Origin of the sequence: Pseudoalteromonas sp. MMG013 (assembly GCF_018100885.1) — a bacterium.
GTDB lineage: Bacteria > Pseudomonadota > Gammaproteobacteria > Enterobacterales > Alteromonadaceae > Pseudoalteromonas > Pseudoalteromonas aurantia.
The window spans coordinates 1-57671 of sequence record NZ_JAGJEE010000029.1 but is presented as its reverse complement, the minus strand read 5'-3'; the positions used below and the strand labels follow the sequence as shown (position 1 = coordinate 57671).

At 41.0% G+C, this 57671-nt stretch carries 44 protein-coding genes (1 of these 44 running past the window's edge); 28 read left to right on the top strand and 16 right to left on the bottom strand.

Annotated elements, in window-relative coordinates:
* From J8L98_RS19670 to J8L98_RS19635, 8 genes are all read left to right on the top strand, one after another.
* Position 1: a 1-nt sliver of a glycosyl hydrolase family 18 protein gene (locus J8L98_RS19670; RefSeq protein ID WP_210997829.1), read on the top strand. The gene continues 842 nt to the left of window position 1, outside the view; just 1 of its 843 coding nucleotides falls inside the window; its start codon lies off the left edge, out of view; the stop codon is cut by the window's left edge — 1 of its three bases falls inside, at position 1.
* Between the two features lie 217 nt (positions 2 to 218).
* Positions 219 to 926, top strand: coding sequence for a hypothetical protein (locus J8L98_RS19665; protein ID WP_210997828.1), 708 nt, complete (start codon positions 219 to 221; stop codon positions 924 to 926).
* 64 nt (positions 927 to 990) lie between these two features.
* Positions 991 to 1383: a LysM domain-containing protein gene (locus tag J8L98_RS19660; protein WP_210997827.1), complete on the top strand. Its 393-nt coding sequence runs from the start codon at positions 991 to 993 to the stop codon at positions 1381 to 1383.
* A gap of 95 nt (positions 1384 to 1478) precedes the next feature.
* Complete coding sequence (locus tag J8L98_RS19655) at positions 1479 to 2864, top strand: ATP-binding protein (RefSeq protein ID WP_210997826.1); 1386 nt, start codon at positions 1479 to 1481, stop codon at positions 2862 to 2864.
* 526 nt (positions 2865 to 3390) lie between these two features.
* Positions 3391 to 3663: a RebB family R body protein gene (locus J8L98_RS19650; RefSeq protein ID WP_010366567.1), complete on the top strand. Its 273-nt coding sequence runs from the start codon at positions 3391 to 3393 to the stop codon at positions 3661 to 3663.
* A 105-nt stretch (positions 3664 to 3768) separates the two neighbouring features.
* Positions 3769 to 4749 carry a hypothetical protein gene (locus J8L98_RS19645; RefSeq protein ID WP_210997825.1) on the top strand — a complete coding sequence of 327 codons (981 nt, stop codon included), beginning with the start codon at positions 3769 to 3771 and terminating at the stop codon, positions 4747 to 4749.
* Between the two features lie 25 nt (positions 4750 to 4774).
* Positions 4775 to 5590, top strand: a complete 816-nt coding sequence (locus J8L98_RS19640; protein WP_210997824.1) for a hypothetical protein — start codon at positions 4775 to 4777, stop codon at positions 5588 to 5590.
* Between the two features lie 9 nt (positions 5591 to 5599).
* On the top strand, positions 5600 to 6514 hold the full coding sequence (locus J8L98_RS19635) for a hypothetical protein (protein WP_210997823.1): 915 nt from the start codon (positions 5600 to 5602) through the stop codon (positions 6512 to 6514).
* Positions 6515 to 6652: 138 nt separating this feature from the next.
* Here J8L98_RS19635 and J8L98_RS19630 read toward each other — a convergent pair whose 3' ends face one another.
* Positions 6653 to 9787 (bottom strand): M43 family zinc metalloprotease, encoded by a 3135-nt coding sequence (locus J8L98_RS19630; protein WP_247682629.1) that lies wholly within the window; start codon positions 9785 to 9787, stop codon positions 6653 to 6655.
* Positions 9788 to 10664: 877 nt separating this feature from the next.
* Here J8L98_RS19630 and J8L98_RS19625 point away from each other — a divergent pair.
* Positions 10665 to 11588: a bile acid:sodium symporter family protein gene (locus J8L98_RS19625; protein ID WP_210997821.1), complete on the top strand. Its 924-nt coding sequence runs from the start codon at positions 10665 to 10667 to the stop codon at positions 11586 to 11588.
* Positions 11589 to 11766: 178 nt separating this feature from the next.
* On the opposite strand, the gene J8L98_RS19620 is transcribed toward J8L98_RS19625, so the two are convergent.
* The 9 genes from J8L98_RS19620 to J8L98_RS19580 all read right to left on the bottom strand — a co-directional run bounded on the left by J8L98_RS19620 (position 11767) and on the right by J8L98_RS19580 (position 21170).
* A complete protein-coding gene (locus J8L98_RS19620) occupies positions 11767 to 13197 on the bottom strand; it encodes an EAL domain-containing protein (protein WP_210997820.1) in 1431 nt (476 codons plus the stop codon).
* Positions 13198 to 13396: 199 nt separating this feature from the next.
* The gene (locus J8L98_RS19615) at positions 13397 to 14440 is read right to left on the bottom strand and encodes a PLP-dependent cysteine synthase family protein (RefSeq protein WP_192509607.1); all 1044 of its coding nucleotides are present in this window, start codon (positions 14438 to 14440) and stop codon (positions 13397 to 13399) included.
* A 98-nt stretch (positions 14441 to 14538) separates the two neighbouring features.
* Positions 14539 to 14730 carry a BBE domain-containing protein gene (locus J8L98_RS19610; RefSeq protein WP_210997819.1) on the bottom strand — a complete coding sequence of 64 codons (192 nt, stop codon included), beginning with the start codon at positions 14728 to 14730 and terminating at the stop codon, positions 14539 to 14541.
* A complete protein-coding gene (locus J8L98_RS19605) occupies positions 14715 to 15401 on the bottom strand; it encodes a hypothetical protein (RefSeq protein ID WP_210997818.1) in 687 nt (228 codons plus the stop codon). Before J8L98_RS19605 ends, J8L98_RS19610 begins: the two co-directional genes overlap by 16 nt.
* A 115-nt stretch (positions 15402 to 15516) precedes the next feature.
* On the bottom strand, positions 15517 to 15969 hold the full coding sequence (locus J8L98_RS19600) for a GNAT family N-acetyltransferase (RefSeq protein ID WP_210997817.1): 453 nt from the start codon (positions 15967 to 15969) through the stop codon (positions 15517 to 15519).
* A 109-nt stretch (positions 15970 to 16078) separates the two neighbouring features.
* Positions 16079 to 16483 (bottom strand): phosphate ABC transporter substrate-binding protein, encoded by a 405-nt coding sequence (locus tag J8L98_RS19595; RefSeq protein ID WP_192509603.1) that lies wholly within the window; start codon positions 16481 to 16483, stop codon positions 16079 to 16081.
* A gap of 10 nt (positions 16484 to 16493) precedes the next feature.
* Positions 16494 to 17684 (bottom strand): porin, encoded by a 1191-nt coding sequence (locus J8L98_RS19590; protein ID WP_210997816.1) that lies wholly within the window; start codon positions 17682 to 17684, stop codon positions 16494 to 16496.
* Positions 17685 to 17965: 281 nt separating this feature from the next.
* Positions 17966 to 20467: an FtsX-like permease family protein gene (locus tag J8L98_RS19585; protein WP_210997815.1), complete on the bottom strand. Its 2502-nt coding sequence runs from the start codon at positions 20465 to 20467 to the stop codon at positions 17966 to 17968.
* Complete coding sequence (locus J8L98_RS19580; RefSeq protein ID WP_192509600.1) at positions 20457 to 21170, bottom strand: ATP-binding cassette domain-containing protein; 714 nt, start codon at positions 21168 to 21170, stop codon at positions 20457 to 20459. The genes J8L98_RS19585 and J8L98_RS19580 overlap by 11 nt, the downstream gene beginning before the upstream one ends.
* Between J8L98_RS19580 and J8L98_RS19575 the strand changes: the two genes are divergently transcribed.
* The 3 genes from J8L98_RS19575 (at position 21169) to J8L98_RS19565 (ending at position 23491) form a co-directional block, all read left to right on the top strand.
* Positions 21169 to 21795, top strand: a complete 627-nt coding sequence (locus J8L98_RS19575) for an arylesterase (protein WP_210997814.1) — start codon at positions 21169 to 21171, stop codon at positions 21793 to 21795. The genes J8L98_RS19580 and J8L98_RS19575 overlap by 2 nt on opposite strands.
* 795 nt (positions 21796 to 22590) lie before the next feature.
* Complete coding sequence (locus J8L98_RS19570; RefSeq protein ID WP_192509597.1) at positions 22591 to 22866, top strand: SelT/SelW/SelH family protein; 276 nt, start codon at positions 22591 to 22593, stop codon at positions 22864 to 22866.
* A gap of 184 nt (positions 22867 to 23050) precedes the next feature.
* Entirely contained in the window at positions 23051 to 23491 is a 441-nt protein-coding gene (locus J8L98_RS19565; protein ID WP_247682628.1) for a winged helix-turn-helix domain-containing protein, read from the top strand.
* A 99-nt stretch (positions 23492 to 23590) separates the two neighbouring features.
* Here J8L98_RS19565 and J8L98_RS19560 read toward each other — a convergent pair whose 3' ends face one another.
* Together J8L98_RS19560 and J8L98_RS19555 are read right to left on the bottom strand one after the other, a co-directional pair.
* A complete protein-coding gene (locus J8L98_RS19560; protein ID WP_210997812.1) occupies positions 23591 to 24394 on the bottom strand; it encodes a transporter substrate-binding domain-containing protein in 804 nt (267 codons plus the stop codon).
* Complete coding sequence (locus J8L98_RS19555; RefSeq protein WP_210997811.1) at positions 24394 to 25575, bottom strand: porin; 1182 nt, start codon at positions 25573 to 25575, stop codon at positions 24394 to 24396. The genes J8L98_RS19560 and J8L98_RS19555 overlap by 1 nt, the downstream gene beginning before the upstream one ends.
* A gap of 88 nt (positions 25576 to 25663) precedes the next feature.
* On the opposite strand from J8L98_RS19555, the gene J8L98_RS19550 reads away from it, so the two are divergent.
* Positions 25664 to 27547, top strand: coding sequence for a methyl-accepting chemotaxis protein (locus J8L98_RS19550; protein ID WP_210997810.1), 1884 nt, complete (start codon positions 25664 to 25666; stop codon positions 27545 to 27547).
* Positions 27548 to 27683: 136 nt separating this feature from the next.
* Here J8L98_RS19550 and J8L98_RS19545 read toward each other — a convergent pair whose 3' ends face one another.
* From J8L98_RS19545 to J8L98_RS19535, 3 genes are all read right to left on the bottom strand, one after another.
* The gene (locus J8L98_RS19545; protein WP_192510154.1) at positions 27684 to 27893 is read right to left on the bottom strand and encodes a DUF1289 domain-containing protein; all 210 of its coding nucleotides are present in this window, start codon (positions 27891 to 27893) and stop codon (positions 27684 to 27686) included.
* 291 nt (positions 27894 to 28184) lie between these two features.
* A complete protein-coding gene (locus tag J8L98_RS19540) occupies positions 28185 to 29429 on the bottom strand; it encodes a HAMP domain-containing sensor histidine kinase (protein ID WP_210997809.1) in 1245 nt (414 codons plus the stop codon).
* Positions 29430 to 29454: 25 nt separating this feature from the next.
* A complete protein-coding gene (locus J8L98_RS19535; protein ID WP_210997832.1) occupies positions 29455 to 30144 on the bottom strand; it encodes a response regulator transcription factor in 690 nt (229 codons plus the stop codon).
* Between the two features lie 285 nt (positions 30145 to 30429).
* Between J8L98_RS19535 and J8L98_RS19530 the strand changes: the two genes are divergently transcribed.
* Complete coding sequence (locus J8L98_RS19530; protein ID WP_210997808.1) at positions 30430 to 30849, top strand: hypothetical protein; 420 nt, start codon at positions 30430 to 30432, stop codon at positions 30847 to 30849.
* A gap of 72 nt (positions 30850 to 30921) precedes the next feature.
* Here J8L98_RS19530 and J8L98_RS19525 read toward each other — a convergent pair whose 3' ends face one another.
* The gene (locus J8L98_RS19525; RefSeq protein WP_210997807.1) at positions 30922 to 33201 is read right to left on the bottom strand and encodes an aminotransferase class V-fold PLP-dependent enzyme; all 2280 of its coding nucleotides are present in this window, start codon (positions 33199 to 33201) and stop codon (positions 30922 to 30924) included.
* Between the two features lie 319 nt (positions 33202 to 33520).
* Between J8L98_RS19525 and J8L98_RS19520 the strand changes: the two genes are divergently transcribed.
* From J8L98_RS19520 to J8L98_RS19455, 14 genes are all read left to right on the top strand, one after another.
* The gene (locus J8L98_RS19520; protein WP_210997806.1) at positions 33521 to 35377 is read left to right on the top strand and encodes a S8 family peptidase; all 1857 of its coding nucleotides are present in this window, start codon (positions 33521 to 33523) and stop codon (positions 35375 to 35377) included.
* 323 nt (positions 35378 to 35700) lie between these two features.
* Entirely contained in the window at positions 35701 to 36360 is a 660-nt protein-coding gene (locus J8L98_RS19515; protein WP_210997805.1) for a hypothetical protein, read from the top strand.
* Between the two features lie 579 nt (positions 36361 to 36939).
* The gene (locus tag J8L98_RS19510; protein WP_192509587.1) at positions 36940 to 38553 is read left to right on the top strand and encodes an aromatic amino acid ammonia-lyase; all 1614 of its coding nucleotides are present in this window, start codon (positions 36940 to 36942) and stop codon (positions 38551 to 38553) included.
* A gap of 28 nt (positions 38554 to 38581) precedes the next feature.
* Entirely contained in the window at positions 38582 to 38857 is a 276-nt protein-coding gene (locus J8L98_RS19505) for a phosphopantetheine-binding protein (protein ID WP_192509586.1), read from the top strand.
* A gap of 35 nt (positions 38858 to 38892) precedes the next feature.
* A complete protein-coding gene (locus J8L98_RS19500) occupies positions 38893 to 40416 on the top strand; it encodes an AMP-binding protein (RefSeq protein WP_192509585.1) in 1524 nt (507 codons plus the stop codon).
* Positions 40409 to 42580, top strand: coding sequence for a beta-ketoacyl-[acyl-carrier-protein] synthase family protein (locus J8L98_RS19495; protein ID WP_210997804.1), 2172 nt, complete (start codon positions 40409 to 40411; stop codon positions 42578 to 42580). Before J8L98_RS19500 ends, J8L98_RS19495 begins: the two co-directional genes overlap by 8 nt.
* A gap of 9 nt (positions 42581 to 42589) precedes the next feature.
* The gene (locus tag J8L98_RS19490) at positions 42590 to 43357 is read left to right on the top strand and encodes an ABC transporter ATP-binding protein (RefSeq protein ID WP_192509583.1); all 768 of its coding nucleotides are present in this window, start codon (positions 42590 to 42592) and stop codon (positions 43355 to 43357) included.
* A complete protein-coding gene (locus tag J8L98_RS19485; protein WP_192509582.1) occupies positions 43350 to 44465 on the top strand; it encodes an ABC transporter permease in 1116 nt (371 codons plus the stop codon). Before J8L98_RS19490 ends, J8L98_RS19485 begins: the two co-directional genes overlap by 8 nt.
* A complete protein-coding gene (gene fabZ, locus J8L98_RS19480) occupies positions 44462 to 44860 on the top strand; it encodes a 3-hydroxyacyl-ACP dehydratase FabZ (protein WP_192509581.1) in 399 nt (132 codons plus the stop codon). The genes J8L98_RS19485 and fabZ overlap by 4 nt, the downstream gene beginning before the upstream one ends.
* Before the next feature lie 13 nt (positions 44861 to 44873).
* Entirely contained in the window at positions 44874 to 45593 is a 720-nt protein-coding gene (locus tag J8L98_RS19475) for an SDR family oxidoreductase (RefSeq protein ID WP_210997803.1), read from the top strand.
* The gene (locus tag J8L98_RS19470; protein ID WP_210997802.1) at positions 45590 to 46297 is read left to right on the top strand and encodes a hypothetical protein; all 708 of its coding nucleotides are present in this window, start codon (positions 45590 to 45592) and stop codon (positions 46295 to 46297) included. Before J8L98_RS19475 ends, J8L98_RS19470 begins: the two co-directional genes overlap by 4 nt.
* Positions 46294 to 47046: an alpha/beta fold hydrolase gene (locus tag J8L98_RS19465; RefSeq protein WP_210997801.1), complete on the top strand. Its 753-nt coding sequence runs from the start codon at positions 46294 to 46296 to the stop codon at positions 47044 to 47046. Before J8L98_RS19470 ends, J8L98_RS19465 begins: the two co-directional genes overlap by 4 nt.
* A 23-nt stretch (positions 47047 to 47069) precedes the next feature.
* Entirely contained in the window at positions 47070 to 51602 is a 4533-nt protein-coding gene (locus J8L98_RS19460; protein WP_210997800.1) for a non-ribosomal peptide synthetase, read from the top strand.
* A 3-nt stretch (positions 51603 to 51605) separates the two neighbouring features.
* Positions 51606 to 57671 (top strand): non-ribosomal peptide synthetase (locus J8L98_RS19455; RefSeq protein ID WP_210997799.1); only part of this gene is annotated, 6066 nt, incomplete at its 3' end.

Here is a 57671-nt window from a genome sequence, read left to right as displayed (position 1 = left end):
AACCAACACATGATTTGTTGAATATAGGCCGCTTTTAGTGGCCTATGTTGCGACAGAGCTCAAATAAGAGTTAAAGAATTCTCCATTAAAGTAGAATATACCAATTTAAACCCCACTTTTACCAAGTTGGTAAAACCCCCCTCTTTTATAGTTAATTCAACCAATTTATTTGGTTTTTCACCTTCAGATCAACAACATTCAAGAAAATAGGATTTTTTATGAGCAGCTCAACCACTGGTGATAATAAAGGTACGACGGAAAACCCCACCTTAGTCAAAATAGTTAATCCACCCGTTCCACAGTTAACTTATGCTGAGGTTGCACACCCTCACGCAAAAGGGATTATATACAATGGTACGATGAAGCCGAGCATTGCAGATAAGTATAAAAGTGAAGGTTATAACTTTTGTATACGCAGTCTTAACGCACCAACGACTCAATCTCCCCCAACTGCCAAAGGTTCTGGGCCAAGCACAATACCGCTGACGGCGCAAGAAACCAATCGAATCACCGGTGCAAATGACAAACATGGTTACGGGCTTGCTTTAATGCCTGTATATCATCAAGACGCAAGCAAAATTGGTGCTGGCACTGGACAAACAGCTCCATCTGATATCGCTACCAGTGTACTTAATCTACTCAGTGAAGCGGCGATCCCAATCGGCACGACTGTTTGGTTACAATTGACAAGCACGGAGAGTAGTTCAGGTTCAGGCCAAATTCAGGCTGTAGAACAGCAGATTTTTCAATCTGGTTACTCCGTGGGAATATTAGGCAACGAAGTGCAGCAACAACAGCAAACAAATGGCCGAGTACTGGAGTCTACTTATACACCATTTGAGCAATCTAGCAGCAACCCCCAAATACGCACTATTACCATTGGTGACAATGCTGGCTCATACCCGATTTATTGGGCTATTCAATAATACTCCCTTTCATATACGAGCAGGCAAGCCATACCAAACCTGCTCTTAACTTAGAGTATTCTTTATGCATACTGTACTCAAATATACCGTTCAACCAGGTGACACGCTTGCACTGATCACGATTTCAATTAGAGCCAGTGCGGGGGTTAAAGCCAAAGAGGTTATCAAAGCTAATCCACAAGTGAACGTCGCGTTTTTATCAGAGCGCACTTTACTCAAAATACCCTATTGTTGCGCGGGTGGGCACTTTATATACCAAACTCGTATCGGCGATTCAGTCACCTCAATTTGCGAGGGGTTAGCCAATGCAGCATCACTCACGGTACTCGACTTAATTGATCACAATTACGCCATAAGTAAACACAAAGCGTTATTAGATCTGAGTAAGTTAAAGATCGACCAAGTTTTATCAATCCCCTACTCACCGGCATTACATGATGTAACAGCCATACCATGATATACCAATAAACACCGCTTCTTTGCCAAGAGAACCCTCTCGTTTTTTTATACGCTATGTCCATCGTCTGTGATATGACTTATAAGGACACACCTATGTGGCAAACCCATAAAAACCGTTTAAGGTCTGAGGCCTGTCAAAAGACAAGCGCGCTTTCACATAATGCACGTGATTTAACGCAAGAATGTAGCTGGTTAAAACAGCTACTCCACACGCGCATAACGCACTATTTTGAGCAAAGTGAGCACGCAACTGAATGGCACATTATTGAACCTGCAGAATTCACGTCTGCGCTGTCTTCCTATGGTCACTTCATTGAATCTAATAAACTTAGTACCTTAGAGCGGCTCCTGATCATTTTGGCATTAACCCCTGTGATCAACCCCTCCCTCTTTGATGTGCTATTAAGTATAAATGAACAAACAAACCGCCCTTTTACTGAGTTTGGTATGGTTGAGCGTGACGCAACCCTATACGCCAGCGCTGCCACAGCCGCATTTATTCTGGGTGGAAATGACGTGATGACTCAATGCCAAGTATTAAAAACGTTACACACAAGCCCGTTGTTAAAGCGGGTTTTATCACACTATGACGATGGGCATGCCCCCAGCCTATTAAGTGCACCATTAGCCTTAACCGCTGAGTATGTGCAAACACTGACCACCGCCACGGCATATACCCCTGAGTCAGACAGCACCTTTGCTGCATCACCTGTCAAATCAAATATGACGTGGCAAGACCTTGTTTTACCTACGTCAATTCAAACCCAACTAGACGACATCATTCAATGGGTAAAGCATGGAGAAACGCTCATCACAGAATGGCAAATAGGCAAACAACTGCGCCCTGGATATCGCGCTTTATTTTATGGCCCACCCGGCACTGGAAAAACGCTCACAGCCAGCGTGCTGGGGCAAGCGGTCGACATGGCTGTTTATAAAATCGATTTATCGATGGTGACTTCAAAGTACATTGGTGAAACAGAAAAAAACTTAGAAAAGGTGTTTAGTTTGGCTGAGCATCGCCGTTGGATATTATTTTTTGATGAAGCCGATGCGTTATTTGGTAAGCGGCAAGCATCAAACTCTGCCAATGATCAATTTGCCAACCAAAATGTGGCGTATTTACTACAACGTATCGAGCGCTTTAATGGCATTGTCATTTTGGCGTCTAACTTTAAAGACAATATTGATAATGCCTTTTTTAGACGCTTTGAATCAATTGTGCATTTTGAATCCCCCAAGCCCGCACAGCGCTTAAGTATGTGGCAAAATGGATTTTGCGAAAAAACCCGACTTTCTCCAGACATTAACTTTCAGCAACTCGCAGATCAATACCCATTAAGTGGCGCTGATATTGTTAATATCATTCGATGTGTGTCGTTGAAGTTACTATCACAAGGCCGATCTGAAGTGCACCCTCGTGACATACACGATGCCATCGCTCGGACCCAAGCTCATCATACCCAACCTCGATGGTAAGACTAAATGCGCTTAATCGTAACTTTTACCAAGTTGGTAAAACCCATCAGTTCTATAATGACTAAGTCCTACTGAGGTTGGAAATGCCAACACTAAGTAACCTCGATTGGCATAGCTCGTTATATCGGTTTGAGACTATACCCACGGCATGAAAGACAAGGTCAGAAAATGCAACAAGTAATTGGCATGATAACACGGCAAAACTCGCTATGTAGTTATTTAACATACATAATTTTTAGCGCCGTTTACGCGTCAATTAGCTCACTCGCATGACCTAGGTGTGAATGAAATGGGTTGACTTATTACTGGTGAATCGGACATTAATCAAATGAATAGCAGAGGTAACATGGCTAATTTTGGCATGTTACCTCTTTTGAGTCACCAAGTTTAGCTGTGAAAAATAACGATTTAAAAAACACGTTATTTACCATCTAATCGGTAAGTTCATCCAAAACTTAGCATCATAATCTCTCTACAATTACTCCTGAATTTTAACGTAACCACATATTATAATTAAGGAACAACTATGGCATTTCCAACCTCAGTTAATGATCAGATCACCGACGCTGTTACACAAGCCAATGTGAAAGTACTAGGTGATGCACCCGCTATGTCAATGGGCAACCTATTTCAAGCCACATCTCAAGCACTGGCGAATGCAGCGCATAATGCGACCACCGCACAACAACAAATGGCCATTACCGGGCAAGCTGCCACCACAATGGGTGTAACGACGTTATATTCAATCGACACAGCCAGTACCGGTGAAGCCACAAAGACCATATTAGGTGCGGGTTGATTTTTAACAATTCAATATACCCCCCCTGACATTTTAAATAGCAATAGCACAAGCAAAATGCACTGGCCTAGGCCGGTGCTTTGGCTCAATTAATAAGGTGAAAAAATGAGTGATAAAGATGCCGATGAAGCCACTGAAAGCCACATCGAACAAAACGACACAACCCTTGACTTAAATACTGACAAGATAAACGCAAAAACGAACGATGCGATGGCTATAACTGCGCAAGCAACGCCAATTGTCGAAACGCCTGAGACTGACAATAAACTGCTTGAAAGTCTTGACCCCATAATTCAACGCCAGCACTCAGATCTTATCTACGCACTTGGTGTAATAAAAGTACGTTTTCCGAATAAAGGCATAAAGCAACAATTTTTAAGCGCTGCCCGCACCCTTGGCGTTAATGAACAAGACTATTATGGGGTATTTACTAATAATAATGCCAACACAGATCGTGACAAATATTTATATCTTGCCGAACAAGTGCAATGGGTACTCTCTATAAAAGCGCATTATCAGTATTTACTCATGCCTGCAACGCAGCAGGTACTAGCTTCATTTATCGCATCACTTAAAGCACCCAGCGACACACTAGAGACTGTTTATAGCAGTGTGATTGGTACCAGTTATATAAGTGACAATAGTCTGAACCTGCCTGAAGTTGTTTGTGAACAAATTTACTCTCAGACCTTGGATGAATTGCACCGTACCATTAAGGAAGTATCATCGGCGCAAACCACAGCGATCCAAGGTGTCATTAAAGAGTTAGAGGTTACACCAAATATGGGGGTGACCCCCTTCGATAGAGCGCGTAATTTTGTGGCATTTCGCTACCCTGATATGTATGAACATACCCATAAAATGCAAACCGGATCAAACACGACACAAAGCGCATCATTGTTACGTATTGATATGACTATGTTTGATTCTGTGTCAAGCCACTCTATTGTCGATATGACATTCGTCTATCAAGAGAACAGTTCAGACAAGCAGCATTATTATTATTGTCGGATAGATGTGACTGGTTTGTACCCCTTTATTAATACTGCTATCCAAGCTTTCACCCCAGTACAGCCTTTGATATGAATACTGTTCTTTGAGGATCGAAAAAATGAATTTATCAGATGAGACGCACAATGCAGCTCAACCAGATGTGGTCAACACAACTAGCCAAACTCAAGAAACGCTGCAATGTAACCATGAACACCCCCATGGACACGTGTATGCAATAGGCTATGTTAAGCCGTATTTCGCAACAATAGATTTAGAAAAACAGTACGAGGCCGCCGCAGAATTTACCAAGCAATCTACTACCAGTTTTGATCAGATTTTTAACTATGTAACGTCGCCTAATGAGCAGCCGAATCTTCGTATTCGCCCTTTTTTGTACCTCGCACAACAAGCAACTTGGGTATTTACCATTAATAATGTTGATACATATACGTTATACCCAAGAACACTCACACAATTAAATGCGCTGATCCAAGCGTCAACTAAAAACGAGGTTATTTTAGTCGGGTTAGTCGAGCGTATTTCTGTGGCTGGCAGCCATGGTTCAGAAGCGCTCCCTAGCGTTCTGGTCGAGCATTTAATTGATACTGTAGACGGTACAAAAAGTCCACCAAAAAAAACCAGAGAAGGTGCGTTAGCACAATTAAAACCCAATATAGGCCGATCAAACTTGGAGCGCGCTAGCAATTATTTAGTCACGCATTTTGATCAAATCAATACTAGTCAAACGCAAAATGAGATCATCGATAACGTCAACGCCGTGCATTTTCAACATGTGTCATTGCATGATGACCGCTCCATTATAGAGGTTATTCTTTCTAATCCGAATGACACCCGATTTGCGTGTAATATTGATGTGACAAACGCGTACCCTTTTGTGTCATCTAAGCTCGCCCCCTTTGCTAAAAGCAGCTAGGAGTTACTTATGTATCACAAGAATGAATCAATATATCAACACCTTAAAAAACCAATGGTGTTACAACGTGCACTCACCGAAAAAATTGAATTTGAGACGCAACCAATGAGTAATCAATATGTGTATTGCGTGGGTAATATCAATGCTAAATTTCCTACGTTAAATTTAGAAAAAGAACTAAACCAAAACAGCATCATGTCATCTAACCCATTACCCATGCTTGAAAACGTGAATGATAATATTGCATTAGCACGCTTAAACCGGAATACGCAATTGTATCAAGCCCTCTTTAAAGGCCTCAGTCAACCGCAAAATAACTACATTGCACGGGCGATGGATTGGGTGCTAGATAACCGCTTTAATGAACAGCAATATAAACTTATTCTGACTAACGATGAATTGCTTACGCAGTGTATTTCAGCACTGGGCCGTAACGAGTCATCTACTGATGGGCAAGTTGTCGTGATTGGCGTAGCCTCTGGTGCATACGAGATGCACGTCACTGCGATTATGCCAACAGCGGTAATGCCCTATGGCCAAGTGTGTCATGGTGAAAAAAGCACAAATACACATTTCACGCAACTTGTTGGGGAAATTACTGCCCTCGATAGTTCTGCTGGCAACACAGATAACACGCGAGCGCTTAACTTTGTGTTGTATAACAATGTTGATGTGTATAATCATTCTTATAAGTTATACTATAACTCAAGTTCAGATGGACCCAATCCCAGTGGTTATCAGTTGCTCAGTGTAGACACTGACATGTTAAACAGTGGAGACCGTATTGTCGTCAATGTGATTTTTAAATACCAGGGGATCAATACGGGTGCACTACAATATTGGTATTGTCGCGTTGATGTGACTGGTGAATATCCTTTTATCGTGCAGCCTTGGCAACAGTATTTACTGAGTGATAACTTGTAGTGTTTCTCAATAGCGCAACAAGCATAAAATCACCATTTAATATAAAAATCAATCATTTAAACCAAATTATTCACTGCAAAAAAATAAAAAAAGCAGCGCATTACGCGCTGCTTTAGTCGGGGGGAAATAAAACTCGGGTTACTTACGACAAGCTGCCGTATCAAAATCAACAATAATGCTGGTATTGCTCGCATCACCGTTAATTTTTAAATATGACCAATGCTGAGTCCCTGCCGGAATATAAATACACTCCGTTTGCGTACCACTGTTTGATGTCGCATCATTATCAGTGTCACTTGGCCAGCCACCATTTTTGTATAAGATCTCTAAGTTACTTTGGCCATGCGCTGTGGTAATTGCTACACTTTGTGCTGCAGACACATCAGCAATACTTAACCAAAGCGTACCATTGCCTCCTAAGCAACTGGCTGTGCCTGCTTCTAAACGACCACCCGTGATAGGCGATTGTGTCAAACAGGCATTTGGTACTTGTGAAACTGGTGGAGTTGTACCTCCAGCTTTAACCAATACGGTATAATCTTCTACTTCACCATCACCAATATTGCCGCATGCGGTGTTTGCTGCGCTACTATATTTCATAGCAAGGCGCATTCTTAAAGATTGGCCAACTAAGCCTGCTGGAACGCTCAGCTCACCACTGACAGCGCCTTTACCAGACACACCAGTGAGTACTTTTTCATTGTCACTGAACGTGCCATCATTATTACTATCTAACCATGCAGTCCAATGTTCAGTGTAAGTACCACCTGGCGTTAATGTCAGCGTATTCTTACCTTCAGTCAACTCAATTACTTTACTGGTAAAGTCTTGGTAACCAACACCTTGAGACGGGTTCGTAAAACTGCCTGATTGCACATTCGCAATCCACTCATAGCGCGTATTACCTGACGCTTCACAATAGCTTGACTCACTCACTGTAACTTGTGCAGTTGACGTGTTTGTCAGTCCTAAGTTGTCAGTCACTTTAAGCGTAGCGCTATAGTTGCCAGCCGCTGCGTAAGTGTGAGTTGGAGTAGCACTGGTGCTTGTTTGTCCATCACCAAACTCCCATGCATAAGCGGAAATGGAACCATCAGGGTCAGATGAACCAGCACTGCTGAACGTAATGGCTTTGCCAAGCTCAACCGAGTAAGGCCCATTGGCATTCGCCACCGGAGCTTGATTGCTCGCAGTAATTGTGACATTAGCCGCATCCGTTGCGGTGTTACCATCATTATCTGTCACCTGTAACGAGGCACTATAGTTACCCGCTGATTGGTAGCTATGTGTTGGATTCGCAAGCGTAGAAGTGGCACCATCACCAAAAGCCCATAAATATGACGTGATTGAGCCATCACTGTCATTCGAGCCTGTGCTGCTAAATGTAATATCTTGACCTATCAGTGCTGAATAATCCCCATTCGCCTCAGCGATTGGCAGTCCAGATGCCGCACCTCGTTCATAATAAACGACCAGTGAAGCACCGCTATATTCTAAAAATGGGTCAATCATAATATTGAGTGTACCGCCACCAGCACCAAACTCACAGTACTCACTTAGACGCGGCGCGCTGAAAGGCCCACAATCATACGTGGTTTTATCGGGTGTCGCATTCATACTCATATAAGCATCGGGATCACCTTCATAACCACCAGGCATAACCGCAACGGTGCGTACTGCATCTGCCGGTATTTGATATTGATACGTTTTTACCGGTGCTCCTTTGGCTGACGCCAAGTCTTTCACTTCGGTTAAAAATACTCGCTCACAGCCATTACACAATGTACTGTCTTGGGCGGTAATGACGCTTAATGTGGCATTAGAATAAGCGGAAAATGCATCGACTGCTGCATGATAAGTTTCTGTACTTGAAGGAGAAGAAACCGTCACGAGTTCAGGGGAGCCTGCACTTCTAAACGAGATGAAATCAGCATCCCAGTTATCACCAGTTTTGGTTGGGGCTGCGCCTTTAGACACATACATGTCAGGATCTTCATCGTACCCGTCAAGATAAAATGCAACTGCTTCAGTGCCCGCTGGCACCGACATTTCAAAGTTATCAACTTCGCCTTTTTGTGCTGATATATTATTAAATGTTTGAACCGTAGTACCTTGTGGTTTTGGGTTGCCACCTAGTCCATCCCAAGGGTGATCGGCGTTACTGGTTAAGTCGTCTAAGCCAACTGCGATCAAATTACTATTAGACCAAAGCGTCGCTCGTGCTGAACCGTGTAATGCTGCTGTCATGCGTTCAACTTGATCTTGAGTATACATCGCGTAGTTGTCTGAATAATGCATGAAGTTTTCGGTATTCGTTGGCTCACCTAAGCAGTTTGTCGCATTATCTTGCAACACGCTGCTGCTCATTTGCGGTGTATCACACGAACCATCCCCCGTAGCACTACAAAATGGCTGTGAATGTACTGTACATTCACCATCAAAAGTATGAGGAAGGTTTAAAAAGTGACCAAATTCATGTGTTAATACTGAGCGGAAATTTTCATTGGTGTTTGCACCAACATAGTCCCCATTGTATACCACCCGTGCTAAGCCAGCTTCCGACATACTGACCTGAGGGTACCATGCCACCCCTGAGTTATTGGTTTTGCCATCCGCATATAAGTCATGCTGAATGTAAATGTTCATGTATTTAAAGTTGTCCCATGCATCCGCTGCAATTTGCGCGTCGGCTTTCTCACCATCCCCATATCCAGCTTTCTCTGCATGGCGCACGATGCCATTGGTGGCATTGCCACTGGGATCTTTCTTGGCTAAAACAAATTCAATATCTAGATTTTCTCGGATTGCCTGAAACTGAGCTGCAATAGGGCCATCATCCGTGATCAACCCTCTAAAGTCTTCATTGGTTTTATTTAAACCATCAATGATTTTTTGCTCAGTTAAACAATATGTGCCGGTCTCACAGTTGTATCTATCGCCGTATACATGTACAACAACGGGAATATAGTAACGTCCAGCCACGCCATTACCGTTGGCTGCTGCTTCATCTGATGCTTGTGCCATACGTTGTTGTATTTGGCTTGTCAAACTACTAGGGAGTAATGCTTGACGTGCATTCTCTTTTTGTAATACGTTCCAGTCTTGCAAGTTCGTATCTGTACCACAAATCTGCCCTGAGCTCGCTTTATGAAACGCACTAGACTCAAGTGACACACTGCTTTGCGACTGCGCCGTCAGATTTTGAAATGACTTAGACTCTACTATTTCACCGGCAAAGGCTGAAGTCGACGACATACCTGCTAGTAACATCATAAGGTAGCTTTTTTTATAATTATGCCCGTGTATATTTTGCCTACTTAGGCTGCATAAACCCCTAAAATTAAATAGCATGATTCTCTCCTGTGAGTATCTTTACATGTTGTTGTGTCGCCATATAGTTGACGACTTTATTTTTATATTCGCTGCGCATTTTGACATTTCAAACTCAATACTTTGAAAAGTAAAAATACATTTTTTGAATCTGTAAACAGAAAAACAACACAAGCAAATACGACTTCAAACTGTCAGCTTGTTTATTAAAACTACAATACAAAACCACCTTTGTATACAATATAATTTATATTTTTGCATTTAAATTTACTTAACATGAACATTTGATGAAGAATTAATTTACAAAGAAGAATCTGAAAAACGGAATAATCTATGGGTGAAAGGCCGAAATAAAGTGAAAGTAATGCATAAGCTATTGGTTCTAGAACTTATATTCAGTACAGTACGGAGCATGGAAACCTATAACAAGTAGACCTATCACTCACACGACCTTAGATGTAACATCAGCTCAGCCATAACTTTGTACTCACACTCAAAGGGGAGTGAGACACATTTATGTGGCATCGTACGCTCATGTCGTTACTTAACCTCAGCTCTGGATAAGCGAATTTGCCCAATAAAGCTATTTTTCTCACTCTCGGCGTTGCTTTCATTTGCAATAGCCCGCTATTACTGCATAAAAGCTCCTTGATATTGAACAAGATATCATCATTGGATTGTACGTAAGTTTACTTACAAAACATTTTCTATTCCAAAACCCTTATCCAAACCTGAGGTTACTTACTAAAAGCCATGTAACTCGTAAAGGTTAAAAATTCAGGATAGTATCTGATCACACTTAATTTAAATCTTAAAATCAATGGCTATCACCGTACAATTATTCCCGCTATGGGCAATCTTATTTTCAGCGTTCGCATTTGTATTTCCTATCTACTTTGTTGATCTGAAAAGTATGATTATTCCTCTACTCATGGTGATCATGCTCACCATGGGGCTCACACTGACACCCAAAGATTTTTTGCGTGCCACAGAGAATAAAAAAGCAATTTTTATCGGCATCTTACTGCAATTTTCCGTCATGCCTATTTTGGCATTCTTACTGGCAAAGGGCATGAATTTCGACACCCAATCATTGATAGGGCTCGTATTAGTTGGCACCGTAGCGGGTGGTACCGCAAGCAACGTGTTGTGTTATCTCGCTAAAGGTGATGTTGCTTTATCAATCACCATGACAGCCATCAGCACCTTGATAGGTGTCATACTTACGCCGGTACTAACCACGCTCCTTATTGGCGAACTGGTCAATATTCCAATCATAAATATGCTCGTTAGCTTATTCAAAATTGTGTTGCTCCCCGTCACATTGGGGGTAATATTAAACCTATACTGCAATAAGCTCATCACGAAGAGCTTACCGGCATTACCAATGCTATCGATGGGCGCAATTGTCTTCATCATTGCCATTGTGGTGGCACTGAATCAAGCCAAATTAGAAAGTACGGGTCTGGTCATTATGCTTGCGGTGATCTTACATAATGGGATTGGACTACTGCTCGGATATTTTGTACCTAAGCGCCTTGGGTGTGATGAACAAGTTTGCCGAACCATCGCCTTTGAAGTCGGAATGCAAAACTCTGGCTTAGCGGTTGCTTTGGCAATGAAGTTCTTTACTCCCAGCGCAGCTGTCGCCGGTTCTTTATTTTCAATATGGCATAATGTCAGTGGGTCATTGCTTGCGAGCATATGGCAAAAGTCAGCAGTGCCTAATATAACGAAGAAATAGCGGCAGTCGCATAGGCCACCTAGGTAAGACTGAGTTATATTGCACCGTCTTACCTTTATAACAAGTTAGTTCAACGTAAAGCATGATAATTAAACACGACTTTAAACAGCAGATACAGTAACTTAAGTCTGTCCTCTCGGTTAGATTGAATAATAAGCGATACGTTAAAAGTCCTTTATCAACTTAATGTAACTGACTGTTTACTTTCCACTGATAGATAGTCATGTGCACTCAAAGGGGCGCTAATGTAATAACCCTGCAACATGGCATTTTCAAAACTTTTTATATAATCTAACTGATATCGATTTTCAACGCCCTCTACAATGACGGTCAGTTTAGAGCGCTTCGCCGTCGACATGATCTGTTCAAGCGATTTAGAGGTGGCGTGCCTGTCACGTACTTCGCCTATATAAGACTTGTCTACTTTTATTGTTTTGTAGTAACCATTACTGAGAAGTTGATAACTCTTTCTATCATTGCCAAAATTGTCGATTGAAAATCGACACCCTAAATTGATAATTTTGCGCATATTGCTTTTAATCAATTCGCTTTCTGTCAAAGTATCATTTTGCTCAACCTCAAAAACAATAAAGCTCGCAATTGATGGGGCACCTTTTAGTAATTGTTTAAGATGACCAAATAAGTGCTCAGTGTTTAGCTCTTGCTTAGTAATATTGACATGAATGGGCGTCAGATCCTTTTTGCTATCTAGCTGGACTTTGAGCAAAGAAAACACTTGGTTAAGCACAATCTCCGTCATTCCCTCTTGTAAACCGGGTTGACTCTTAAGCATCGGGATAAAAGTTTTTGGTCCAAGGTTTTTATGATTTTTCCAGCGGATCAACGCTTCATAGCGTTTGGGTTTGTCCAGATCACTCGGAATGTACATTGGCTGAAACACCAAGTAAAAATCATCTGGATTAAACGAGATGCTGCTCGTGAGCTTTCTAAGCACATGCTTTTTATACATTTCAGCTTTATACAATTGCTCATTATGAAAAAAAGTGCCATCTTCACTCTCCAATGCGTGATCCATCGAATAAGTTAACCTACGTTGCACTTTGTCCATACCGTAAATCGCCGAATATCCCGTCAAACTTAACGATGATATCGCATAGTCAATAGGTACCTTGGTACCACTGATTAACACCTGTTCGGGTAGTTTATGTAATATGTCTTTTTGCTTTTCTATGGCTTCTTGCGTATTTGCCCCTGTACCTTGAGTGACAAATGCCATCAACATATATTCAGAATCGTATAAGGCTAATGCAAAAGGCTCACAAGACTTACTAATCGTATTAAACAACTCAGAGAAAGACGCTAACTGTTCATCTATGTCATCAAAAACAGGTTGTTTACCTAACTTAATCAAAGATATGTGGTACCGAGTAAACTTTCGCTCAACTTTGAGCAGCTTTTGCATAAATTGACGGTAGTTTGGAATATCACTATCACCGTGATAGAAAATCTTTTTGCTCAGCGCCGATTTTGCTTTTTTAATTTCTCGTAATGCTTTTTGATCTTTTTTCCGTAAAGTACTCATCCGTACTAAAGCCACACTACTGACCACAGCCACACCAACTGCCAGTAATAAAAATAGATTATTCATGGTGTATCCTTTAATGCGAAAAATTTTCTCGCATTAAACAATACAAAAGTGAAGAAAGTATGTGTTTATTATAGAAACTTGTCAGAATAATTACTTCATCGGCGCGGCACTTTGTTAGCCGGTCGGTTAAGCACCCTACTTGTTAAATATTGTTGAGTCATCTGATGTATATTCAACAATTTCCGCAGAGGCTAAATGACTAAAAAAACTGTGCTAAATAATCATTATGATGATGTCCGTTTCCAATATTCTCCGTAACCCACTGGTCATTGTAGTAGGTATTTAGGTAGCGCTCACCACTGTCGCAAATCAATGACACAATGGCTCCCGTTTCTCCTTGACGTTTCATCCTATCAGCAAGATGCAATACGCCCCATATGTTCGTCCCTGATGAAGGCCCCACCTTACGCCCTAGCTGTGCACTCAGCCAATGCATCGCTGCAATACTTGCTTGATCCGGTACTTTGAGCATTTCATCGACTACACCAGGTATAAAAGAAGGCTCAACTCTGGGACGACCTATCCCTTCTATTTTACTGCCACAATGATGCGTCAAGGTCACATCTTGTGTCTGATAATAATCATAAAAAACAGAATGCTCAGGATCAACAACCATGAGTTCTGTCTCGTATTGCTGAAAACGTATATATCGACCTAGCGTCGCGGAAGTCCCCCCTGTACCTGGGCTCATCACTATCCAGCTCGGTATACTAAAAGGCTCATCTGCCATTTGCTTAAAAATACTTTGCGCAATGTTATTATTTCCCCGCCAATCAGTAGCCCGCTCCGCGAACGTGAATTGGTCCATATAAAACCCTCCCATTTGCTCAGCAAGCTCCCTTGAGACGGCGTAGATCTGATCGGTTTGTTCAACTAAATGACATTGTCCATTATAAAACTCAATTTGCTTTATTTTTTCCCGCGCCGTGGACTTAGGTACGACAGCAATAAACGGTAAACCCAATAGCTTAGCAAAATAAGCTTCTGATACTGCTGTACTCCCTGAGGATGACTCTATGATGGGGGTATCCTCATTTATTTTCCCATTACATAACGCATATAAAAATAATGAACGTGCTAGACGGTGCTTTAAAGAACCCGTTGGGTGCGTGCTCTCATCTTTTAAGTAAATAAGTATATTAGGATGGCTTTTTAAGTCTAATCTAATCAGGTGGGTGTCTGCAGAGCGAGTGTAGTCTGCTTCAATTGTTTTAATCGCCCAATTTATCCACTGTCGATTCATAATTTACTCCCGAACTCATTCACATCAATAGTGCTCTAAGACTGGCATCTTTTTGATGCCAGTGCAAAAGTTCACGCTGAATATTAAGCCTCTTTGAATTAAACGTGTCCTTCAATTGACTGAGTATGATGTAATCTATTTTTTGGGTCTAGCTGAGCTTTGATCCGCTGTAGGCGAGGATAATTATCCTTGTAATAGAGCACTTGCCAATTATCTAAATCAACGTCAGGGTAATTCACATAACACCCATCCATCACTCCATCTGAGACAGGCCCTAATGCACCGTACATTCGAGTGTAAAGCTTACGCATCCAGTCAATATTATAGTCATCATGAAAAGTGAAAACCAGTACGCTTGATATTGTAATTTTAAAATAGAATCACGGTGCGATACGGCCGTATCATATTTCCCAATAGTATTTATTTTCCCACCATAAGACGATATTTGTACCGCCGCTGCAGGGTTTATAAAACCATCAGCAGTGAGCATTTCCCAAAGAGTGTCTATTTGATGTTCAGGAAAAACATCATTCATATACGCGGATTTGTACTTGGCCCTTGCGCCACCAGCTCCACCACCACCGACAGTTACTGCCATCCACCATGGAATCGTTAAATAACTCCCTAAAGGCTGTGGCGCATTTAGAGAGTTTGGCACTAAGCTGCGAGAAGCTTCTCGGTGTGGCGCGAAACTCACTTCTGCAGCTCGTAGTTGTGGCTCATCAAAAATAGCGATAATAAAATCGTCAATTAATGCTGGCGTATCACCGCTATAAGTGATCATTAAATCCAGCGAGCTGGCTGGACCTACTTTTTTATTCAATGTAAATGACGTATGTAGTCCATTGTACTTATTATTTTCACCGCGGTTTATCGCGAAAAAATGCGCATAACGTTGTAACAATGCAGCAATACATGCCACGTAAAGGGCTTTAAACAGCTCGGCTTCTGCACCCTGCATATACATTCAATCTTCAATATTTACATGGTATTAACTATATATCGGTTCACGATTAGAACAAATGCCACTTTAGTACGCATTAACAAGTGCACGCATAAAAACCCTTTTATTGCCTTTATAAATGCAATTTCATTTCCACCAGTGAACTCCTTAGACCAAGCTTTTCATATGCCTTAATCGCTGAGACATTCTCGCTATACACATCCAAATAAAAATCACATATCCCTTTTGATTTTGACCAATCAATCAAATGTTCAATAACCGCTTTATTTAACCCCTTTCCACGATGCTCTGGTACAACATACATAAACCCTAAATAACCATACTTTTCATGTAAAACCGATTGCTTTGAAGTGCGAATTTGAACATAACCGGTCGCGATGATAGTTGCTTGGTGTTCTACGACCAGTAAATAAGTTTGGCTATCGGCGATAAGAAAAGGTAAGTCATAATAGCGTGCTTGTTGCGCTTTCAAGGCGTCATTGAATGGTCTTTCAGCTTCAACTACCGCTTGTTCAAACTGCTCCAATCGAAATAAGTCTTCTAATGTTGCAACCCGAAAAATCATGTTAATACCCATTATTTAATTCACTTTGAATATTAAAATACGTTTTTTATGCCCGATAAACATAAAAAGCACCTTAGTGGTGCCTTTTATATTTAAAAATATAGTTGAGCTAAAATTTACCAACCACTTTTACTTTATCTGTCACTTTAGCGCTATCTATATAGCCAATACCTTCTGGATTATTCATAACAAAATCAATGACGGCTTGGTCATTACTTAATGGGTTTGGTGGCGTGCCTTTGCCCGTAAAAATCAACTTAGACCAATAAGCCTTAAACTGACTATTCGACTTGCCAACCACATTTTGCGTAAATGCTTTTGCAACAGATGTACCCGTTTGAGCTACAGCTTTCACTTTAGTCCCATCAGCATAAGATTTCGATTTTCCTAAATATATTTTTGATATCGCACTTTTATCTAAACTATTGCCATTACTGGCGTTCACGATTACAGCAACCTCAGCATTGACATAAAAGGCACTCATAAATAAACATAAAGCAATTTGGCTTTTCATTGTTCACTCCTTAAAATACTAAATCTATCGCCACTGCCAACACATCTATATCTTGATCAGTGATATCATCATTATAACGGCTTAAATCAACTTTAAGCGCAGCTGAAGGGTGAAAATCATAGCGAGCACCTACGCTCACAGTACTGCTCTCCTGCTTAGCTCCCAACAAAACTTGGTTAGTGACATCTCGTAATAATGGTGAATTTGCATTCGTTGGATCTAGTGACACGGGAATAACTGTTCCATTCGGCCCAGAAATGGAAGCCGGTACTGTATTTAACCGATTAGAATCATGCTCATCATCGTTATTTTCGTAAGTTAAATGCACGGTCCAGTCATCTATTCGATACCCAACGGATGCATAATACTGTGTTTGATCTGGCAATAAGCTATTCTCAACTTCTATTTCGGTATACTCTGCATCAAACAGAAAATTATCGTAATCGATAGAAAACCCTAAACCAAAAAACGCGCCATCATCTTCACTGATTAGCAAACTATTTGCTTGATTATTCAAGCCATATCCATTTAGAGCCGCGGTTAAGCCGACAACACTAGAGGCACTGATTGTCGTTTCAGCAACGATGTAAGCAGCTCTTGCACTAAACCAGTCATAGGATATAGTCCAATTTATACCCGCTAAGTCATTCAACTCAACTTGTTCTGGAGTCGCCCCCGCTGCAGAGGGGACCCTACCCGAGAATGAACCGTATATAAGCTGAGTTGTCGAGTCCCAATCGCCCAATGTGGTCGAGTGTAATAGGTTTAAGCCTTCATATGTTGAAAAAGCAAAGTTATAAACAGATTGAGGAGGCCTCACCCAGCGATAAGCATATCCAACATCTAGAAAATCGGAATAGCGATAGAATGGGATCCGCATTTTTCCACCACTCACTTTTAAGTCATCATTGATTTGATAACTCACATAAGCCCATTCAAATTCGGCGTCAAAATCTTCGTTACCTCGAGCAACAATTTGTGCTGTGGCACTCAGTCTATCTTGTAAGTCAGACGACAGTTGTAATGCAAACATACTCTCATTTTTATAAGAAATATCATCGTCATAACCATACAATGTCGTATTGTCATCTAACGTTTGACCAGCAACAATGGATGCAAAACCATTAATCCTAATTTCAGCTTGTACATTTAGACTAATACAAGCCAAACTAACAACAGCAGCGAGTAGTCGTTTCTTCATAGCATCATTCCATACTTAATAAATTTTACGTTGATTTCAATGTGAGTATAGACGCTAGAATCCACTTTATTGATTTATTTGATGGTTATAAAAAACTTAACTGAAGAATATAAGCATATGATTAATAACTTAAATAGGTACTTAACTTAACAGCCACTGAGTACGGATGCCGATGCTCACTCCTTATTCGCAAGGGCCCAAGCGTGAGAGGTAATGATTATTCATGCAATAAAAAGGCCACTTAAATGTGGCCTTAATATAAATAAAATACTTGCCTCAATTTAAGATAAATTCCTCAATAATCCTTGCGTATTTTGCCGCATTGTATTTGCCACCATAAAATATCCGATTGTCGCAACAAACGCGGCACCACTGATTGGCCCTAAAAGCCATATATACCAATGTAACCGCCCAGCAACATCAAAAAGCTGCTGCTGAATAAGCAATAACGCCACATCACTCACAAGGGCAGCAACAAATCCAGCAATAGCTCCCAGCAATACAAATTCATACAGTGTCGCCAGCTTAATTAAGCGCCCTCTAGCCCCTAAGGTTCTTAGAATCACCACTTCTTGCATACGTTCAGCTAAACTGGCCTGAACTTGAGAGATCAAGACCAGTGCACCACTGACTAATACAATCGACAATACAAACCCTATCGCAAGCGACACCTGCGCGATGATTGATTGTGCTTGCTCCAAGCGACTCTTAATATCTATCATACTCATCGTTGGATGACGCTGCAGCAATTGACTCACACCTTTATTATGCTGTGCTTCCAATTTAGCGGCACTGAAATAAGTTACCGGCGTTTTACCTGCCATATTTGGGCTTAATATCATGACAAAGTTAGGCTTCAACGTACCCCAATCGACACTTCTAAAACTGGTCACTTTCGCATCAAAACGCCGTTCATTAGCCAAAAATGAGATCGTATCACCCAATTCTAGATCGAGTACTTCTTTCCAGCCTTCAAATACCGACACTTCAATGTCATCACCATTACTAAACCACTCACCTTCAATCACTTCATTGCCTTCAGGGATTTCTGACAGCCATGTTAAATTTGGTTCTCGGCTAACGCCCTCTCGAGCATCTTCATCGCGCTCTTCTCCCTCTTGCTTTGATACTCGACGTGCAAGCTCTTCGCCATTAATGGCATTAACCCGTGCATTAAATACGGGGTAAAATGCTTCATGGGTTATATTATTGTCATTGAAAAAAGTGGTAATTGGTTCAATATCCTGCTCAGCAATATTGATGAAAAATGCGTTTGGTGCGTCAGCTGGCACTTGCATTTCCCAATCTGAAATCATGTCATTTTTTAGAACCACTAAAAATAACATCAGCTTAATCGCCAAAGCGAAACTAATGAGCTGCACCGCATTGGCGTTCGCCCGCTTTTGTAAGGTTGCAATTGCCAGTGACCAACTTGACCCTGGGCTTAAACCTAACTTTCTCCCAAATGAGAAAAGCGCCCTAGAAATACCAAATAATACTCCAATTACCAATAAGCTAGATCCAAACAAAATAAGTGTAATTACTATTTCACCGCTGAATAGCCACATTAATAAAAAAATAGTGAACAAAGATGATGCCATATGAATACGGCTTATCGCTAAGCGGTCGCCTAAATTTCGGCGCAAGACCCTCAGAGGTGGAATATCGAACAAATCAAGCAAAGGTTTTAATGAAAACATTAAAGCGCAAGTCATACCTATAAATGCCGACAATAACCATGGCTTTATGCCTGCACTAGGTAACTCCGCCCCCATAAACTGTGCTAGGTAATTTGCACCGAAGTACTGCAATACAAAGCCGATGCTCAACCCGATAATAATTGAAACACTCGTCACTAATGCGAGATGCGTTAAAAATATTTTGCGTATTACAACTCGGCCTCCTCCGAGTGTTTTCATCATTGCTACAGGGTCATATTGCCTTTCACAATAACGTTTTGCAGAGACAGCCATTGCCACTGCCGCGAGCATAATACCGAACAAGCCAGCCAATAATAAAAATCGCTCCGCACGCGCCAAGTTTTCACCTAATGGTGATTGGCGATCTTTTACCCCTTCCCAATTTTGATTTTCTTTCAATTGTGGCTTTAGCCATAAATAATAGTCAGACAACTGTGCGTCAGTACCCGCAAACAACAAACGGTGAAATACCCTACTGCCAACTTGAACGGCTTTTGTACTGGCAATGTCGGCATAGTTTAACAATACGCGTTTATTACCAGCGAGTGAAAAAAACGGCGCATCAGGTTCACTGACCAAGACTTTGCTAATGGTAAATTGACCAGCTCCAAGCTCAACTGTGTCACCAACATTCACGTTCAAGGTATAAAACAGCCCTTCACTGAGCCAAATATTACCACTTTTAGGCCCACCACGAATTTCATAACCCACACTCTCTAACGTGTCTTTTATTTCCACCATGCCTCGTAATGGATACTGCTCAGTGACCGCTTTCACTGATCCCAAAACTAGCTCATCATTTGCAAATAGCATTGAGTCAAAAAATAACAGTGACGCCGTTTCTAACCCTTGTTGATTGGCTTCATTAATATAATTGTCAGTAAAAGCATGGTTACTAGATAGTCTGCGATCTGCAGCAATGAAGTCACTGGTTTTTTTCTCAATATTTAAACCTATTCGTTCAGTGACTGAGGACAAACTAAATACGGTTAAAACCGCCAAAGCAATTGCCGCAAATATAATCGTCAACTCACCACGACGAAGCTCTCGAGCAAACAATTTAAATGCTAATTTAACCCACATTAACCGCTCCCCCTTCACTGATCTGCTCTAACTTGCCTCCTTCAATATGAATCACACGTTGGCAACTCTGCGCAAGGTGTTCATCATGCGTCACTAAAATTAATGTGGTTCCATTTTGTTTATTCAAATCAAACAATAGTTTTTCAATTAGCTGGCCATTTTTGCTATCTAAATTTGCAGAGGGTTCATCCGCAAATAGAATCTTTGGTTCACCAATAAAAGCACGAGCTATGGCCACCCTTTGTTGCTCTCCCCCCGAAAGTTGAGAGGGGTAATGTGCCAATCTATGAGACAACCCCACCTTCTCAAGTAACGCAATCGCTTGCTCCTTGGCATTAACATCACCAGCGAGCTCTGCCGGAAGCATCACATTTTCTAATGCGGTAAGACTTTGCACCAACATAAACGATTGAAACACAAATCCTACCTTTTGCGCCCTAACTTGAGCCCGTGCTTCTTCATCTAATGTACTTAAAGCATCACCATCAAGGTGTATGTCGCCGTCAGTCGCAATATCCAACCCAGCTAATAAACTCAGTAGCGTTGACTTACCTGAGCCTGATGCTCCTACAATAGCAACTGACTCCCCAGACTTGACAGAAAAATTAATTTCGCTAAGGATAGTAAGGTCCCCTTCGAGGGTACTCACTCGTTTGGTTAACCCTGCGACTTGAATTATATTTAATTGAGAAAGTACTGACATGACTCGTTTTTTCCTAAAGTTTACGGTGTTATTTATCTTAACGCTGCTTCCATTTACTAGCGTCGCAAAAGACAAAATAATGCTCATTGGTGACAGCTTAAGCGCAGGCTACGGCTTGAAACAAGCCCAAGCATGGGTTTATTTGTTACAAAATAAATACGCAGCAGAAAAAAAACCGATCGAAATAATCAATACGGCCATTAGTGGACAGACAACAGACAATGCCTTACTCAAAATTGACGCCTGGCTACAAACACATAAACCAAGTCACGTTTTAATTGAACTCGGTGGTAATGATGGGATTCGGGGCTTTCCAATTAAGATACTAAAAAAGCATCTCACGCAATTAGTCGAAAAGAGTCATCTATCAGGTGCCAAAGTAGCGCTAATGGAGATTCAAATTCCGCCGAATTTGGGGCCGCGATATACCCGTATGTTTACCGAAAGCTATCAGTCTGTGGCAGAGCAAACAAATACATATTTAATGCCGTACTTTATGACTTCAATCGCTGTCGATAACTCTCTGATGCAAAATGATAATTTACATCCAAATGCCAAGGCACAACCCATTATTCGTGATTTTATGTACACAGAAATAGATAAATGGCTAGCAAGTTCGAAGTAAACCTTTACAGGAAAGGCGAGAAATCGCAAAGATAAGAAGGTTTAGTAAACACAAAGCCCTTTCTTAATTAAAAAAGACAAGCACTTTGTGAATACTGAGCATACATGGCTTAATGCTTTGCAGTAAGCCATTTAATAAAACTTCGGGCATCACCTGTTGTGGCGAACCGAGTATTTTTCATTCCTGTCCTGTCCGCATAAATTACGGTACTTTTATTTACAGAAATAGATTGCACTGGATGTGCGATTTGGATCATAGATCCGTTATATTCATATGACATAGAAAACTCACAATAATTTGTATCCAGACTCTATACTGGATTAATTTAATATAAGCTTCACTACAGTTTTGACGATATTCCAACATGTAAACATGTTCAAGAGGACTTTACTTTAGCAACGAGATTTCGAGTCTTGCTTTTGGTCGCCGTACAATAATTCAGCTTTCGTTTTTTAATGCTGGCTTACTGGATCAGGGTAAGAAAGGACATTACAACAATGATTATTAAAATCAAGAGGAGGAATATACCAAATAAAAATCAACTACACAACAAAAAAATTAATGGAATTCCAAATCCTTGTTTCCCTAAACTCAATGTTCACTATTTCCATAAGCTTAAAACATTACTGTGGGTGATTTATTTGTTTTCAAGAGCAATGTACAAAAAAATACTTTTGCTAGAGATTTAATCTAAACTTGACCTGTCTCCTGCTCATAAACTGCGATAAAACTTTTCATTTACCTACGCATCAGGTAATTTCCCCTCTATGCATCGTAAGAATAAGGCTGAACTCATTGCACAAACCTAAAATAACAATTCAATATTGTGTGTTATGCCAGTGGCTACTTCGTAGCGGTTGGCTGGCTCAAGAGCTTCTTTCTACATTCTCTGATGATTTAGCTGAAGTATCACTGTCACCCGCGAGCAAAGGAACCTTTAAAATATATTACAATAACACACTGATTTGGTGCAGGGAGTTAGATGAAGGATTTCCTGAGGCGAAAATACTCAAGCGCCGTGTGCGTGATCAATTAGACCCATCGAGGTCTCTGGGGCACATAGATACGTAACAACCATAAAGTGCTTAAAAAGCAACAGCATATCTGCCTTTAGTAGTAATTCAATGCACTTAATATGATTTATCTTCAGTTATATAAATAACTTTTAACGATTACATCCCGATTTTGTAATGAATATGTTATGCTTGCAAAAAAATAAAAACAGGTACGTCCCAATTGGGGTATGAAAAATATCATGAAATTCAGATTTAATGATTTTGAGTTTGATTGCGATACGCTCACGCTTTTTAATGCTGGTAAAAAGTTTTCCATTAAAGAAAAGCATGCGCAAATGCTCGCGATATTACTACTCGATACAGACAAAGTGCACAGTAAAGCCGAATTACTAAAAAAGGTGTGGCCAGAGAAAACCGTCTCTGATCAAATGGTATTCCAAAGTATTGGACACCTCAGAGCCCTGTTTGGGGATGACGCAGTAAAGACTTTTTCTCGCAAAGGCTATCAATGGCAATTACCATTAGAGTCGGTAAATCAACAAGCAAACAGTGACAAACCGAACCATACGCCTGAAGCAACATCTTCACATGTTACTAGTGAGCCTACATCAAACAACGCTGATAATTTACCTTGGTTCAAACGTGCATTAGGTAAAATACAACAAAAGTTCGGCTACTAGTTTTGTAGCCAAACATTTTAGCCTTTACAACACATGGTGACGCAACGTGCAAGCTTCATTGTTTATGTAAATCGTACCATTAGAATAATACAAATCGGCTTATTGGAGCTTAACACCATCTTCTTGGCGTTCTAATACTATTTTTAGCGCATCATCCATTTTATTGATGAAATCATATTTAAATGGGTATTTTTTACTTTTCTCCCTTAAGTAACCAATATGTGCTGTACGCCGTAATATCACTTTGTCTTCAATAAACTGTTCTAGTCGAATACTCGGATCTGAATGCCTGATATTATTCAAACCAATGAGCGTAGATAACCTATCATTGATATAACAATCGATACGCTGTTTACGCATCTTCATTATATTTGAACGTATATTCCTATTTTCCCATACCTTGATCTTGCCACGCTTTTGCGCCTCCATTAGGGCAGCGTCTAAAATCATAAAACCAGCGTTAAGCCCAACATTAATTGGCTCAGCTGAATCAGGCCGTGATAACACATTGACAAGGGTCTTACCTTGATTACAAAAAGCAACCACCGCTTCTTCTTGTAATGCGATGGAATAAGGCCAAATAAAAGGCCTTTTTTTCATATGAATATACGGGGGCATCAACGCAAATGCAGCCCCTTGCTCCAGCGCGGCAACACCCCGCTTCCAAGGCACAGGTTGTAACTCTATCTCGTATTCATCTTTTAGTAAACGTGCAGCTTGGCGCACTAAATCAACATAAATCCCATACAAGTAGCCATTACTTTCATAGGTATATGGAGGGTAACTATCATCCACTAAAATAGTTACTTTTTGCACTTTAGATTCTAATGTTGTTTGTGCCAATAGCGTTGAACTCACTAATACGGCCACACAATAAATCACTAAAAGTACTTTATATCCCATTATTCATACTGCCACTTTGTACTGAAATCATATCTAAAACCAACAGAAATCGAGTCAAATTCATTTTTATTATCAAACGATTTCGTTAGGTACTCCAAATGTAAGCGCAGCGAATCAACAGGCAGCCATTCTAACGTTAGATTGTATCCGTCAAAGCTCTGGTTATTTGGGTCTAGGCTTATATGCCCATCATCAAAATCAAAAAAGCCTGCTTTAAGCTTATAATGTTTAGTAAGCTGATAAGCCATCGACATGTCAAAAGTATGCCCATCTCGGTTTCCCGTATAATAATCATACTCCTTCGCTTGATAAGCAAGCGCTGCATAAAAATCATCGGTGAACTGGTAAGCCAATGCCCCTGACCACAACGTGCTGTCTCCCAGTTTTTGCTCTTGCTCATAGGCAGTATTATGTTGATATGTTACAGCAGCATGAATGCCATTTTTATCGTAGCTCAAACCGATATTAATTAAGTCAGCTTGGTTATCCCCCTCCTTACCGTCAAATTGCCCCACGGCAATAAACGTAACAGGACCCGTTTCATAACGGTACGTCACCAAATTATCGACGAAGAAAATACTTTCTGGGTCATAGGCAAAAGGGCTCGCACCATGGTTAAAAATATCCACATACTCAGCTATAAATAAGTACTGAGCGGGTCTTTGTTTGCCAATACCAAAACGCCCATAAGGCGTAGATAAAGCAGTATAAGCGCGTCTAGAGCGACCAAAGTTGCCTTCATTCGCCAAATCAATGCTCCATTCACCGTGCAATTCAGCACGCCAACCGGGTTGAAACTCATGAACCGCCTTAATACCGGCATGAGATAACGCATCTCGCACATCTAAATTACTTTCATCTTGCTCATCAATTAACCCAAATGTTGGCCTTACCGTTGCGTATACTCGTACCTCTTTCTCACGCTTAGGCTCTACTTGTGTTGTCGAATGTAACGCCGATACCGCTCTCGTTTTGTCTTTTGCTTTTGGCCTTTTCACCGCTTGAATTGACTGAGAGTCAGAACTTTGTGCTATTAGGCGAGCTTTTAGTTCGGCAAGCTGTGCTTCAAGTGCTTGAATATCAGCCATTGTTACCGGTCTTTGTGCTGCATATGCAGGTATCGTTGCGCAACTGATCAATACACAAAACATCCCGATATTTGAGTAAGTTACATTTTCCATTTTGTTCACATTTAAGGGTTGCGAATAATCGAATTATAGTCAACACTTTGCATACATGAGTGTTTTTTAATCAGCGGTAGAAATTATAATGAAAATCCGTACTAAGTTTTCCGTCGCCTCAGCGCTCGTTATTCTGACTATCATTTGCGTTACAACATTATCGACATACTGGTTCGTCAATGACTCGATGAAAAATAAGACACGCGCATATGTGACGGATAATGCCGCCTTACTTTCCATCAGTATCGACAACTGGCTGGCATCCAAAGCACATCAAATAGAAGTTGTAAAAAGTCAGTTAGAGCAAGATTTTAGCCCAAGTGAATTTCAACGAGTACTGGACACTCCGTACTTTCGTACCGCATTTTTACTCAGTTTTGGGACACTAGAAACAGAGACCGGCTTACGCTCTAATGACCCAAATAGACGAAACCCTCCGAATGTGGATTTTAAACAACGACCTTGGTACCAGCTCGCGCGATCAAAACAAAGTACGGTTTTTACTAGCCCATATACCGACGCTGCCACAGGTGACTTGTTACTGTCTGTTGTGTCTCCGATAAACACCGCGAATGGCTTTGCCGGTGTTATTGGGGGAGATTTAAGCCTAGATACCATCGCTAAAACAGTGAACGCAGTGAACTTTGATAATACCGGATACGCCTTTCTCGTTGACCAAAGTGGGGTCATTATTTCTCACCAAGAAAGCGATTATAATGGTAAAAACGTCAATAGCTTGTACCCTGGTTTAAATACCAACCAATCTGATCAACTCATTGAAATAGCAACCAGAGATGGTCAAAAAATATTTTATTTACACCAGCTGAAAAATGAGTTTGGGACTGACTGGTACCTGGCAGTGCTCATGGACAAAGGCTTAGTTTATAGTACATTAACTGATATCACGGTGAACTCACTTGTGATCGCTATCCTGGCTATTTTGTTCGGATCAGTCATCATGAGAAGTTTAGCGATTAAGCTGCTTCAGCCACTACGAGATTTAGAGCAAACCATTACAACAATGGCCAGTGGTGGAGGGGATTTAACCAGACGATTAGAGATCATAAACAAAGATGAATGTGGAACGGTTGCTCGACAATTTAACCGCTTTTTGGAATCACTACAGCTGTTAGTAAAAAGCGTTAAAGAGCGCGCCGATCTTGTTGTTAATAGTAGTGATGAAGCCCGAGAGTTGTCGACTCAGTCAACACAACGATTGGATCAGCAGGTAAGCTTAATTGAAAGCTTAGCAACTGCGATGCATCAAATGAGTACCACGTCGTCGGAAATTGCAAGTAGTGCACAGCAAGCTGCAACCTCTATCACTCAAGTGAATGAAAAAACCGAGCAAGGACAAGAGGTATTCAGTTTGGCTCGCTCCCATATCACGGATTTATCTGACGAAATATCTAAGTCACATGAATTAAGCACGCAATTAGCCGAGTATAGTAAAAGCATTGAGAACATTTTATCAGTGATAAATGGCATTGCCGAACAAACTAACTTACTTGCCCTTAATGCAGCAATAGAAGCGGCACGCGCTGGTGAACAAGGGCGAGGGTTTGCAGTCGTGGCTGATGAGGTTCGCTCGCTTGCGTCTAAAACACAAGAGTCAACCACTGAAATAAAATCCATGATTGGTCAAATACAGGTTTCTTCAAACCAAGTACAAAGCGCAATGGGCTCAAGTCGAGAGAAAACACAGTCGTGCGTCGAACAAACAGAGCAGGCCACCGTGATGCTCAGCGACATTTCTGAATCTGTTAAAGAGATTATGGATCGCAATATTCAAATTGCCACTGCGATAGAAGAACAAAGTGTCGTTATTGAAGAGATCAATAAGAATACCAGTTATATCAATGACATTAGTGTAGAAGTCGGAAGCTTTGCTGATAAGCAATTTTCGGCGAGTGGGAAATTAGCAGGCCATGCGCACGAACAAGAATCACTGCTTTCTAAGTTCACATTGTAAGCGCTGTACAATCAACAATCGCAAAAAATTAGCGATGAGCTATTGCGGCATATATCGATGCCCAACGCGTACTTGATAGGTTTTATTCCACAGTATGCCTAGTAAAATGCTCTGCTGAAAAATAGCATAGCCAACTCTAGCGCTCACGGCTCAACTTTCGCTGGTTGCACTGTTGTATTACCGAGTGCTTTTGTTCCGTCGACAATTCATGCCAGTCTAAAATTTCTTGGAGTGTTCTATAACAGCCAATACATACATCGTTATTATCCAAACAGCAGCGTCTTACACACGGTATATCAATTGATTGAGTAAGCGTTATAGAGTGAGTATATTTAACCGAGACCATCACACTCTCCATTACTAAGAAGCACTATAAATTTAATCATGGGCTAAAATACAGTGCAACACAATAAAACATACCTAACCTCAGGTTTGGATAAGGGTTTTGGAATAGAAAATGTTTTGAAAACAAACTTACGTACAATCCAATGATGCTATTTTGTTCAATATCAAGGCGCTTTTATGCAGTAATAGCGGGCTATTACAAATGAAAGCAACGCCGAGAGTGAGAAAAATAGCTTTATTGGGCAAATTCGCTTATCCAGAGCTGAGGTTACCTAATAACGGGAGTTCGGTGTTAAAACGTTAAACTGATCTGAGTGCCACCTCTGGTTGAATCTAGCACAAAGCCAATATCAAGTTGTTCACAGAGCCTTTTAACAATATTTAGTCCTCGTCCTAGCCCTTCACTATCACTCCCTTTAGTGCCAGCCTCAAGTACATGAGGATGTAACTCTGAACTTATTCCTTTACCAGTATCGGTAATGGTTAATACTGGCGCACAATAGCGGATACTAACGCAACCTTGTTCTGTGTACTTGAATGCATTTCCGATTAAATTATTCAGTAAAATCAACAAGCTCATTGGCTCTATAGGTACTTCACATTCTCTATTGATTACCACATCGATATCAATTTCTGGGTTCTTCAAGTATTGATATTGTTGTAAAATACTTTGCTCTACTAGCTTTAATAATTTACTCGTCCCTTTGCTTTCATGATCTTCTCTTGCCAACGCAAGCAGTGCTTGCAAACTTTGCTCTATTTGATGTTGTGCATTTTCTATACGACACATCAACTTTAACTGCTGCTCATCTAAATTTGTTTGCTTAAGCAAGGTAATCGCACCTTGGCTAATCGTTACTGGAGTGCGTAACTCATGCGACACGTCTCTGGTAAAGTTTTGCTCACGGGTAACAAATGAGCGAATTCGCTTCAACGCAGCTTCCAATGTCATTGCAAAAGTGCCGATTTCATCATTTTTAAACTTATGAGCAAAACCTGAAGGAAGCCTCTCAACTGGCGCAGTTTCAATTATTGCCATTAAGCTATCAAGTGGCTTGAGTAACCTTTTAGCCACACTGTATGATGCTAGCGCCATAACAACCGCAATTGATATTGCAATCGCCAACATAACGAATAAAAAATACAACATACCTTCTCTGAACTTTCTAACAATCAAATGATCACTGACTTCAGCCACCAAAAACCCAGGGGTCAAAGATAAAAAATGATAATGTAACCCGTTACTATCAGACACTTCTACACTTGTTGGGTCATTTAACCAAGATAGACGGACGGTGCGGGGCAACGTATCCTCGTTAGGGTAAAACCTAATAAACTCAAGTCTCGGAACGGGTAAGTTCCCTTGAGCTAGCTGCTTTTCCACTACCACCTGTTCATCTTTCAATAGCGCATAGAAAAAGTTGTCCTCTACATTATATGCAAATAGAAAACTCGTTATGCTATACAAAATACTAATTACGACGGTAGTACAAACGAAGTACCCTATTACCCGGTTTCTCAGTTGATCCGTTTTCATTCTTTAATCACCCATATCAGCTTCGTTATAAACTATCTAACGCAAATCCAACACCATGGAGCGTTTTTATTACAGGTTTATCAAATGGCCTATCTAGTACTTTGCGTAATTGATAAACATGCGATCGCAACGCATCTGAATCAGTATGTTCATCCCCCCAAATTTTATCGCATAACTCACTGCGACTCACTGCCCGAGGGTATGCTTCTAATAAAATTGTCAAAATTTGTAGTGGTATCGGTTGCAACATAATAGCTTGCCCATCACGGACAACCTGTTGAGTTTGCTTATTTAAAGACACTGGGCCAACTTGTAATGTATGTGTACAATTTAATAAATGACGTTGTGATAGTGCGTTACAACGCGCCCATAACTCTTCTAACGCAAAAGGTTTTGTTAAATAATCATCAGCGCCCATATTAAAGCCAATCAACTTATCTTCGAGCGTGTCTCTGGCCGTCAGCATAATGATCGGTATATGTCGTGTCGCGTTTGCCCTTATAGCAGAGCAGACCTCTAACCCATTACTTTTTGGCAGCATAATATCTAACACGATACAGTCATAATATTCACCAAGTGCCAGCTCAATTGCTTGTTCACCATTAATGGCAAAGTCAGTCACTGCACCATGCAACTGAAAATAATCGGCAATGTTATGACTAATATCGCTATGGTCTTCAACTATCAAGATTTTTAATGAATTGGCCAATGTAATATGTCCTTGTGCATTAATGCTAAGTGCTGGCGAAAAATGATGGCATAGCCTTCGTGAAAATTATGTGAAACGCGCGCTATCGCTTCTCAGCGAGAATAGACTTTATTCTCCTTTACTTTCGTGGTGTAAATGATGAAGTGGTACCTGAGAAAGTAAGGGCGTCCGAGTTCATCTATACCATACGAGGCATCACGCCTCAGTTTCTTTTTAAGGTATAAATTAGATATAAATTAGGTATACTATTGCCGTATGGATAAAAAATAACAATATCAACAAGGAATTACAATGAAGCTTAAAGCATTATTTCTATCTTTGATGACACTAACAACCTTTGCTGCCACAGCGACGAATGATTTAACTGGCACAGTCAGCGAAATGAACATACGCTCTGATAAGTTAAATAATGATCACATTATTTATTTTCGTTTAAATGCCCATAGCACCCATTCAACTTTCGCAAAATGTGTGGCCAAGGGTGCCAGCATAGTTTGGGAATTAGATCTCAAGTCCCCTGTATTTCAACAACAGTATGACTTACTCATGAGGTCATATAGTGAACAATTACCAGTGCGGGTAATCGGACAAGATAACGTCTGTAACACACACGATACCTCATCAGATCAAGTATTTGAATTAAGCCCTATAAATTGGAATGACTTGCTGGCTAAACCAGAAAATAGCATAGAGAATGACATGACAAACTGAGTATAGTCATATACTCAGTTTGCAGAGTTAAAGCCACATCCACAGTGGCTTTAACGACCCTTATTGAGGTCATTAATGACTTAGTGCGTAGCCGCCCTTTAAATGACCTACATGCTCAAAGCCCAACCTAGTCAATGCATTCGCCGCCACCTGTGAACGGCTACCACTGCGGCAAACCAAAATAATTTCCTCGCCCTTTTTGTAACTTTGTTGTGCAATAAAATTCGCTAACCGCGTCAATGGCACGTTATTATTAAATGATTGGTCGTGACTTAATGCATACTCATGTGGTTCACGAATATCAATCAGTTTAATATTGTGGTGACTTTGCATTCTGACCGCAAGAGAATCACTATCGTACTCGCTCACCTTAACGCGAGAGCATGGCTCTATAAACGCCCCACACATAATTTCACTGCCCTGCTCATCATCAATGTGCTTATCTAACGCAGTCTTTGCACTAATAAACTCATCTGCTGAAATTTGCGCGTCAATCACACTTTGCAGCAGGGCATTGCGATTAAGCTCTACATCAAAGGTGGTTACAAACTCATTATGATAATCATGACTTGGACATAATAGCCCTTGCTTAGCCGTTAACTTAGCTAAAGACCTTAAACTGTCATACATCGCCGACGCGTTGCTAGATTCAAAATTCGTTCTACCAACACTCCCCATCAAAACTAAGTCACCACAAAATGTAAAGCGTGGGACCAAGTTTCCTTTAAAGAATTCGCTTTTATCACATAACAATAACGAGATACTATCACTTGTATGCCCTGGCGTAGCAACATGCACTAAACAGTGTTCGCCAAACTCAATATAGTTAAAAGACTGACCCTCAAATGTATTACTCGCGCTGTTTAATGGCCACCCTAATTCATCACATTCTTGATCTGCTAAATGCGTTTGCGCCAAAGCAACACGACCTGATATATGATCTGCGTGTCCATGGGTATCAATCGCCGCTATAAGCGACAACTTTTGACACTGTAAAATAGTCAGTAAACGGTTGCTTAATTCTGGGAGGGGATCAATAACCACTGCGCTATGAGTGCGTTTATCTGCATATAGCCATGTGCAACTTCCACCCACTTTTAGTTGTAATAAGCCTTCTAACTCTTCACGTTCGTCAATAGCGCCATCGGCACGCAATAAACAGCTGTGGCCTAGCGCTTGGGCACAATGTTGAATTCTTTCACAAGCCGCATCGATTTGGTGCTGTGTCATTGCAGGACCAAATGACATACGGATTGCCGATTCGCTTTGCCACTGTGCTAAACCCATAGCATCTAATACAAAACTACGAGTGACTTTCGAGCTACATGCGGAACCGGAACTTACACGTATATTTGCCGCATCAAACAAGTCCATGATCTCTTTAGAAGTGAACCCTGGGATAGAAAAATTCAGCGTAGTTGGCACGCTGTTATCAAAACTGTGATTAAATACCACTGTAGGGAAAGCATGTTTAAGCGATAGAGCCAACTGAGCACGAAACTGTTTGAGCACTGAGGTAGGGGAAAATTGCTTTTCACCCAGACCCAATATTTCGTCAAAAATAACACTTAATGCAGCTAAACCTGGCAGGTTTTCAGTGCCTGAACGCAATCCACTCTCTTGACCCCCCCCCGCTATAAAGGGGGTAAAAGGCGCACCTTCTCGTATATAAACAAACCCGATCCCCTTAGGCCCGTAAAGCTTATGACCACTAAATGGTGCATAATCAATGCTGATATTCGCCAGGTCCATTTTAGTTTTCCCCAATGCTTGAACACAATCAACCATCCAATAAACATTAGGGTTAGAGGTACGAATCGTTTTTTCAAGTAACAGCAAGTCTTGATATACACCAGTTTCGTTATTGACTGCCATAGTACAAATCATTAGCGCATTAGGCACTTCTCGAGCAATAAATGCCATATCAAGCGTACCTCGCTCATCAACAGGTATCGCCACAATTTTAGCGTCAATCTCTAAAATTCGGTTCCAATGTTTTAATGACTCCGGTACAGCCTTGTGTTCGGTGGCGCCATATAAAATAGAATATTGCTCACCCACTTTTATTTGAGATTTTGCTGCATACAAAGCAGATAAAATACCCGTTTGAATACCTTCTGTCGCACCACTGGTAAAAATAACCTGGCCAGCTCCAGCACCTAACACCTCAACTGCTTTGCGTCTTGACTGAACCATAATCTCTTTTGCCTGCAAACCACAAACATGGCTACTACTTGGGTTACCAAACATTGTTTCCATCGTCTTCATTGCCGCTGCCGCTGCACTTGGAAGCACAGGTGTAGTCGCATTTGCATCTAAGTAGATTTGTTTTAGTACTTCAGGGTTACGCATGAACTGACCTCAATATTGAGAACTAATTATATAGAATATAGCGGTTATAACTAAATAATATATGTAATTACCTTAAGTAATATTAAGGAAGTTGCGCATTATATTCAACCTTTAATTTGCTATTTATTGCGTCTGTAACACACATGAAAACCCAGTGATGCATCCACCGAACTCACTGCAAAATATCAAAACCGTAAACAAAACAATACAAAAATCGCACATAAAGTTACAGCTAAGTAAAAAAAATGTTTGTTTTATTTGTGAACAATGATAATAATTTGTGTGTTTTTTAACCACAACAACATGTAAAGGAAACACAATGCGTAAATTAAGTTCACTTACACTTGCTGTACTCACTGGTTTATCTAGCCAGTGTTTCGCTGCTGAAATGGTTGATGTAGACCCAAAGAAAGCAATTGAAGGCAAATATATCGTTGTATTCGATACACCAAAAATAATTAACAACCTCGATGAAAAAGCCATTGCGACCTACATAGATCAACAAGTGAATATGCTTAACAGCAAATACAATGTCACGGTTGAGAAAAAGTTTGGTACTGCGCTAAATGGCGTTTTGGTTGACGCATCCGTTAAGCAAATTCATACCTTACTTAATGATCCGAGCGTTAAATATGTTGAGCAAGATCAAATTGTATCCATCACACCTTTAGTCTCAGCTAAAGCGGATCAAGGCAACGCAATCTGGGGTTTAGACCGAGTTGACCAAACTGATCTACCGCTTAACTCTAATTATCATTACGACTATGATGGCTCAGGTGTCACTGCGTATGTAATTGACACTGGTGTCCTTATCAGTCATAACGAGTTTGGCAATAGAGCAAGTCATGGTTATGACTTTGTTGATAACGACTCAAATGCAACAGATTGTAACGGCCACGGTACGCATGTCGCGGGTACAGTGGGTGGCAGTAGCTACGGCGTTGCAAAAAATGTCAATGTTGTCGGTGTACGAGTTCTTGGATGTAATGGCTCAGGAACTAACTCTGGTGTTATCGCAGGTATCAACTGGGTTAAAAATAATGCATCAGGGCCTTCTGTTGCCAACATGAGTCTAGGAGGCGGCGCATCTCAAGCAACAGATGATGCAGTTAACAATGCCGTAGCAGCAGGTATCAGCTTTGTTGTTGCGGCCGGAAATGACAATAGCAGTGCTTGTAATTACTCCCCAGCTCGCGCTGCCAACGCAATCACGGTCGGTTCAACAACCAGCAGCGATAGCCGTTCTAGTTTTTCAAACTACGGTAACTGCCTCGATATTTACGCACCAGGTTCAAGCATTAAGTCTGCATGGTATAACTCTAACTCCGCAACGAATACAATCAGTGGCACCTCTATGGCATCACCCCATGTTGCTGGCGCTGTTGCATTATACTTAGACCAAAACCCGAGTTTAACGCCATCGCAAATTGACAGTCTACTGGGCCAAAGAAGCTCTAAAAATAAAGTATCTGATGCCAAGTCTGGCTCGCCAAATGAATTGTTGTATACATTGGCGGGTTCTACACCACCTCCTCCACCGCCAGTGGTCATTGAACTTAATAATGGACAATCTGTTTCTGCCAGTGGTGCCAATGGCTCTCAAACGCTCTATAAAATAGCAGTCCCTCAAGGAAGCAGCTCTTTATCTATTAATCTAGCGGGTGGCACAGGCGATGCTGATCTATACACACAAGTAGGCCAAGAGCCAACCCTAACAAGCTACAATTGTCGACCTTATAAGAACGGCAATAGCGAGAGCTGTAGCTTTACAGACCCTTCAGCTGGCGACTGGTATATTTTACTTAACGGATATAGCCAATATGCAAATGCTTCTTTAACTGCTTCATTTGATACACAAGGTGGATGTGGTAGTAACTGTCTTGACAATGGCACACCAATCAACAATATTTCTGGTAGTCAAAATCAAGAGATTTTTTACACCATCGACGTACCTGCAAACGTCACGTTAAATGTCAGCACATCTGGCGGTTCAGGTGATGCCGATCTATATGTTCGGAAAGGCTCTAAACCGACCACAAGCAGTTACGATTGTCGCCCTTATGCAAACGGAAATACTGAAAATTGTAGCCTTAATTCAGGCCAAGGTGGTACTTACCACATTATGCTAAGGGGTTACTCTGCATTTTCGAACTTGACTTTACTCGGTCAATACTAACGAGTGACGCGGTAGAACTATATTAGGGCCAATGAGTTGGCCCTTTTTTGATCATATCAAGCATAACGACTCACCTAAACGTTCAGTCTGCCCCATTCTGAATTACCCCTCACAAATCCAATACTTGTAACTAAATCAAAGTACTAAGTATCTAGTCATACAAGTTGTTTGATAAATGTAAAAACTCGTTATAAAAAAATACAATTTAATACAACTTCATTTTTTATAATACGACCCTAACCCATTACAATAACTTAACACTTCAACAAGTACCCGTTAACGGTATAAATACTCACTCTCAAAATTTAAAGGATATAAATACTATGAAAGCACTAAAGCTATACATACCCATCTTATCTAGTCTACTCGTTGCTTGCTCGTCAGAAGATATTGAAACGGCTAATTTCGGCTCTGATACCTACAAGAATGATTATAACTACGTTAATGCCACGCAATATGAAGTCGCGTTTCACATGGCCAATACAGAGCTAGATGGAGATGAGCGAGATGTGAGTAACGACAAGTATCATGTTGCGACACTCGCACGAGATTCAACACCGGCAAGAATACGTCATGAACACAACACAAACCGCCGTATAAGCTTCTACGCCAAGTCTGTAAATAAATTAGGCATGCTTAGGCAAGAAAAGCTTAAAGTTAACAATAAACAAAACTATCATGTTATTGCTTGGCAAGATGACGCCGAAAAAATTCAAATCAAGTTACTCGAAAAGCAAAAACAAAATAAAGCCGATTTCTTTGCCATTCGCATACTGTCCAATGAAACGCTGACTATCACCATCAATGATGAGGCTATAAATACCAATAAAGGTGAAGTAACAAGTTGGTATTACGTCGACGACTGTAATTCAGACATAATAATAAATGAGAAACCATTAGACCTTTGTGCTATTTCTTTAGACCAATCTTATACATTAGTAATCAACAATAAAGATATTGAAGAAATAATATTAGAAGAATAGCCATAGTATAAAAACTCTAAAAATATATGATTAGAATATTAATTCTAATCATATATACCCATAAAGGGAGCGAGTTATAAATATAAAAAACAAAAAAACGGATTCATTATACAACAAACGGGCATTCACAAAAATTATCATTAATTTAATTATTTCAATTTATTGAATTATTCATTCCCAGTATGACATACAACGTTCAAAGATAAAAATAAAACAACTAAAAATCAACAAGTTAAAATCATTTAAATTAAAAATTTCATATATCCTACATACTCTAATCCCTCATTTAACAACGGCTATAAATTTAGTATTTTTTTGCCATTGACATAATTTAAACATGGACTTAACCTTGTTCCGCTTTCGAAACTTGGGGTTTATAAAACGTAGTATAGATTATCTAACCCCTTACTTAACGTTTCATTATTGGAAACCAATTAAATAAAAAGTATTAATATATTCATTAATAAATAATACAAAGCAGGTTTGATCTAGCTATAAAAAACACGATGCCATTCATTATATAAATGGACGTGTTTTGCTATTTCTCATTGCACACACTTGACACTTACAAGGACAATCATGGATCAGAGTCACATCATTAATGATGAAATCAAAGTTGAAGAGCAGTTAGGCAATATAGTGTTTATTTCACAACAAACTTTATCACTAGAAGCAGTTCAACAATACGCATCAAAGCCACTATCAATTATCAAATTAGATAGCGCTGAGCTGAAAGATAAAATACTGAGTAATAGACAATATTTAGATAACAAGCTAGAAAACAAAGAAGACATTTATGGTGTTACAACAGGATTTGGTAACTCTGCGAGTAATCGAATTTCCCCCAGTTTATCAGAAGACTTGCAACAAAACTTAATTGCATATCACGGCTGTGGTGTCGGTGAGTATTTGTCTGAAGAAGACTGTGCCGCAACATTACTTATTCGCATGAATTGTAATGCAAAAGGCTATTCTGGTGTAAGTTGGCAACTACTTGAACAAATGGAAACGTTTTTAAACCACCGCATTATTCCAGCAATACCTTCAATGGGCTCAGTTGGAGCAAGTGGCGACTTAACACCACTTTCATATATTGGCGCAGCACTTGGCGGTAAAAGAAATGTGTATTATAAAGGCCAAATTCGACCAACTGCTGAGGTATTAGCTGAACTTAACATTGCCCCATATAAATTAAAGCCTAAAGAAGGTTTAGCAATAATGAACGGTACATCGGTCATGTCTGGTGTTGCTGTTAATGCAATTAAAGAAATCAATCAAGCGGTTGATTTTAGCTGCAAACTTATTGCCTTATTTGTTGAGCTGATTGAAGGTCGCACATCACCATTTCACAAACGCGTTCATGAATTAAAACCACATGAAGGGCAACAACGTGTCGCCGCTAAAATTTTAGAAAGGTTAAAAGATCCTGAACAACGTCTTGGTCGTCGTAACCGCACAGATGACAATATTGAGCATGGTAAGAAAGAATCTTTCAGACTACAAGATAGTTACTCTATTCGCTGCTCTCCACAAGTGCTAGGTCCACTTGTCGATGCAACAATTTGGGCTGAGAAAATCATGACAACCGAGATAAACTCGGTAAACGACAACCCATTATTTGACAATGAACAAGACCTTATTTTAAATGCAGGTCATTTCTACGGCGGGCATGTTGCGTCTGTTTGTGATGCTTTAAAGCCCTTGGTCGCAAATATGGGCGCGCTGCTTGAAAGAGAGCTGGGTATTTTAGTCGATGATCGACTCAATGGCGGCATCGCTAATAACTTAGTCGCGACGGAAGATCTTGGCGATAAAGCGTGGATCCACCATGGTTTCAAAGCGATGCAAATTTCTGCATCTGCACTGGTTGCCGAAGCATTAAAGCAAGCAAATCCTGCCTCTGTATTTTCTCGTACAACCGAAGCGCTTAATCAAGATATTGTCAGTATGGGAACTATCGCAGCACGTGATTTAAAACGCATTGTTGAACTTATCAAACCTGTTATTGCAATTCAGGCAATGGCCGTTAGACAAGCCTATTATGTTCATGGTGCAGATAAAAAAGCGCAGGATCTCAACCCTTTATCAAAAGAATTCTTTGACCTACTAAGCAGTAACTTTGAGCCAGTCATTGAAGACCGCCCAATGGACCGTGAAATTGTGAAAATGGTCGACGCATTATTTGGTAAATAACCACTCTAAACAGAAAAGGATGATAAAAATGAGTACTTTAGAATCAATCAGCACCTTCCTGAAACAAGATATTATTGTCGACAGCCTTGAGGTTGTCGACAGTGTTGAAGAAATCGATAGCAATGCGCAATTGGTAGGTGACGGATTAGACCTTGATAGCATCGAAGTTTTAGATTTAGTGGTCTCAGTAGAGAAAAAATACAATTTTAAGTTTAAGGATTTTCCTGAAACGGTTATCCAAGACAAGATGAAAAATATCAATTCATTAAGTCAATTTATCTACGAGCAAACACAAGGGCAATAATTGCCCTTACCCTATTATCTAGCTGGAAGGATCCCATGCAGTCAGTCGATACTATTATCACGCAGCTCAAAGTGATGCTTGTTTCTGATTTAGAAGTATTGCCAGAACAAGCAGCAAATTTGAGTATTTCTCAGAGTTTATTAGAAACCCCGGTATTTCTAGACTCTGTAGACCTAATGCAACTTTATGCACAGTGCAAAAAAACCTTTGCGCTATCAGTAATATCTGAACCAAGTTTTCCTTCTCTTGAACAGCTTGCGACTGCCATTATTGATTCAGCAAAACATCAAGCGTTACCAGTGCAAACAGGTTACTTTTACGATAACCAAAATACACCTCTGTCTGAAGGGAGTGTATTAGATTTAATCGCCTTGGCTGCATATTCCAATATAGATATTAAACCAAATAATGAGTCTGGACACGTGTACGTTAAAGACTCATCACCTTTGGATATTATAAAAACAGTCTGTGTACTGCTGTCTCTTGGTTATACACCTATATTGAGCGCCGCGAAACATGCGCCAAATAACGCCTTTTCATGGCAACAGTTACCCAAAAACCCCTCTAATATAAACCACAACAGGCATCAATTATTGCCATTTCTGCAAATGGAGTTAATCGACAATAACATTGGTTTCGAAACATCTGGCAGTACAGGAACACCACAGCAATGGTTTAAATCCATAAGAGCACTCTTGAATGAAGCGGATACTTTTACTCAGAGCTTTGATTTTTCTGATGTTGACTACATAACGGCTTGTGTCGACCTTCGCCATATGTATGGCTTTGTATGGGGCTTTGCGCTCCCATTAAAACTTAACATACCCGTTCATTATCAGCACAGTAATACACCACAATTGTGCCCTGTTAAGCAGCAAAATAATGCCTGTATTGTCACGCCTACATTATGGGACTTTGCTGCTGAACAACTATGCTCAAAAACCAAGTTGCTCGTCAGTTCAGGTGCCGCATTTGGTGCACAAAGAACGGCAAAACTTGAAGAAATACAAAAAGAAAAACAACTTATATGTCCCGCAATTGAAGTACTTGGAAGCACCGAGACAGGTGCGCTTGGATACCGAACGCTTAAAACGACCTCTCGCTATTTTACGCGTTTTAACGTCGTCAACTTCAAACTAGCAGATAATGGACAGTATCAAATAACGTCTCCCTTTCTCGCGTCTGGACTAACGACGTTTTCATTGCAAGATAAACTCAACTTCATTGATGAGAATACCTTCGAACACCTTGGTCGGTTAGACAAAATATTTAAATACGCTGGTAAACGCGTCTCAATCAAAGCGGTAGAAGATGTTCTAAGTCATGTGTTTAGTGATTTGAATAACAAAGTTTACTTTATCGAAGATACTCGCAACATCAAAGGTGGTGAACTCGTTGCATTCGTAGAAAGCCCCAAACTGTCATTAACCGATTTTGCTGATTTTCAACATCACTTTGTAGATCTCCCGATACCTAAAATTAATTTTATAAAAAGCTTTCCCATTAATGACATGGGCAAAACCACTCTTTCAGCGCTTAAGGAAATGATACATGATTGAGCAAGATAAATCGGCAGTAGTTACCGGGTACGGTGTACTGTGTTCAATTGGTGAAAGTACTTCATCTTTACATCAAGCTATGGTCGCAGGACTGTCCGGAGTTGGTGATATAGAACGATTTTCAACCGATGGATTGGTAAACCGCAAAGGGGCACTCGTTAAACAGGTAGAAAATATCAGTGGCAATCATTTTGAGCACCAAGACTTAGCTACGCACTTTGCCATACAGGCAATTGAAGAAGCCCTAGAGCAAGCACACTTGACGTGTGAGCAGTTAATGAATGTCCGCGTCGCATTGTGTCTTGGTAATGCAAATTGTGGCCAATATTCATTTTTAAATGGTATTAGAAATCACCAACCTGAACGTTGTCAGTTTTTTCCGCCGCACCATATTACCGAATCAGTGAGATCTCACTTCAATATACTGGGCCCAACCATCACATTTACGTCTGCATGTACCGCCAGTAGCAGCGCTATCGCGCATGGCAAACGGTTAATTGAATCTGACGAAGTGGACATTGTCATTGCAGGGGGAACAGACGCACTCGCAGAGCTAGTATATGGAGGATTTCATTCTGTACAATCGCTAAGTAATGATGTGTGCTCTCCTTATGATGATAAAACGGGTCTGAGTTTGGGAGAGGGGGCCGGATTTATAGTATTAGAATCTGCGACACACGCACATAACCGACATGTTGACATTAAATATCGTATTTTGGCGACAGGCTCAAGCCTAGATGGATTTCATGCAACAGCTCCGAACCCAGAAGGTGCTGGCGTAACCCGTTCTTTCAAGCAGGCATTAAAATACTCAGCTATAACGGCAGAGCAACTTGAGTACATCAATAGTCACGGTACTGGCACACCAGCAAATGATGGCTCTGAGCTAAACGGTATTTCCAATGCAATTGGCCAAGAACTCGCTCAACGTGTCCCTATCTCAAGTTCAAAGTCTTATTTCGGGCATACTTTAGGCGCTGCAGGCGCGATTGAGTTTATTTCTTCAGCCGTCGCTATAGACAATGGTTTCCTACCAGCCACCTTAAATGGGGAGAATATCAGGCCCGATTGTCAAGGCTACAACCTTATTATAAATGATGTGAAGCAGCAAAATACCGCACACTTTGCTGTCACCAACTCTGCATTTGGTGGTCACAATACAACGCTCATTGTCAGTAAAAATAATGTCCAGTCACTGCCTGTGCCTACACATCGTGTGTTTATTCTTGGCAGTGCATATTTATCAGACACCACTGTCTTGCAGAGTCAAAGCTCCGAAATTACCTTGCCAAGCCCGTTTGTACTGAAAGATCACTTCCCTAAACTTTTTCAAAGACGCATGACCACTGTTTCACAGTTTGCATTGGGTGCAACAGCCTATGCGCTACAAGACTGTAATCGAACATTTACCGAGTCTGAGTTTGATAGTTTTGGGGCTTATTTCGCTTGTTCTTTAGGTTCTGCGGATGTGCTTGATAAAAATGTAAATACCTTATTCACACAGGGCATTAGTGAACTAAAAAGCACCGTTTTCCCTAATACTGTCGTTAACGCTACTCTTGGTCAACTTGCTATTACATTTGGCTTTAAAGGCAGTGCGACCTGTATTAGTGATCTAGGTAATGACCACCTACAAGCCCTCAACCTTGCCTACGCTCATTTGCGAGAAGGAAGGCAAGCATACGGGGTGGTTTGTAGCGCTGAAGATATTAATACCATCAGCAAAACAGCATTTGAAACAGCACCAATTGAGCCATTAAATCAAGGGGCCTACAGTTGTAGCCTAGTACTTGCCAACGAAACACAATTAACACCGAACGATAACCCTATTGCAGAAGTCATAAAGTGCTTGAATATTACCGATAGCCAAAATGATGTTCATTGCCTCACTCAATTAAATACACTGCAAACACAAGGGGTTACGATTGAAGATATTTACTTAACCGTACTGGACGATAGCCACATACCTCCACTGCTTACTTATTTAGATAAAGCCTTCCCACAAGCGAGAATTACACAAAATAAACCCGCTTCTGTGACCTGTGCAATCGGCCCTTCAATTCACCAAGCGTTGCAAATGAATAAATCGCAATATGCCTTAGTAGTCAGCGTCAATCTTACTGGGGCACTGAGCGCCTGTATTTTAAAAAGTCTAAAAAAATAAGGAAATCACATGACAAGCGTCATAGAAGTTAAATCTTTGCGAAAGGTGTATTCACGGACCAATAAAGTAGCAGTCGATGATGTCTCATTTTCGGTTCAAGAAGGCGAATGTTTTGGTTTACTAGGCCCAAATGGTGCCGGAAAAACAACCACTTTAGAAATTCTTCAAGGTTTGCGTAAGCCGACCTCTGGAGAAATCACTTTATTTGGCTACACATGGCAAAAGCATGAAACACAATTGCGTGGCCTGATGGGAGGTGTCATGCAACACAACAACCTGTACGACAAACTCAAAGTTAAGGAGTGTGTTGAACTGTTTGCAAGCTTCTATCAAAACTATACGCCCATACTGGAATTACTCGAGCGTTTCAATTTGCTCGAGAAAAAAGATGCATGGTTAAGTGAGTTAAGTGGTGGTCAGAAACAACGCGTCTTTTTAGCCATGGCGGTTGTTGGACAACCTCGATTGGTTTTTCTTGATGAGCCGACCACTGGGCTTGATCCGACTAGCCGACAAGACTTCTGGCATATCATCAAAGATTTAAAAGAATCTGGTACCTGCATTTTGATGACAACGCACTATATGGATGAAGCGGAATTCCTATGTGACAACTTAGCCATTATTAATTCAGGGAAAATTATCGAGGCTGGTCGCCCTAACGACATTATCAATCGTACATTCGAAGCGCCCATTATTAAAGAACCACGAAAAGCCACACTCAACGACGTATTTTTAAAGTTAACAGGATCTTCAATTTCAAGGGAAAGTTATGCATAACGCAACTCCAGCTAAACTCTATCCGTTTTGGCAGTTAATGCTAATCAATATAAGGCCGTTCTTTAGAGACAGAGCCGTGCTGCTTTGGACCTTTGGTTTGCCAATTCTAATTGCACTTTTACTGATCCAGGCATTTTCTGGTGGCTCGCATATGACACCAGTTAACGTTGTGGTCATGCATGAAGCAAAAGTTGATGCTGCTTGGTTAAAAGCTATGCGCCAAGATCCGCTGGTGTCTGTGACTTCGCTCAACCAACCTGAATCAGAGGCACTAGAACAAACATTTATTGATGCAGATGTAGAGCAGCCTATTGAGCATCCAAGTGACTTGCTACGCACACTACAAAGCCAATTGCGTCCTCAAGTCTATCTCACGCCAAATTCCATGTTTTCGACACACAATTCTGACGAAACCTTAAAAGCCCGCAATTACCTTATGCACTTAAAGGCAGCTGCACAGGATCAAGAAGTTCATAGTTCAGTGATCAGCATTAAAGGCTACAGATACACGGATTGGTTGATCCCTGGGATCATCGTATTACAAATTCTTGGTCTCGCTTTAGTATCTGTTGCAAATAGCTTGGTATCGGATAGACAGAATGGTTTTTTCAAGCGTATGCGTCTGTCTCCATTTAAGCGCCGGGACTATATCATTGGAATTGTATTAGCTCGACTATTTCTTCTTGTTTTTCAGATGATAATCTTATTTGTAGCCTTTAATTTATTATTCAATTACTCGTTACAAGGCAGCATCATAAATATTGTGGCTGTAATGACACTTGGCTCATTCTGTATTTGTATGTTGGGCGTACTGGTTGGTGCCAGAAGTCAGCGAGTTGAGGTGTCTTCTGGAATATCAAACTTACTCTACTTCCCTTTAATGTTTCTATCGGGTATCTATTTTGATACTGCTAACTTCCCAGACCTCCTTCGCGAAATTGTGTCTTATTTACCAACCACGGCGTTTTTAGATGCGCTGCGATTGGTGGCAAACGAAGGAGCAGATTTAGCAAGTGTTGCGAAGCAGCTATATATTTTAGCCGCCACGAGCATCGTGTTCTTCATAATTGTTTACCTTTGCTTTGATTGGGGAGATGAAAAAGCATGATCACAGATAACTTACCACATAAGGCACCATTCAAATTTGCCGACAAAATTGTTGAATTGACGCCTTCAGTACAAATTGTTGGACTGAAGTTTGTCTCTCACAACGAGCCGGGCCTAGAAGGACACTTCCCTGATCAGCCTATTTTCCCTGGCGTTCTGATCATTGAAACAATGGCTCAGATCAGCGGGTTGTGCTGCGGTACGGGTAAATCTGGTGGCATGCTTTCTTGTATTGAAAAAGCAAAATTCTCTCGGCCAGTACACCCTGGAGACATCATTAAAGTAGTGTCAAATCTTACGACGGAATTTGGCAGTATGGCCAAATTCAAAGCACAGGCTTATGTTGATGATGAACTTGTCGCAAAAGCCGATTTAGTTATTAGTTACGTAAATTAGTAAGGAAACAGACGTGTTTAGTCAGCAAATTGTTTTAATAACCGGTGTATCACGCGGTATAGGTAAAGGTCTTGCGCATTCTTTTTTACAAGAAGGCGCTCAAGTTTACGGAATATGTCGCTCTACAGACCCGATTGATGGCCTGGAAAGTGACCGTTTCACGCAACTTTCAGGTTCAGTAACAGATCAAGCTTTTATTACCTCTGCTATTACCGAAATTATTGCCCGTCATCAAAAAATCGATGTCTTAATCAATAACGCAGGGGTAGCACAAGATGCCCTATTTCAAACAATGTCGTTTGCACAATTTGACCACGTCCTCTCTACTAATTTTTTGGGCACATTGCATTTAACACAAGCAGTTTTGCCGCATATGCAAAAAGCTCAAAAAGGCAAAATTATTAATATGGTATCTCAAAGTGGCGTGAGTGGCAGAGAAGGTCAAGCCAATTATGCGTGCTCCAAAGGCGCTATTATCGGGTTAACACGGACTGTTGCCCGCCAATATGGTAAAGATGGCATTTACTGTAATGCCCTCTCGCCCACTTTTATTAACACCGATATGATTGACCATATACCTCAATCTATTATTGAACCCGTGCTATCGCATACTGCACTTGGCAGAGTAGGAAGTGTACAGGAAATATCCGATGCCACACTATACCTAGCATCTTCTGCTTCAAACTATCAAACTGGTGCCGTTGTGCGTTTAGATGGAGGCCTTGCAGTATGACCTCTCACACATATTTGTATTTTCATGCGAACAATGAATTTGATGCGCACGCAATTGAAACACTTATTGCGCAGCAACACCTCGTGGTACTGATCAACCCAGCAGATAATTTATCTGCCCAGTTCACCCAGTTACCACAATTTAAATTTAACGACACCGTTCAAGTTGAGTTAAGTAATGCATTAAGTGACTTTATTGACCAACGTGCAGAGCAATCTCCTTTGCATGTTATTCATGCCGTAAATAATATTGATGAGCGCGCAGTCACAACAGATACAGCAGCTGGTTTTGCTATTACTCGGCATTTAAATCAAGGCTTTCAAGCTATGAAAGCCTTGGCTGACGGCTTTCGTGTCTACGGTGGAAACTTAGTATTCCTCATGCAGTCAGACACTTTGAATTACCAACACAGTGCAACATCAAGTGTCTGCAATCATGCTCAAAACGCCTTCATGATGACGTTAGCGCGCGAGTATCAGGGCACGGGGTTTACTGCAAACAGTTTCGTTCTACCTATGATGGCCGCAGATACTAAGCAGGCCAAAAAGCGCAAACGTGAATTAAAAGGCGGGGTGCTAGGTGCACGCCCATTAGTCAGCAGTTACCAAGAAATAACACGCTATATCACTGATTTTGTAACGACTAATTCCCTGCTAAATGGTCAATGTATCGCCTTCACACCTTGCTTGGAGATGAAGCTGTGAACAAGGTTGACTTATATTGTTTTCATCATGCTGGTGGTTCGTCTGTGTTATATCGGCAATGGCAAACATTGCTGCCTAATAACTGGACACTTCACGCAGTGGACTTACCGGGACGCGGAATAAAAGCAGGTACTGTACCATTGGATCAGTGGCCTGCTCTATTGGAGTATCTCAATCACGAAGTCGTTCTAAATGAAAATAATAAGTCAGTGTTCTTTGGTCACAGCCTTGGTGCCATGATCGCGTATTACTTGACCTGCGATCAAATTAAAAAGCAGAAAGTACTGCCGTCAGCTTTGTTTCTTTCTGCATGTCGCGCCCCACAACAAAAGCCGCATACGCACTATAGTCAGCTCTGTGACACAGAACTTTATCACGCTTTAATTGAGCATGGTTTACTGCCTAATAGGAAGTTAACTGATGATGTCGCAAAACTCATTACAGACGTATTCAGAAGCGACTTTAAGTTAGCAGAATTCCCGCCTACTGCGACAAAAGATGCGTTATTAACAATGCCCGTGCATATCTTACATGCCAATAAAGACACTGTCGTTCCACATAGGAGCATTGCTTCATGGCCTCAATTTTGCGTTAAACATTGTTTTCACCAGTTCAACGGTGACCATATGTATATTGAGAATCAAAGACATACCGTAATTGACCTACTTCATTCGTTTGAAAATCAACAAATAAACTCAACTCCACCAAATAATAATTACAACGATAAGTGGCCAATGCCGCTTTGCTAACCATTTTAAGAAAGGATTGATAAATGACTCAGCATATATCACAAGTTGAACTACAAACACTAAGCCATCGGCAGCTACATGTGTGGCAAGCGCAGCAACTTGATGCTTTAAACCCTGTCTACAATGTCGCGTGTGCGCTGTCTTTTTGTGGCCAAATTGAGCGTGAACAGTTTAACCAAGCGTTAAAGTTACTGATTGATCGCCACCCTGTCATTCATAGCTCAATTTCGCAAGGGGATGATCATCCACAACTTGCAATTAAAAATGGTTTATTCTCGTTCTTAGATGTGCCCAAAGACTTACGTGAGCAACCTCCTACTCATATCGCCAAGCAGTTAATTGAACAGACAATTGACATTGAAAAAGAAACCTTTCAATTTTATTTATTGAATGACGATAGCCAGCATATACTTGTGATCAAAGGCCACCATATCAATTGCGATCAATGGTCTTTGCAAGTACTCGTCAGTGACTTATTAGCATGCCTAGAATCGGTATTAGACAACTGTGCGCACGATTTATTGGACGTTCAATACAAATATTCATACCAAGATAAGACCTCTGATGTTGATTTAGACCTATTTCCGGTTGAATTTTTTACACCCGATACAATACCAACTGAACATCACTTCGATGGGGTATCAACGCGAGTGGAAAGCTGCGAAGGGCTCGACTGGGTAAAAGAATCAGCGAAGCACTATGGTGTAACCGCGTTTAGTGTCGTGCTCGCAAGTACATTTGCCACCTTATATCACATGACAGGTCAAACCGATTTAACCATTGGTATTCCTATGGCAAGACGTACCAGAAAAACACGCTTGCTACTAGGTCATTACTCTGATGTCGAGCCACTTTCTATTTCTGATATAGATACACTCAGTTTGCCTGAACTTGTACTGAAAGTATCTAGTGGGCTCACACAGTTATTACTGAGTCACGAGCCCAACAGTAACGCGGCAAAATACATAAATGTAACCTGTAATTATCTTGCCAAACTCAAAACAAAAGGTATACGCGCAGACATTACGCCACTTATGATTGGTCGTAAAGGTTATCAAACTCAGCTTGGTCAACAACACGTTATCGTCAAAGGTATTCCGGTCGAACCAAGTATTGCGCAATTTGATATTGAATTCACACACTTTGAAACTTCTGGTGGCTTAGGTCGAAAAATTGTCGCTAATAAAGCAATGTTTACACCTGAAACCTTGTCGCGATTTGGGGATGTGCAATTTCGGTTTTTACAAGCGCTGCAAAGCCAACAACAAGGCTGTATCGCAAGCTTACCAATTCTGACTCAAGCAGAGAAGAATGCGTTACTGAGTCATGGTAATAATGCCGCCGAAAACTACACCGAGATGACTTCTCTTAGCCACACATTCCAGCAACAAGTGAATACTCATCCTGACAATATCGCAATTTTCACTGAGCATACACAACTTAGCTACCAAGAGCTTGAACAGCGCTCAAACCAAGTAGCCAACCTTATTAATGCCCGCTTTGAGCATCTCGGGCAGACGCCCGCTCAGGCACACATTGCGCTTTATATGGAGCCGAGCGTTGATATGCTAGTTGCCATTTTAGCGATTGTTAAAGTGGGCGCTGTATACATCCCATTGTCTCCGGATCATGCCAGTACTCGTACTGATTTCATTCTACAAGATACTGCACCTGCCCTACTCATCATCGATAGTGAGTTGCACCAAGAAGTTCAGCAAAAAATTGAACTGCTTAATATAACAACGCAATTAATTGAAGTTGATGCAGCTATGGAATGTAGTCAGTGTTTCGCTGAATCTGGGCCACAAAGCCAAGATATTGCCTACATCATATACACCTCGGGAACCACAGGAAAACCAAAAGGCGTCATGCAAACACATCATAACGTCCTTAGGTTGTTCACCTCTACAGCACAGAACTTTCAATTTACTCATTCAGATCGGTGGGTACTTTACCACGCTTATACATTCGACTTTAGCGTCTGGGAGATGTGGGGCGCACTGCTCCATGGGGGGGCCTTATTCATTCCTAAAAAGTCACAGATCAGAGATTTTGCCGCATTTGCTAAAACATGCTCACAACAAAAAATATCGGTATTAAACCAAACACCGAGTGCTTTTTATGAATTTAGCAATCAAGCTATTGAGCAATCGTTAGACTTTAGTGCATTACGGTTCGTTATTTTTGGCGGTGACAAACTCAACTCTGAAATGCTCCTGCCTTGGTGGCAACACTATGGCGACAATCACCCTTTGCTCATCAACATGTATGGTATTACAGAAACGACCGTGCACGTAACTTACAAAGAGCTCACAGTACACAGCAACACCAAAGCATCCTTTATTGGCCGTCCTATTAGTGATATGACTGCTTATGTACTCAACTCACACATGCAGCAAACCGAGGTCGGTGCTCTAGGTGAACTCTATGTTGGGGGAGCTGGGTTAGCACGTGGGTATTTAAATCGCGATGACCTCTCAACTGAGCGCTTTATCTCAAATCCATTTGCAACTGCTGATGAACAAAGTATTGGCTACAACCGTCTCTATAAAACAGGTGATGTTGTTAGGCAACTGCCACAGGGTGAACTTGAATACATCGGCCGAAATGATGGCCAAGTAAAGATACGCGGGTATCGAATAGAATTGGGAGAAATAGAAAGTATTTTAAGCCAACATGCAAGTGTTGACCAGGCTGTCGTTATTGATAGACAAGAGCAAGCCTCTAAGTACTTAGCCGCGTATGTTAAGAAATCCGCAAATAAAGAGATATCAACCTCAGAGCTGCGCACATATTTAGTCGCAAACTTACCTGATTATATGTGCCCAAAAACCATTACAGAGTTAGATGAAATTCCCTTAACCAGTAACGGTAAAATTGACCGTAAAGCACTGCCTTTGCCAACCTTCGAAAGTGATAGTCAATACTGTGAGCCTACATCAGAGCTTGAGCAAATCTTATGTAATGCGTTCGCATCGTTATTGGGTCGAGAGAAAGTCGGCGTCAAAGACGACTTTTTCAATATCGGTGGTGATTCAATTCTCACCATTCAACTTGTCGCGCAACTCAGAAAGCAGTCAATTGAGTTACAAGTGAAAGATATTTTTGAATGTACTTGCGCACAAACATTAGCACTGAGAATAATCGATTTAAAAGAAAACCAACGACATATAGTAACAGAAACAGGTGCGCTAACAGGATCCTTTTCACTCCTTCCGATCCAGTCGTGGTTCTTTAATTTAGCGTTAGAGAATCCAAATTACTGGAACCAATGCTTTAGTGTACTCGTCCCTAAGTCAGTGAGTTATGATGCACTATCACATGCCCTTGAACAGCTAAGTACGCAGCATGATATGCTGCGCTGTCGCTTTGATACTGAAAATCACCAACAGCAATATGTGCTAGAAACTGGTATGGCCGAACTGCTTAGCATTGATACGACTGCACTCAGTGAAGATACGCTCATTGCACAATTAAATGACTACCAAGCCAACTTTAACTTAACCGACGGTCCCTTGTGGCAAGCCATATTATTAACTGATGACTCACAGACCTTCAACCGTGTTTTCTTTGCTGTACATCATTTACTTATTGACGCTGTCTCATGGCGCATCATTGCGCAAGACTTACAAAGTCTGTTACAAGAACAACCACTCATTGAGAAAAGAAGCAGCTATCGTCAATGGGTAAATGCGATGTCTAACTATGCTCAATTACATGCTGATGAACAGCAGTTTTGGTTGGATACGTTAAGCCATGCCCCACAATTACCAGACAAAGCCCATGAAAAGCAAACTCAATGGCTTGAATTTGATAACCAATTCACTGACCAACTTTTGACATCAGCGAACAAAGGATTCAACACCAATATCGAAGAATTGTTACTCAGTGCTCTGGCTATAAGTCTTGGCACGTCATTACAACAATCTAGCCCAATTATTACGCTAGAAAGCCACGGCCGAGAGTTATGGTGTGATGACTTAGATATCAATAACACCGTTGGATGGTTTACAAGCTTGTATCCTTTAAAGCTCAATACTGCCACGACTATCAACCAGACCATTATTCAAGTTAAAGAGGCATTAAGAAAAGTGCCTAACAAAGGTGTGGGCTTTGGGGCCCATCATGCTCATAACCCTCAATGGCAGCTTCCCCCTTTGAGCTTTAATTATCTTGGTCAGCTATCAAACGCAACGCAATCTGAGTGGCAAATTGATGGATCACTGCAAACAAGTACGGTGGATCACCGCAATACCAATCATTTATTGCTAGACATTAATGCCCTTATTCAAGATAAGAAACTGCGGATCAAAATTGACGCTCAATTACCGCCTGAGACCGCGTTTAATTTTAAAAAGGCGCTTCAAGAAGCAATCAAACGTGTCGTTCAAGTCGCCTTAGAGACAGCGCAAAAAGGCACGGTGACCACTCCCAGTGACTTTGATGTCAAAGGTTTGAGTGTCGACCACCTTACCCAATTAAAGAATAAAGTGATATCAGCAGCACCTAAAGCAAAAACTCCTAAAACAACCAAAAACCAGCAGTTAGAGATCTAAATTATGTTGAACTTATGCCAATTACTAGCAAAGGATAATGTCGCAGTTTGGGCCAATGGCGACAAAGTACAAATAGCACACTCAGATGCTGGCGTGAGCCCGCAGTGGATTGAATGGTTAACAGAAAACAAAAGTACGTTACTACAGTTTTTAAATGATAAACGTATCTTTAATGAATCAGATTTTGAACAAGCTTTAGACAACGAACTTGCTTCTGATAGCGAAATAAAAGGAATTTACCCTGCTAATAGCATGCAAAAAGGGTTTATATATCATCACTTAGTACAACCTGATGATGATGCTTATCGAGTCCAATTAATCATAGATTACAACCAATCTCTCGATTTAGATTTATATAAAGAAGCATGGATCCTTGCCTCTATGCGTTATCCTGCATTGCGCGTGTCATTTGACTGGGAAAATGACATATTACAAGTAATTAAAGGGGGAGCAGGCTTCACTGACGGTCATTTCTCATTCCTTGATTGGTCCAATCAAACGGTTCAACAGCAACAACAACAGCTTGAAGACATTATAAAATCAGATAGGCATACCCCTTTTGATCTCAGTCAATCTGGCTTAATGCGTTTTAAGATAATAAAGCGCGGCGCGCAACACTTTACATTATTAAAAACAGAGCACCATAGTATTAGTGATGGTTGGAGTTTTCCTGTACTACTGCAAACTGTGCACAAGAATTACCAATTACTGTCTCAACAAAAACCTGCAGTTGTCATTGAGGAAACAGCATATGAAGCAACTCAGCGCCATTATGCACAGCAAACACTGACAGATAACACATATTGGAAAACTCAGAAACAGCAATTTGAACATGCAAATGACTTGAATCGCATGTTAAGTACCCATATCGATTTATCTAAGTCAGTGGCTTTGACCAATGCTGGAAGCTGCGAGCTCAAACTGCCTTCGGATTTACACAGTGCACTCAAAAAACTTGCGCAACAGCAAGGTCTCACTCTCAATGTGCTTATGCAATTTGCTTGGCATAAAATTATTCAATTATATTGTCAAGATACACAAACAATTGTGGGCACAACCGTGTCTGGGCGCGAGTTACCGATTGATGAGATCCACTCAAGCGTTGGATTGTATATCAATACATTACCGCTAGCACTGAACTGGTCTCAGTCAAAGTCTATTGGCGACTTACTGACTGAGCTAAAGCACGCTATTGCTCAAATGAACAGCCATAGTGGGGTAGCCTTGTCTGAATTACAAGACCCTGGTTCTCGGCTATTCCACAGCTTATTTGTCTTTGAGAATTACCCTACCCCAACAGGCACTGATGTTTTAGCTTGGTCATTTAATAAAATGATCGAAAAAGTGGACTACCCACTTACAATCAGCGTGGTAGAGCAGCAAGATGTGTTACTACTAAAACTGAGCTTTTGCCAAAGCTGGCTTACTCAAGTTAAAGCTAACCGTATTTTACAACAAATGGAAAAAGTACTGGTTGCGACAACACAAGATTTAAATCAATCACATAACGACATTGTATTTCTAGATGAAGCTGAGTCACAACGCCTATTAATTGACCATAACAACACGCCATCAGTAAATTTAAAAACAACGGTTCACCATATGGTGTGGCAAAATGCGCAGCGCTATCCCGACGATATTGCACTGCAAGATGACTCTAATACGTTAACCTATGCACAGCTCGACCAACGTGCTGACACGCTCGCTTCACACATACAAGCTGAACAAGCACGCAGTGACAACCCGAGTCGGTTTATTGGTATTTTTGCAACACGCTCTATTGACATGGTTGTCAGTATGCTTGCTATATTAAAAGCAGGTTATGCCTATGCGCCACTCAACCCAGAGTATCCAGATCAGCGGATCAGCTATATATTGGATGATACACAGTGCACATTGGTATTGACCCAATCTGATTTACAACTGCGTTTTGAACGCCTTAATAAAGCCTTTAGCTGTAATACCGTTCCCATTGACAAAGTGCAGTTGTTTGAGCAATCAAGATGCCAAATTGCCACAACAAGCAGCGTTGATGACGCGTATATTATTTATACCTCTGGCACCACTGGAGAACCAAAAGGCGTGGTCGTACCGCATAGAGCAATTGTCTCACTTGTTGAATCGACTGACGTGATTAATGCGACTCGTGATGACGTATACTTGCATATGTCGAACCCAAATTTTGACGCTGCCACATTTGAAGTATGGGCGCCTCTCGTACAAGGGGCAAAGCTTGTTGTAGCACCTGCCCACTGTGGTGCTGAACCGGATCAAATTGCCACACTTTTACAGAAAAATGCCATCTCCATACTGTGGTTGACCCGAACATTATTCGATTCATTATATGTACAAAAAAATAACATCTATGATGGGTTGAAATGTGTAATTTCTGGCGGCGAAACCTTAACCCCACACATAGTAAAAGACATTATTGCCCGCGATAACCGCCCAACCCGATTAATTAACGCGTATGGGCCAACCGAAAGTACCACCTTTGCAACGTTCTACAATTGCGCTGATTTTACCGGTTCAGTACCCATTGGTCAGCCAATCAACCAACGAAAAGTATATCTATTAGATGATAACCTCACGCCAGTTCCAACAGGCGTTGCTGGTGAACTCTATATCAGTGGAGCTGGCTTAGCCAAGGGCTATCTCAATAAGCCTGAGCTCACTGCTGAGCGCTTCATAGATAACCCTTTTGCAAGTGCATCGGATATCGAAAATGGGTATGACAAGCTATACAAAACTGGTGATCTCGTTCGTTGGACCTTTAGAGGCGAACTTGAGTATATTGGCCGCAACGACCATCAAATTAAGTTGCGCGGTTTCCGCATTGAGTTACCTGAGATTGAAACGGTTCTCACAGATCAAACTGAAATAAAGCAAGGGGTTGTTACTGTTTTCGAACAAGCGGGTAACAAGCAACTACTGGCTTACTTTATTCGCAATGAAAAAGAAGCTTTTTGCGAAGTCCAATTACGTGAAAAACTCGCATTAGCGCTGCCTGACTATATGATACCGACCTATTTCATGGAAGTAGAACACTTACCCATGAATAACAACGGTAAAATTGATTTCAAATCTTTGCCACAGCCGAGTATTACCGCGAGCGATAATTACGTCGAGGCAACAAGTGAACTTGAACAACAGCTTTGTCAGATATGGCAACAAGTACTGGGGATCGAAAAAGTCGGCGTTCGAGATGACTTTTTCCGCATCGGCGGAGATTCAATAGTTTCAATTCAATTAGTCAGTGCACTACGCCAAGCTGGGCATGTGCTTCAAGTAAAAGACATCATCGAAGCGCCCACCATTGCTGAGCAAGCTTATTTATTACAAACCCAGCAAAGCCATGAAGTTACTATCATGACAGAGCAAGGGCTACTTGAAGGTGAGTTTGAATTACTCCCGATTCAAAATTGGTTTTTTGACAATTTGCCCCCTAACCCAAACCACTGGAACCAAGCATTCACGCTCAATGTGTCCACGACGTATACGCATCAACACATCCAGCAAGCACTCGCGCAACTCAACCAGCAGCACGACATGCTGCGGTGTACTTTCGAGACAAACTCAAACAACACTGTGCAACGCTATCAAGCAGATCACATGGCACCCACACTCATACATATCAATGCCAGCGATCTCAGCACTGGCGATGAGGGTATCCATGCCACATTAACCGAATTACAAAGCCAGTTTGATTTACACCAAGGACCTCTTTGGTGTGCCGCATTGATCACCCATGAATCCAGCAAGCATAACCGCTTATTCTTAGCCTTTCATCACAGCATCATCGACGTTGTCTCATGGCGTGTAATTAGTGAAGACTTACAAACATTACTTAAAAATGAAACCTTAGCTGATAAGGGCACAAGTTATCGTCAGTGGGTAAACGCAGTCCAAGATTATGCGACTCACAATCAAGCGCAACTAAAATATTGGCAGCAAGTACAAAGTGACTTCTCGCCTCTCGAAAGTTCGTCCGACGCGCAACAATACACCATCCAATTAGCGCAAAGTGATACCGATAAGTTACTACGTGAAGCAAATACTGGCTTAAATACTGAAATAAACGATTTGTTATTGTCATCATTGGCAATTGCACTCAAAGCCACATTTGGCGAAAGTACAAACCACATTCAACTTGAAGGGCATGGACGAGAGCTTATCGACCCTCAACTTGATGTCAGTAGAACTGTTGGCTGGTTTACAACCACATACCCGGTGCGGTTAGATGTTGCTGAAAACACCATTGATACGATTGTGCATACCAAAGAAAACTTACGCCAAATACCTGATAAAGGCATTGGTTTTGGTAGCTTTTGCCTCACACAACAGATGCAAGCAATCACACCACAGGTATGCTTTAACTATCTTGGTCAATTAAACAATAACAGCACAGAAGGTGAGTGGCATTTAAGTGATCAAAACGTCGGTTACGTCATGACACAAGAAAATGCGCAGGCTAATAGCCCATTGCTATTAAACATCAATGGCGCCGTAAGGAATGGTCAATTGGATTTCTCGGTCGTATCAAAGCTCGATCAGAATCACACCTTAGCGTTTTTAGAACATTTTAAGTCTGCGTTACATCAAGTTATTGATACTGCATGTAAACAAGCACAGATCTGTACCTTGAATACACCGGCTGATTATGGGGTAAAAGATCTCTCTTGGCAGCACTTGCAAAGCCTACAAGCTAAATACGATATTCAAACAATTTACCCTGCGAATAGTCTGCAACAAGGCTTTATTTATCATAGTGTCAACTACCCTAACGATGATGCTTACCGTGTTCAGTTGGTTATGGACATAAAACAAACACTGAATGTCGAATTGTTTATTAAAGCTTGGCATTACACCTCACAGCAATTCCCTATTTTAAGAACTGCTTTCGATTGGCAAGAGACGTTACTGCAAATTGTCACTAAACAGCCAAGTATTGACCACAATAACTTTGAAGTCATTGATTTAAGCCATTTAGACCGTAACAGTATCGAACGAGAAATAACCCAGCTACAACAGCAGGATCGCCAAATTGGGTTCAATTTACAGCAGCCTGGATTGATACGCTTTAAGCTCATTAAGCAACAAGCCAATCATTTCACATTAATCAAAACAGAACATCACAGTATCAACGATGGTTGGAGTGGGCCGATGTTGTTACAAGCGGTGTCGCAACATTACCGACAACTGCTAGATGGCAATATCCCTAACGTAACAGAGCAATTAACCTATTTGAATGCACAGGCATATTACCTAAAGCATGCGGATAGATCACAGTCATTCTGGCAGCAAGAAAAACAACGATTTGGCAATGCCAATGCCATTAACGCATTACTCGATAATACCATCGATTTTAATATTAATCGGACTCTGGAACAGGTTGAGTGCGTTGAACTGCAACTGCAAGGTGAACCGCTGCAGCAATTACAAAGTGTGTGTCAACAACAAGGGGTAACATTAAACGCGGCCTTACAATTTGCATGGCACAAACTCATTGCAATTTATAGTGCAGATGAGCAAACGATTGTTGGTACAACCGTCTCAGGTCGAGAAATTCCAGTACAAGGGATAGAGCAAGCTGTGGGGTTGTTCATCAACACCTTACCTTTGGCAATTGATTGGCCTGCCGATGCCAGCTGTAGAGACATACTCAAACAAATACAAAAGCGTGTTGCGTCACTTAATAGCCACAGCGACGTATCTTTATCTCGCTTACAAAATAATGGAGAACGCTTATTTCATTCTCTATTCGTATTTGAAAACTACCCGGCACCTGAGACAACTGGCGCTTGGCACTTTAGAGAGTCAATCGAAAAAGGGGATTACCCCTTATCCGTTGTTGCACAACAAGAAGGCGATTCACTGTCGTTCAAAATGCACTTCAATCCCAACTGGTTAACCACAGTTAGGGCCAATGACTTACTGAATGAATTAAGTCTGATCTTATCAAAGCTATGTGCAAACCCTGAACAGCCTCACTCTCAGCTTGCTACGCAAACACTCAAACAGCAATCATTACTACAAAGCTGGAATAACACTGAGCGAGCGTTCGATGCC

What these genes read in the sequence shown, in the direction of transcription:
- J8L98_RS19665 (WP_210997828.1), top strand. Translation starts at nt 219, where the DNA reads ATGAGCAGCTCAACCACTGGTGATAATAAAGGTACGACGGAAAACCCC.
- J8L98_RS19660 (WP_210997827.1), top strand. Translation starts at nt 991, where the DNA reads ATGCATACTGTACTCAAATATACCGTTCAACCAGGTGACACGCTTGCA.
- J8L98_RS19655 (WP_210997826.1), top strand. Translation starts at nt 1,479, where the DNA reads ATGTGGCAAACCCATAAAAACCGTTTAAGGTCTGAGGCCTGTCAAAAG.
- J8L98_RS19650 (WP_010366567.1), top strand. Translation starts at nt 3,391, where the DNA reads ATGGCATTTCCAACCTCAGTTAATGATCAGATCACCGACGCTGTTACA.
- J8L98_RS19645 (WP_210997825.1), top strand. Translation starts at nt 3,769, where the DNA reads ATGAGTGATAAAGATGCCGATGAAGCCACTGAAAGCCACATCGAACAA.
- J8L98_RS19640 (WP_210997824.1), top strand. Translation starts at nt 4,775, where the DNA reads ATGAATTTATCAGATGAGACGCACAATGCAGCTCAACCAGATGTGGTC.
- J8L98_RS19635 (WP_210997823.1), top strand. Translation starts at nt 5,600, where the DNA reads ATGTATCACAAGAATGAATCAATATATCAACACCTTAAAAAACCAATG.
- J8L98_RS19630 (WP_247682629.1), bottom strand. Translation starts at nt 9,787, where the DNA reads ATGATGTTACTAGCAGGTATGTCGTCGACTTCAGCCTTTGCCGGTGAA.
- J8L98_RS19625 (WP_210997821.1), top strand. Translation starts at nt 10,665, where the DNA reads ATGGCTATCACCGTACAATTATTCCCGCTATGGGCAATCTTATTTTCA.
- J8L98_RS19620 (WP_210997820.1), bottom strand. Translation starts at nt 13,197, where the DNA reads ATGAATAATCTATTTTTATTACTGGCAGTTGGTGTGGCTGTGGTCAGT.
- J8L98_RS19615 (WP_192509607.1), bottom strand. Translation starts at nt 14,440, where the DNA reads ATGAATCGACAGTGGATAAATTGGGCGATTAAAACAATTGAAGCAGAC.
- J8L98_RS19610 (WP_210997819.1), bottom strand. Translation starts at nt 14,730, where the DNA reads ATGTACGGTGCATTAGGGCCTGTCTCAGATGGAGTGATGGATGGGTGT.
- J8L98_RS19605 (WP_210997818.1), bottom strand. Translation starts at nt 15,401, where the DNA reads ATGCAGGGTGCAGAAGCCGAGCTGTTTAAAGCCCTTTACGTGGCATGT.
- J8L98_RS19600 (WP_210997817.1), bottom strand. Translation starts at nt 15,969, where the DNA reads ATGATTTTTCGGGTTGCAACATTAGAAGACTTATTTCGATTGGAGCAG.
- J8L98_RS19595 (WP_192509603.1), bottom strand. Translation starts at nt 16,483, where the DNA reads ATGAAAAGCCAAATTGCTTTATGTTTATTTATGAGTGCCTTTTATGTC.
- J8L98_RS19590 (WP_210997816.1), bottom strand. Translation starts at nt 17,684, where the DNA reads ATGAAGAAACGACTACTCGCTGCTGTTGTTAGTTTGGCTTGTATTAGT.
- J8L98_RS19585 (WP_210997815.1), bottom strand. Translation starts at nt 20,467, where the DNA reads ATGTGGGTTAAATTAGCATTTAAATTGTTTGCTCGAGAGCTTCGTCGT.
- J8L98_RS19575 (WP_210997814.1), top strand. Translation starts at nt 21,169, where the DNA reads ATGACTCGTTTTTTCCTAAAGTTTACGGTGTTATTTATCTTAACGCTG.
- J8L98_RS19580 (WP_192509600.1), bottom strand. Translation starts at nt 21,170, where the DNA reads ATGTCAGTACTTTCTCAATTAAATATAATTCAAGTCGCAGGGTTAACC.
- J8L98_RS19565 (WP_247682628.1), top strand. Translation starts at nt 23,051, where the DNA reads ATGAAATTCAGATTTAATGATTTTGAGTTTGATTGCGATACGCTCACG.
- J8L98_RS19560 (WP_210997812.1), bottom strand. Translation starts at nt 24,394, where the DNA reads ATGGGATATAAAGTACTTTTAGTGATTTATTGTGTGGCCGTATTAGTG.
- J8L98_RS19555 (WP_210997811.1), bottom strand. Translation starts at nt 25,575, where the DNA reads ATGGAAAATGTAACTTACTCAAATATCGGGATGTTTTGTGTATTGATC.
- J8L98_RS19550 (WP_210997810.1), top strand. Translation starts at nt 25,664, where the DNA reads ATGAAAATCCGTACTAAGTTTTCCGTCGCCTCAGCGCTCGTTATTCTG.
- J8L98_RS19545 (WP_192510154.1), bottom strand. Translation starts at nt 27,893, where the DNA reads ATGGTCTCGGTTAAATATACTCACTCTATAACGCTTACTCAATCAATT.
- J8L98_RS19540 (WP_210997809.1), bottom strand. Translation starts at nt 29,429, where the DNA reads ATGAAAACGGATCAACTGAGAAACCGGGTAATAGGGTACTTCGTTTGT.
- J8L98_RS19530 (WP_210997808.1), top strand. Translation starts at nt 30,430, where the DNA reads ATGAAGCTTAAAGCATTATTTCTATCTTTGATGACACTAACAACCTTT.
- J8L98_RS19525 (WP_210997807.1), bottom strand. Translation starts at nt 33,201, where the DNA reads ATGCGTAACCCTGAAGTACTAAAACAAATCTACTTAGATGCAAATGCG.
- J8L98_RS19520 (WP_210997806.1), top strand. Translation starts at nt 33,521, where the DNA reads ATGCGTAAATTAAGTTCACTTACACTTGCTGTACTCACTGGTTTATCT.
- J8L98_RS19515 (WP_210997805.1), top strand. Translation starts at nt 35,701, where the DNA reads ATGAAAGCACTAAAGCTATACATACCCATCTTATCTAGTCTACTCGTT.
- J8L98_RS19510 (WP_192509587.1), top strand. Translation starts at nt 36,940, where the DNA reads ATGGATCAGAGTCACATCATTAATGATGAAATCAAAGTTGAAGAGCAG.
- J8L98_RS19505 (WP_192509586.1), top strand. Translation starts at nt 38,582, where the DNA reads ATGAGTACTTTAGAATCAATCAGCACCTTCCTGAAACAAGATATTATT.
- J8L98_RS19500 (WP_192509585.1), top strand. Translation starts at nt 38,893, where the DNA reads ATGCAGTCAGTCGATACTATTATCACGCAGCTCAAAGTGATGCTTGTT.
- J8L98_RS19495 (WP_210997804.1), top strand. Translation starts at nt 40,409, where the DNA reads ATGATTGAGCAAGATAAATCGGCAGTAGTTACCGGGTACGGTGTACTG.
- J8L98_RS19490 (WP_192509583.1), top strand. Translation starts at nt 42,590, where the DNA reads ATGACAAGCGTCATAGAAGTTAAATCTTTGCGAAAGGTGTATTCACGG.
- J8L98_RS19485 (WP_192509582.1), top strand. Translation starts at nt 43,350, where the DNA reads ATGCATAACGCAACTCCAGCTAAACTCTATCCGTTTTGGCAGTTAATG.
- fabZ (WP_192509581.1), top strand. Translation starts at nt 44,462, where the DNA reads ATGATCACAGATAACTTACCACATAAGGCACCATTCAAATTTGCCGAC.
- J8L98_RS19470 (WP_210997802.1), top strand. Translation starts at nt 45,590, where the DNA reads ATGACCTCTCACACATATTTGTATTTTCATGCGAACAATGAATTTGAT.
- J8L98_RS19460 (WP_210997800.1), top strand. Translation starts at nt 47,070, where the DNA reads ATGACTCAGCATATATCACAAGTTGAACTACAAACACTAAGCCATCGG.